50 protein-coding genes (2 of these 50 cut by a window edge) are annotated in these 56343 nt (G+C 71.9%); 20 read left to right on the top strand and 30 right to left on the bottom strand.

From position 1 onward, the window contains the following. Positions 1–122, top strand: partial view of a rodlin gene (locus tag AB0N90_RS11565; protein ID WP_136101196.1) — the 3' portion only. Its footprint begins 286 nt before the window's first position; the window shows 122 of its 408 coding nt (coding positions 287–408); its start codon lies beyond the left edge, outside the window; it ends in the stop codon at positions 120–122. A gap of 91 nt (positions 123–213) precedes the next feature. On the opposite strand, the gene AB0N90_RS11560 is transcribed toward AB0N90_RS11565, so the two are convergent. The 9 genes from AB0N90_RS11560 to iolC form a co-directional block, all read right to left on the bottom strand. Further along, positions 214–1065: an ABC transporter permease gene (locus tag AB0N90_RS11560; RefSeq protein WP_365195172.1), complete on the bottom strand. Its 852-nt coding sequence runs from the start codon at positions 1063–1065 to the stop codon at positions 214–216. Beyond that, a complete protein-coding gene (locus AB0N90_RS11555) occupies positions 1062–3713 on the bottom strand; it encodes an alpha/beta fold hydrolase (protein WP_365195170.1) in 2652 nt (883 codons plus the stop codon). The genes AB0N90_RS11560 and AB0N90_RS11555 overlap by 4 nt, the downstream gene beginning before the upstream one ends. 170 nt (positions 3714–3883) lie before the next feature. After that, positions 3884–5284 carry an APC family permease gene (locus tag AB0N90_RS11550; RefSeq protein ID WP_365195168.1) on the bottom strand — a complete coding sequence of 467 codons (1401 nt, stop codon included), beginning with the start codon at positions 5282–5284 and terminating at the stop codon, positions 3884–3886. 397 nt (positions 5285–5681) lie between these two features. Further along, the gene (gene mmsA / locus AB0N90_RS11545; protein ID WP_365195166.1) at positions 5682–7184 is read right to left on the bottom strand and encodes a CoA-acylating methylmalonate-semialdehyde dehydrogenase; all 1503 of its coding nucleotides are present in this window, start codon (positions 7182–7184) and stop codon (positions 5682–5684) included. A gap of 17 nt (positions 7185–7201) precedes the next feature. Then, complete coding sequence (iolD, locus tag AB0N90_RS11540; protein WP_365195164.1) at positions 7202–9082, bottom strand: 3D-(3,5/4)-trihydroxycyclohexane-1,2-dione acylhydrolase (decyclizing); 1881 nt, start codon at positions 9080–9082, stop codon at positions 7202–7204. Continuing rightward, complete coding sequence (gene iolB / locus AB0N90_RS11535) at positions 9079–9903, bottom strand: 5-deoxy-glucuronate isomerase (RefSeq protein WP_365195161.1); 825 nt, start codon at positions 9901–9903, stop codon at positions 9079–9081. Before iolB ends, iolD begins: the two co-directional genes overlap by 4 nt. Then, positions 9900–10790, bottom strand: a complete 891-nt coding sequence (locus AB0N90_RS11530; RefSeq protein WP_365195789.1) for a deoxyribose-phosphate aldolase — start codon at positions 10788–10790, stop codon at positions 9900–9902. Before AB0N90_RS11530 ends, iolB begins: the two co-directional genes overlap by 4 nt. Further along, on the bottom strand, positions 10706–10966 hold the full coding sequence (locus AB0N90_RS11525; protein WP_365195831.1) for a hypothetical protein: 261 nt from the start codon (positions 10964–10966) through the stop codon (positions 10706–10708). Before AB0N90_RS11525 ends, AB0N90_RS11530 begins: the two co-directional genes overlap by 85 nt. A gap of 567 nt (positions 10967–11533) precedes the next feature. Continuing rightward, positions 11534–12484, bottom strand: coding sequence for a 5-dehydro-2-deoxygluconokinase (gene iolC / locus AB0N90_RS11520; RefSeq protein ID WP_365195160.1), 951 nt, complete (start codon positions 12482–12484; stop codon positions 11534–11536). Between the two features lie 370 nt (positions 12485–12854). On the opposite strand from iolC, the gene AB0N90_RS11515 reads away from it, so the two are divergent. Beyond that, a complete protein-coding gene (locus tag AB0N90_RS11515) occupies positions 12855–13055 on the top strand; it encodes a MerR family transcriptional regulator (protein ID WP_085564809.1) in 201 nt (66 codons plus the stop codon). A gap of 35 nt (positions 13056–13090) precedes the next feature. On the opposite strand, the gene AB0N90_RS11510 is transcribed toward AB0N90_RS11515, so the two are convergent. Beyond that, positions 13091–14134, bottom strand: a complete 1044-nt coding sequence (locus AB0N90_RS11510) for a zinc-dependent alcohol dehydrogenase family protein (RefSeq protein WP_365195156.1) — start codon at positions 14132–14134, stop codon at positions 13091–13093. 161 nt (positions 14135–14295) lie between these two features. On the opposite strand from AB0N90_RS11510, the gene AB0N90_RS11505 reads away from it, so the two are divergent. The 3 genes from AB0N90_RS11505 to AB0N90_RS11495 all read left to right on the top strand — a co-directional run bounded on the left by AB0N90_RS11505 (position 14296) and on the right by AB0N90_RS11495 (position 17966). Beyond that, entirely contained in the window at positions 14296–15249 is a 954-nt protein-coding gene (locus AB0N90_RS11505; RefSeq protein ID WP_365195153.1) for a PrsW family glutamic-type intramembrane protease, read from the top strand. 87 nt (positions 15250–15336) lie between these two features. After that, on the top strand, positions 15337–15576 hold the full coding sequence (locus tag AB0N90_RS11500) for a heavy-metal-associated domain-containing protein (RefSeq protein ID WP_365195150.1): 240 nt from the start codon (positions 15337–15339) through the stop codon (positions 15574–15576). An 86-nt stretch (positions 15577–15662) separates the two neighbouring features. After that, positions 15663–17966, top strand: a complete 2304-nt coding sequence (locus tag AB0N90_RS11495) for a heavy metal translocating P-type ATPase (RefSeq protein WP_365195147.1) — start codon at positions 15663–15665, stop codon at positions 17964–17966. A gap of 532 nt (positions 17967–18498) precedes the next feature. Here AB0N90_RS11495 and AB0N90_RS11490 read toward each other — a convergent pair. Both AB0N90_RS11490 and AB0N90_RS11485 read right to left on the bottom strand, forming a co-directional pair. Then, on the bottom strand, positions 18499–19788 hold the full coding sequence (locus AB0N90_RS11490; RefSeq protein ID WP_037651658.1) for a citrate synthase: 1290 nt from the start codon (positions 19786–19788) through the stop codon (positions 18499–18501). Positions 19789–19966: 178 nt separating this feature from the next. Next, positions 19967–22240, bottom strand: a complete 2274-nt coding sequence (locus tag AB0N90_RS11485) for an ATP-dependent RecD-like DNA helicase (protein WP_365195144.1) — start codon at positions 22238–22240, stop codon at positions 19967–19969. A 126-nt stretch (positions 22241–22366) separates the two neighbouring features. Here AB0N90_RS11485 and AB0N90_RS11480 point away from each other — a divergent pair, with 126 nt between their 5' ends. After that, on the top strand, positions 22367–23284 hold the full coding sequence (locus AB0N90_RS11480) for a hypothetical protein (RefSeq protein WP_365195141.1): 918 nt from the start codon (positions 22367–22369) through the stop codon (positions 23282–23284). A 4-nt stretch (positions 23285–23288) separates the two neighbouring features. Next, positions 23289–23531 carry a hypothetical protein gene (locus AB0N90_RS11475; RefSeq protein ID WP_365195139.1) on the top strand — a complete coding sequence of 81 codons (243 nt, stop codon included), beginning with the start codon at positions 23289–23291 and terminating at the stop codon, positions 23529–23531. 30 nt (positions 23532–23561) lie between these two features. Here the strand turns inward: AB0N90_RS11475 and AB0N90_RS11470 are convergent, their stop codons facing one another. Next, positions 23562–24095 (bottom strand): MarR family transcriptional regulator, encoded by a 534-nt coding sequence (locus AB0N90_RS11470; protein WP_365195136.1) that lies wholly within the window; start codon positions 24093–24095, stop codon positions 23562–23564. A gap of 183 nt (positions 24096–24278) precedes the next feature. Between AB0N90_RS11470 and AB0N90_RS11465 the strand changes: the two genes are divergently transcribed. The 8 genes from AB0N90_RS11465 to AB0N90_RS11430 all read left to right on the top strand — a co-directional run bounded on the left by AB0N90_RS11465 (position 24279) and on the right by AB0N90_RS11430 (position 33447). Further along, a complete protein-coding gene (locus tag AB0N90_RS11465) occupies positions 24279–25352 on the top strand; it encodes an alkene reductase (RefSeq protein WP_365195135.1) in 1074 nt (357 codons plus the stop codon). A 119-nt stretch (positions 25353–25471) separates the two neighbouring features. Continuing rightward, on the top strand, positions 25472–26380 hold the full coding sequence (locus AB0N90_RS11460) for an NADP-dependent oxidoreductase (RefSeq protein ID WP_365195133.1): 909 nt from the start codon (positions 25472–25474) through the stop codon (positions 26378–26380). Between the two features lie 206 nt (positions 26381–26586). Continuing rightward, positions 26587–27639: a LacI family DNA-binding transcriptional regulator gene (locus AB0N90_RS11455; protein WP_365195131.1), complete on the top strand. Its 1053-nt coding sequence runs from the start codon at positions 26587–26589 to the stop codon at positions 27637–27639. After that, on the top strand, positions 27636–29177 hold the full coding sequence (locus AB0N90_RS11450) for a sugar ABC transporter ATP-binding protein (protein WP_365195128.1): 1542 nt from the start codon (positions 27636–27638) through the stop codon (positions 29175–29177). The genes AB0N90_RS11455 and AB0N90_RS11450 overlap by 4 nt, the downstream gene beginning before the upstream one ends. Then, positions 29167–31116, top strand: a complete 1950-nt coding sequence (locus tag AB0N90_RS11445) for a substrate-binding domain-containing protein (protein WP_365195126.1) — start codon at positions 29167–29169, stop codon at positions 31114–31116. Before AB0N90_RS11450 ends, AB0N90_RS11445 begins: the two co-directional genes overlap by 11 nt. A 159-nt stretch (positions 31117–31275) precedes the next feature. After that, positions 31276–32175, top strand: coding sequence for a ribokinase (locus AB0N90_RS11440; protein WP_365195123.1), 900 nt, complete (start codon positions 31276–31278; stop codon positions 32173–32175). After that, complete coding sequence (rbsD, locus tag AB0N90_RS11435; protein WP_365195120.1) at positions 32172–32552, top strand: D-ribose pyranase; 381 nt, start codon at positions 32172–32174, stop codon at positions 32550–32552. Before AB0N90_RS11440 ends, rbsD begins: the two co-directional genes overlap by 4 nt. 82 nt (positions 32553–32634) lie before the next feature. Then, positions 32635–33447, top strand: a complete 813-nt coding sequence (locus AB0N90_RS11430) for a hypothetical protein (protein ID WP_365195118.1) — start codon at positions 32635–32637, stop codon at positions 33445–33447. Here the strand turns inward: AB0N90_RS11430 and AB0N90_RS11425 are convergent. From AB0N90_RS11425 to AB0N90_RS11405, 5 genes are read right to left on the bottom strand one after another with little or no spacing between them, the layout of a single operon-like run. Beyond that, positions 33398–34660 carry a DUF6596 domain-containing protein gene (locus tag AB0N90_RS11425; protein ID WP_365195116.1) on the bottom strand — a complete coding sequence of 421 codons (1263 nt, stop codon included), beginning with the start codon at positions 34658–34660 and terminating at the stop codon, positions 33398–33400. The two genes, AB0N90_RS11430 and AB0N90_RS11425, sit on opposite strands and share 50 nt — an antisense overlap. Further along, positions 34657–35049 carry a YciI family protein gene (locus AB0N90_RS11420; protein ID WP_365195113.1) on the bottom strand — a complete coding sequence of 131 codons (393 nt, stop codon included), beginning with the start codon at positions 35047–35049 and terminating at the stop codon, positions 34657–34659. Before AB0N90_RS11420 ends, AB0N90_RS11425 begins: the two co-directional genes overlap by 4 nt. A 19-nt stretch (positions 35050–35068) precedes the next feature. Further along, the gene (locus tag AB0N90_RS11415) at positions 35069–35551 is read right to left on the bottom strand and encodes a hypothetical protein (RefSeq protein WP_365195111.1); all 483 of its coding nucleotides are present in this window, start codon (positions 35549–35551) and stop codon (positions 35069–35071) included. Between the two features lie 4 nt (positions 35552–35555). Then, a complete protein-coding gene (locus AB0N90_RS11410; protein ID WP_085564825.1) occupies positions 35556–35852 on the bottom strand; it encodes a hypothetical protein in 297 nt (98 codons plus the stop codon). Next, positions 35849–36040 (bottom strand): hypothetical protein, encoded by a 192-nt coding sequence (locus AB0N90_RS11405; RefSeq protein WP_256638385.1) that lies wholly within the window; start codon positions 36038–36040, stop codon positions 35849–35851. The genes AB0N90_RS11410 and AB0N90_RS11405 overlap by 4 nt, the downstream gene beginning before the upstream one ends. A 120-nt stretch (positions 36041–36160) precedes the next feature. Between AB0N90_RS11405 and AB0N90_RS11400 the strand changes: the two genes are divergently transcribed. Further along, complete coding sequence (locus AB0N90_RS11400) at positions 36161–36985, top strand: helix-turn-helix transcriptional regulator (protein WP_365195108.1); 825 nt, start codon at positions 36161–36163, stop codon at positions 36983–36985. Continuing rightward, entirely contained in the window at positions 36972–37181 is a 210-nt protein-coding gene (locus tag AB0N90_RS11395; protein WP_365195105.1) for a DUF397 domain-containing protein, read from the top strand. Before AB0N90_RS11400 ends, AB0N90_RS11395 begins: the two co-directional genes overlap by 14 nt. Positions 37182–37230: 49 nt before the next feature. Here the strand turns inward: AB0N90_RS11395 and AB0N90_RS11390 are convergent, their stop codons facing one another. Beyond that, complete coding sequence (locus AB0N90_RS11390; protein ID WP_365195103.1) at positions 37231–37920, bottom strand: SDR family NAD(P)-dependent oxidoreductase; 690 nt, start codon at positions 37918–37920, stop codon at positions 37231–37233. Then, positions 37917–38867: a DMT family transporter gene (locus tag AB0N90_RS11385; protein ID WP_365195101.1), complete on the bottom strand. Its 951-nt coding sequence runs from the start codon at positions 38865–38867 to the stop codon at positions 37917–37919. Before AB0N90_RS11385 ends, AB0N90_RS11390 begins: the two co-directional genes overlap by 4 nt. 38 nt (positions 38868–38905) lie before the next feature. Here AB0N90_RS11385 and AB0N90_RS11380 point away from each other — a divergent pair, with 38 nt between their 5' ends. Then, positions 38906–39409 carry a MarR family transcriptional regulator gene (locus tag AB0N90_RS11380; RefSeq protein ID WP_346078974.1) on the top strand — a complete coding sequence of 168 codons (504 nt, stop codon included), beginning with the start codon at positions 38906–38908 and terminating at the stop codon, positions 39407–39409. Between the two features lie 33 nt (positions 39410–39442). On the opposite strand, the gene AB0N90_RS11375 is transcribed toward AB0N90_RS11380, so the two are convergent. From AB0N90_RS11375 to AB0N90_RS11365, 3 genes are read right to left on the bottom strand one after another with little or no spacing between them, the layout of a single operon-like run. Further along, on the bottom strand, positions 39443–40240 hold the full coding sequence (locus AB0N90_RS11375) for a sugar phosphate isomerase/epimerase family protein (protein WP_365195786.1): 798 nt from the start codon (positions 40238–40240) through the stop codon (positions 39443–39445). A gap of 35 nt (positions 40241–40275) precedes the next feature. Next, the gene (locus AB0N90_RS11370) at positions 40276–41427 is read right to left on the bottom strand and encodes a dihydrodipicolinate synthase family protein (RefSeq protein ID WP_365195098.1); all 1152 of its coding nucleotides are present in this window, start codon (positions 41425–41427) and stop codon (positions 40276–40278) included. Then, on the bottom strand, positions 41424–42578 hold the full coding sequence (locus AB0N90_RS11365) for a Gfo/Idh/MocA family oxidoreductase (RefSeq protein ID WP_365195095.1): 1155 nt from the start codon (positions 42576–42578) through the stop codon (positions 41424–41426). Before AB0N90_RS11365 ends, AB0N90_RS11370 begins: the two co-directional genes overlap by 4 nt. A 259-nt stretch (positions 42579–42837) precedes the next feature. Here AB0N90_RS11365 and AB0N90_RS11360 point away from each other — a divergent pair, with 259 nt between their 5' ends. Then, the gene (locus AB0N90_RS11360; protein WP_365195092.1) at positions 42838–43884 is read left to right on the top strand and encodes a LacI family DNA-binding transcriptional regulator; all 1047 of its coding nucleotides are present in this window, start codon (positions 42838–42840) and stop codon (positions 43882–43884) included. Between the two features lie 523 nt (positions 43885–44407). On the opposite strand, the gene AB0N90_RS11355 is transcribed toward AB0N90_RS11360, so the two are convergent. Both AB0N90_RS11355 and AB0N90_RS11350 read right to left on the bottom strand, forming a co-directional pair. After that, entirely contained in the window at positions 44408–45547 is a 1140-nt protein-coding gene (locus tag AB0N90_RS11355; RefSeq protein ID WP_365195090.1) for a hypothetical protein, read from the bottom strand. Between the two features lie 160 nt (positions 45548–45707). Further along, entirely contained in the window at positions 45708–47135 is a 1428-nt protein-coding gene (locus AB0N90_RS11350) for an alkaline phosphatase family protein (protein WP_365195087.1), read from the bottom strand. Positions 47136–47321: 186 nt separating this feature from the next. On the opposite strand from AB0N90_RS11350, the gene AB0N90_RS11345 reads away from it, so the two are divergent. Continuing rightward, positions 47322–48131 carry a sugar phosphate isomerase/epimerase family protein gene (locus tag AB0N90_RS11345; RefSeq protein ID WP_365195085.1) on the top strand — a complete coding sequence of 270 codons (810 nt, stop codon included), beginning with the start codon at positions 47322–47324 and terminating at the stop codon, positions 48129–48131. Between the two features lie 14 nt (positions 48132–48145). On the opposite strand, the gene AB0N90_RS11340 is transcribed toward AB0N90_RS11345, so the two are convergent. The 5 genes from AB0N90_RS11340 to AB0N90_RS11320 all read right to left on the bottom strand — a co-directional run. After that, complete coding sequence (locus AB0N90_RS11340; protein WP_365195783.1) at positions 48146–49936, bottom strand: glycoside hydrolase family 3 protein; 1791 nt, start codon at positions 49934–49936, stop codon at positions 48146–48148. 194 nt (positions 49937–50130) lie between these two features. Further along, the gene (locus AB0N90_RS11335; protein WP_365195083.1) at positions 50131–50520 is read right to left on the bottom strand and encodes a hypothetical protein; all 390 of its coding nucleotides are present in this window, start codon (positions 50518–50520) and stop codon (positions 50131–50133) included. A 148-nt stretch (positions 50521–50668) separates the two neighbouring features. Then, the gene (locus AB0N90_RS11330) at positions 50669–54391 is read right to left on the bottom strand and encodes an ABC transporter ATP-binding protein (protein WP_365195082.1); all 3723 of its coding nucleotides are present in this window, start codon (positions 54389–54391) and stop codon (positions 50669–50671) included. Positions 54392–54537: 146 nt separating this feature from the next. Beyond that, the gene (locus AB0N90_RS11325; RefSeq protein WP_365195080.1) at positions 54538–55590 is read right to left on the bottom strand and encodes an esterase-like activity of phytase family protein; all 1053 of its coding nucleotides are present in this window, start codon (positions 55588–55590) and stop codon (positions 54538–54540) included. 72 nt (positions 55591–55662) lie between these two features. Then, positions 55663–56343: the 3' portion of a serine hydrolase gene (locus AB0N90_RS11320; RefSeq protein ID WP_365195078.1), read on the bottom strand. It continues 240 nt past the right edge of the window; only the last 681 of its 921 coding nucleotides appear in the window; the start codon falls outside the window, past its right edge; the stop codon is at positions 55663–55665.

Raw genomic sequence — 56343 nt, 5'->3', positions numbered from 1 at the left:
TGTCCTCGCCGCAGACCCAGCAGTGCACGGAGAACTCCACGCAGGCGAAGGGCGACGAGCCGCTCTCGCACATCCTGGACGACATCTCCGCCCTGTCGGGCAACGGCGCCGTCGGCAGCTGAGCGGACGATCCCCGCGACGGCGGGTCACCGGTTCCCCCGGTGGCCCGCCGTTTCGCTGTGTGCGGGACCCGGCCAGGGCTTGGCAGACAGGCTAGGAGACGATGTCCTTGCGGGCGAACCCCCGGAAGGCCAGCGCGAACAGCACGAGGGCGCAGGTCACCGAGAGCGCGCAGCCCTGGATCATCCCGGACCACTCGGCCTGCGGCTGGACGGCGTCGGCCCAGGCGAACTGCCAGTGCGCGGGCAGGAAGTCACGCCAGTGGCCCAGCGCGGTGACGGCGTCCAGGACATTGCCGACGATGGTCAGCCCGACCGCGCCGCCGACCGCGCCGAGCGGGGCGTCCGTCCTGGTCGACAGCCAGAACGCGAGCCCCGCGGTGACCAGTTGGGACACGAAGATGTACGCCACCGCCACCGCGAGCCGCCCCACGGCCGTGCCGGGATCCAGTTCGCCGCCGGTGGGTATCTGGAGCGGCCCCCAGCCGTAGGCGGCGGTGCCGACGGCGAGGGCGACGACCGGCAGCAGCACCATCGCGGCGAGGCTCAGCCCGAGCGCCACGACCAGCTTGGACCACAGCAGCCGGGCCCTGGGCACGGGCGCGGCCAGCAGATAGCGCAGCGAGGACCAGTTGGCCTCCGAGGCCACGGTGTCCCCGCAGAACAGGGCGACCGGCACGACCAGCAGGAAGCCGGCCGAGACGAACAGGTTCAACGCGGCGAAGTTGGCCCCGGACGCGGTGGCCGTGTCCATCAGGGTGACCTGGCCGTCGCGGCCCGAGGGGTGGCCGACGGCGAAGGCGATCACCAGTACGAACGGCAGCACGGCGAGGAGCGCGCCCATCACCAGGGTGCGGCGCCGCTTGAGCTGGCGGACCAGCTCCACGCGCAGGGGCAGGGTGCCCCGGGTGCGATAGCCGGAGGCCACCTCGGTGAGCGTGCTCATGCGGAACCTCCGATCAGGGTGAGGAACGCGTCCTCCAGGCGTCGGTGCGGGCCGACCGAGGCGACCGGCACCGAGAGCCGCACCAGCTCCACCACCAGCCGCTCGGCGGTGCCGCCCGCCGCCAGCCGGATCAGCAGCCCGTCCTCGGTGCGCACGGCGGAGGCGACGCCGGGCAGCGCGGCCACCTTCTCCATCACCGGCTCCTCCACGGGGCCCGCGGTGCCGACGAGCAGGGTGTCGCCGGAGCCCACGATGTCCCGTACGGGTCCGGCCTGGACGAGCCGGCCGCGGTCCATCACCACGAGGTGGGTGCAGGACTGCTCGACCTCGGAGAGGAGGTGGCTGGAGACGATCACGGTGCGTCCGGCGGCCGCGTAGCGGATCATCACCTCGCGCATCTCGCGTATCTGGGGCGGGTCGAGGCCGTTGGTGGGCTCGTCCAGGATGAGCAGATCGGGCAGGCCGAGCATGGCCTGGGCGATGGCCAGCCGCTGGCGCATGCCCTGGGAGTAGGTGCGCACCGCGCGGGCCAGCGCTTCGCCGAGCCCGGCGATCTCCAGGGCCTCCTCCAGATGGGCGTCCGCGGCGGGGCGGCCGGTGGCCCGCCAGTACAGCTCCAGGTTCTCCCGCCCGGACAGGTGCGGCAGGAAGCCCGCGCCCTCCACGAAGGCGCCGACCCGGGAGAGCACCGGGGCGCCGGGGCGGACGGCGTGCCCGAAGACGCGGATCTCGCCGTCGTCCGGGGTGATCAGTCCCATCAGCATGCGCAGGGTGGTGGTCTTGCCCGCGCCGTTGGGTCCGAGCAGCCCGAGCACCTGGCCGCGCTCGACACGGAAGGACAGCTCGCGCACCGCGTACCGGTCGGCGGCTCCGGCGTACCGCTTGCCGAGGCCCTCGATGACGAGGGGGACCTCGGCCAGCGCGGGGTCGGGCGCCGGGGCGGCCGTACGGCGCCGGGCGGTCAGCAGCAGGGCGGCGGCGATGCCCGCGCCGGCGAGCGGCAGCCACCACACCCAGGAGGGCAGCGGGGCCGCGGCGGTGCGCACGGCGGGTGCGGTCGGGACGCTCAGCGCGCTCTTGAGGGTGACGGTGTACGTGGCCGGGGCGGCCGGTGAGGCGTAGCCCAGGTCGGTGGCGGCGAGGACCAGGCGGAGCCGGTGGCCCTTCTGCACCTCGTGGTCGATCGCCGGGAGGGTGACCGTGACGTCCTTGCCGCTCCGGGCGCCGGTCACCCGGAAGGGGGTGACGAGCTGGGAGGGCAGCACCTGGCGTCTGCCGTCGGGGCCGACGTCGTAGACCTTGCCGAACAGCACGGCGTCGCCGCTGGTGGAGGCGATGTGGACGCGGGCGGTCGGGGTGCCGGTGATCTGGAGGGTGCGGGTGAGCGGCGCGGAGTCGAAGCGGGCGTTCTGGCCGGGGAAGTCGAGGGCGGTGCCGAGGCCGAGCGCGGACAGCCGGCCGAGGCCGCCGGAGCCGCCGAGGCCGGGCAGCGCGGAGACGGCGGGCGGGCTCGCACCGGCCGGGTTGACGATGTGCTGCGTGCGGCCGGACAGGGCGATGGCGTGCCGGTCGGCGCGCAGGCCCGGGTAGCTGTCCGCGCTCGCCCCGCGCAGCTGGGCGGTGCCGTCCGTGGAGTCGACGCCGCCGGTGCGGGTGATCCGGAAGGCGGGGCCGGTGTCGGTGCCCTTGTCGCCCTTGAGGTACCGGTCGAACCAGGCGCGCACCCGGTTCTGGACGCGGCCGGTCTCCAGGTCGCCGCCGTCATGGCCGCCCGCGACCCAGTCGACGTCGACGGGTGCGCCGTTGGCCTTGATGGCCTGCTCGGCGGCGTCGGCCTGGCCGAGCGGGAAGAGCGAGTCGGTCTGGCCCTGCACCAGCAGGGTGGGCACCTTGATGCGGGAGCCGACGGCGGACGGCGAGCGCTCCTGGAGCAGGGCGCGGGCGGCGGCGTCCGGGGTGCCGGAGGTGGCGACCCGTTCGTACATCCGGCACAGGGCGGGCTCGAAGCGGGCGCAGCCGCCGCCCTCGCCGAAGAAGACCCCGGCCCACAGCTTCTTGTAGACGCCGTTCGGGAACAGGGCGTCGGCGAGGTTCCAGTAGGTCAGGGCCGGGGCGATGGCGTCCACCCGCCGGTCGTGGCCCGCGGCGAGCAGGGAGACGGCGCCGCCGTACGAACCGCCGGCCACGCCGACGCGGGGGTCGCCGGGCTTGTCGAGCCGCACCTGGGGCTGTTTCGCGAGCCAGTCGATGAGCCGGGAGACGTCGGCGACCTCGGTCTTCGGGTCGTTCAGTCCGATCTTGCCGGTGGAGCTGCCGAAGCCGCGGGCCGACCAGGTCAGGACCGCGTATCCGGCGCGGGCGAGGTCCTCGGCCTGCTGCCGCATGTCGTCCTTGCTGCCGCCGAAGCCGTGCGCGAGCAGCACGGCGGGGCGGCGTCCTGCGGGGCCCGCGGTGAAGTACGAGGTGTCCAGGCGGACGCCGCCCGGCATGGTCATCATCCGGTCGGCGCGGTGCACGGGCTCGGGTCCGCCGGAGGCGGCCGCCGTCCAGGTGCCCGCGCCCGCGAGCACCGCGACGGCGGCCGCGGCGGCCAGCAGCCGCCGCGGTCCCTTGAGCAGCCCTCGCAGCCGGGCCACACGAAGATCCATGCCTCAACGGTACGGGCCGCCACTGACATCCGCCGGACCCCCCGGGCTGAACCGGGGCCCCTCCGGCGGGAGTAGGGGCGGTGGCCCCGTACTTCATCCGCAGTAGTACGGCGCGGCCCCCGGTACCGAAGGTGAGGGGGGTACCGGGGGCCGCGCGCGCCGGGGAGGGCTCAGGCCTCCTGGGTGTCCTCGGGGATGGACACCAGCCAGCGGGTCTCCTGGCGCGGGCGGAGGTAGAGGGCCCAGTAGAGGGTGGCGACGAGGGTGATGCCACCGGTCCAGATCAGGTACGAGACCTCCTGCTCGACCAGGATGTAGACCAGGACGGCGATCAGCAGGACCGGCATGGCGGGCCACAGCGGCATCCGCCAGGCCTTGCGGGTGCCGTGGTGGCCGCGGCGGGCGAGCAGGGCGGCGACGGCGACCAGCAGGTAGAGGGCGGTGACGGCGACGCCGGTCACGCCGTAGAGGGTGTCCAGGTTGACGAAGCAGAGGAACGCGCCGGGGACGCCCACGACCAGGGTGGCGACCCAGGGGGAGCCGAAGCGGCCGAGCTTGGACAGGGCGTTGTTGACCGGCGAGGGCCAGGCCTTGTCGCGGGCGGAGGCGAACAGGACGCGGGAGTTCTGGATGACCATCACGATGCCCGCGTTGATGATCGCGAGGGCGACGCAGAGGCTGACGAAGGTGCCGACGGCCGAGTTGCTCCAGGCGATGACCATGCTGGAGATGTTGCCGCCGGTCAGGGAGGTCAGGTCACCGGCGCCCAGGGTGATCGCGGTGACCGGCACCAGGATGACCACGCTGGAGATGGCCAGCGTCGCGAGGACGGTGCGGGCGACGTTGCGGCGCGGGTTCTCCAGCTCCTCGGAGAGGTAGACGGCGGTGGAGAAGCCCTGGGTGGCGAAGAGCGCGATGGCGAGCCCCGAGAGGACCATCATGGCGGTCACCGGGTTGACGTGGGCGTGCTCGCCGGCGATCTGGAAGGAGGTGAGGGCGCCCAGGCCGCGGTGGGAGTGGGCGAAGCCGAGGACGGCGACGACACCGGCCGCGATGACCTCAAGGACCAGGAAGATGCCGGTGATCCAGGCGTTGGCGCGCAGGTCGAGCAGGCCCGCGAGGGTGGCCGCGATCATCACGCCCGCGCCGGTCCAGGACGGGTCGAGGTGGACGATCGGGGCGAGGTAGTCGGCGGTGCCCATCGCGATGACCGGGGGGACGATCATCACGACGAGGAGCGACATCACGAAGGCCAGCCAGCCGGACAGCCGGCCCGCCAGGGTGGAGACCATGGCGTACTCGCCGCCCGCGCTGGGGATCAGGGTGCCCAGCTCCGAGTAACAGAAGGCGACCGGGATGCAGAGCAGCGCGCCGATGGCGAGACAGAGCGCGGTCGCCGTGCCCAGGCTGGAGAACAGGTCCGGCACGATCACGAAGAGCGTGGAGGCCGGTGTGACGCACGAGAGGGTGAGCAGAGTGCCGCCGACCACGCCGATGGAGCGCTTGAGCTTCTGAGGGCTGTCCGTGGCCTCGGGGAGGCTCGTCTCGACAGGGCGGAGCGTGTCGGTCATGCGGCGGAATCCGATCGACTCGTGTCGTGCGTGAGGGTGGGGGGTCGGGAGCGCTATCGCCTCCGGCGGATCGTCGTCGTACGGTCGTCTTCGTCCGCTCCCGGCGCCCATAGGGAACCCCGACGAAAACCGCCACGTCAATGGGTGTTTACCTTCGGAATCCGCACCAAGGGCCCCCACGGCCGTGGATCAGATTCGCAGGCAACAAGGCCGCATTGGTGCATCCATCAAGCCTGTATGTGATCTGACCTTGCTTTCGAAGGTCATCTCCCGGCAACCCCTTCGTCACCCGTTTCATCCACATGAACGGGAACCGCAGCCGACGTTTCAAAAAAATGTCAGGCCGTCCGGTATCCGGACGGCCTGACGAGGGGGGAGCGGGGGTGCTACGTCACGCTCAGTGGTTGCGCGGGAACCCGAGGTCGACTCCGGCGGGGGCGTCGGCCGGGTCGGGCCAGCGGGTGGTGACGACCTTGCCGCGGGTGTAGAAGTGCGTGCCGTCGTTGCCGTAGATGTGGTGGTCGCCGAAGAGCGAGTCCTTCCAGCCACCGAAGGAGTGGTAGCCCACCGGCACCGGGATCGGCACGTTGACGCCGACCATGCCGGCCTCGATCTCCAGCTGGAAGCGGCGGGCGGCGCCGCCGTCCCGGGTGAAGATCGCGGTGCCGTTGCCGAACGGCGAGGCGTTCATGAGGGCCACGCCCTCGTCGTACGTGTCCACGCGCAGCACGCACAGCACCGGGCCGAAGATCTCGTCCTGGTACGCCTTGGCGGTCGTCGGCACCTTGTCCAGCAGCGAGATGCCGATCCAGTGGCCGTCCTCGTACCCCTCGACCGTGTGGCCGGTGCCGTCCAGGACCACCTCGGCGCCCTCGGCGGCCGCGCCGGTGACGTAGGAGGCCACCTTGTCGCGGTGGGCGGCGGTGATCAGCGGGCCCATCTCGGAGGTGGGGTCGTTGCCCGGACCGATCTTGATCTTCTCGGCGCGCTCGCGGATCTTCGCCACCAGCTCGTCGCCGATGGCGCCGACCGCGACGACCGCCGAGATCGCCATGCAGCGCTCGCCGGCCGAGCCGTAGGCCGCGGAGACGGCCGCGTCTGCCGCCGCGTCCAGGTCGGCGTCCGGCAGCACCAGCATGTGGTTCTTGGCGCCGCCCAGGGCCTGCACGCGCTTGCCGTTGGCGGAGGCGGTGGTGTGGATGTAGCGGGCGATCGGGGTGGAGCCGACGAAGGAGACGGCCTTGACGTCCGGGTGCTCCAGGAGCCGGTCCACGGCCACCTTGTCGCCCTGCACCACGTTGAACACACCGTCCGGGAGCCCGGCCTCGGCCAGCAGCTCGGCGATGCGCAGGGCGGCGGAGGGGTCCTTCTCGCTCGGCTTGAGCACGAAGGTGTTGCCGGTCGCGATGGCGATCGGGAACATCCACATCGGGACCATCGCCGGGAAGTTGAACGGCGTGATGCCCGCGACCACGCCGAGCGGCTGGCGGATCGAGGCCACGTCCACGCGGCTCGCGACCTGGGTGGACAGCTCGCCCTTGAGCTGCACGTTGATGCCGCAGGCCAGGTCCACGATCTCCAGGCCGCGGGCGACCTCGCCGAGCGCGTCGGAGTGCACCTTGCCGTGCTCGGCGGTGATCAGCTCCGCGATCTCGTCGCGGTGCGCGTCCAGCAGCGCCCGGAACCTGAAGAGGATCGTGGTGCGCTGCGCCAGCGAGGACTGGCCCCAGGTCGTGAAGGCGTCCTTGGCGGCGGCGACCGCGGCGTCGACCTCCTCGACGGAGGCGAACGCGACCTTGGTGGTGACCGCGCCGGTCGCCGGGTCGGTGACCGGCCCGTACGTGCCCGACGCGCCGTCGACGGTCTTCCCGCCGATCCAGTGGTTGACGATCTTCGTCATGCCCAGAGACTCCTTGTTCACAGATGGCGGCGTCGGGTCGAGACGTGCCGTTCGTACTGCTCACGTGCCGTGACCGCGGGGGTTCGGGTCGCGCTCGCGGCCACAGGAACATCCCACCAGGCCTGTGCCTCGGGCGCGCCCGACACAGTGTCGGACGTTTCGGTCTCGACGTAGACACATGTGGCAGTGTCGGCGGCCCGCGCCTCGGCGAGCGCCGCGCGCAGTTCCCGGACGCTGCTCGCCCGCAGTACCCGCATCCCCAGGCTGGCCGCGTTGGCCGCGAGATCGACGGGCAGCGGGGCGCCCGTGTAGGTGCCCTCCTCCGTCCGAAACCGGTACGCGGTGCCGAACCGCTCGCCGCCCACCGCCGCCGAGAGCCCCCCGATGGACGCGTACCCGTGGTTCTGCACCAGCAGCACCTTGATCGCGACGCCCTCCTGGACGGCGGTCACGATCTCGGTCGGCATCATCAGATACGTGCCGTCGCCGACCAGCGCCCAGACCTCGCGCTCGGGCGCCGCCAGCTTCACACCGAGCGCGGCCGGGATCTCGTAGCCCATGCAGGAGTAGCCGTACTCCAGGTGGTACTGGTCACGGGAGCGCGCCCGCCACAGCTTGTGCAGATCGCCGGGGAGCGAACCGGCCGCGTTGATCACGATGTCCGACTCGTCCACCAGGGCGTCCAGCGCGCCGAGGACCTGCGGCTGGGTGGGCCGCGCGTCGGGGTCGGGGCTCGCGAAGCAGGCGTCCACGCGCCGCTCCCAGCGCTCCTTGGCCGCCGTGTACTCGTCCGTGTAGGCGCCGTCCACCTTGTACGGCTTGTACGGCGCCAGTGCCCCGGTCAGCTCCTCCAGGCCGGTGCGGGCGTCCGCGACCAGGGGCAGCGCGGCCAGTTTGTGGGCGTCGTGGGGCGCGATGTTGAGGTGCAGGAAGCGGACGTCCGGGTGCTGGAAGAGGGTGCCGGAGGCGGTGGTGAAGTCGGTGAAGCGGGTGCCGACACCGATCACCAGGTCCGCGGTGCGCGCCAGTTCGTCGGCGGTCGCGGTGCCGGTGTGGCCGATCCCGCCGACGTCCTTGGGATGGTCGTACCGCAGCGCGCCCTTGCCCGCCTGGGTGGACGCGACAGGGATGCCGGTCGCCTCGGCGAACGCGGCGAGGGCCGCCTCGGCGCGGCTGTGGCGGACCCCGCCGCCCGCGACGAGCAGGGGGCGGCGGGCGGCCCGGACGGCGGCTGCCGCGCGGGCCAGTTCGGCGGGGTCCGGGCCCGGGCGTCGTACGGTCCACACCCGCTCGGCGAAGAACTCCTCGGGCCAGTCGTACGCCTCCGCCTGCACGTCCTGCGGGAGGGCGAGGGTGACCGCGCCGGTCTCCACGGGGTCGGTGAGCACCCGCACGGCCGCGAGCGCGCTCGGGATCAGCTGTTCGGGGCGGGTGATCCGGTCGAAGTAGCGGGAGACCGGGCGCAGCGTGTCGTTGACCGAGACATCGCCCGCGTACGGCACCTCCAACTGCTGGAGGACCGGGTCGGCGGGGCGGGTGGCGAAGACGTCGCCGGGGAGCAGCAGGACGGGGAGGTGGTTGACGGTGGCGAGGGCGGCGCCGGTGACGAGGTTGGTGGCGCCGGGCCCGATGGAGGTCGTCACCGCGTGGGTGGCGAGGCGGCCGCACTGGCGGGCGTAGCCGACGGCCGCGTGCACCATGGACTGCTCGTTGCGGCCCTGGTGGTACGGCATCACGCCCGCGTACTCGACCAGTGCCTGCCCGATGCCCGCGACGTTTCCGTGGCCGAAGATGCCCCAGGTGGCGCCGATCAGCCGGCGCCGCTCGCCGTCGCGTTCGGTGTGCTGGGCGGTGAGGAAGCGGACGAGCGCCTGGGCGACGGTGAGCCGGGTCGTCATCGGTAGCCCCCGGTGGTCTCGGTGTGGTCGGGGTGGAAGCGGATCCGCCACTCCCTGTGCTCGCCGGGCCCGGCCATCACGTTCAGGTAGTACATGGTGTGTCCCGGCTGGGCGATGGAGGGGCCGTGCCAGCCGTCGGGGACGAGGACGGCGTCTCCGGAGCGGATCTCGGCGAGCACGTCGGCGCCGCCCGGGCGGGAGGGGAACACCCGCTGGTAGCCGAGGCCGCCGGGGCCCTCGATCTCGAAGTAGTAGATCTCCTCCAGTTCGCATTCCTCGCCGGGCCGGTGCTCGTCGTGCTTGTGCGGCGGGTACGAGGACCAGTTGCCGCCGGGGGTGAGGACCTCGACGGCGATCAGCCGGTCGCAGTCGAAGACGTCGGCGGCGGCGAAGTTGCGCACCCGGCGGGCGCAGTCGCCGCTGCCGCGCTGCTCGACGGGGACCTCCGGCGCGGGGCCGTAGCGGGCGGGGAGTCGTCGCTCGCACTTCGCTCCTGCCAGGGCGAAGCGGCCTCCCGCGCCGGAGGCGATCTGGACCCGGGCGTCACGGGGCGCGTACGCGAAGTCCGAGGCCCCCGCGAACACGCTGTCCCTACCCAGGAGTTGGAACTCGCTTTCCTCGATTCGAACGGTACATCCGCCTTCCAGCGGAAGCACGATCCACTCGCTGTTCCCGGTGATGAACGTATGGCTACCACCCGGGGACAACTCGACGATACGCAGGGCGCTGTACGTCCAACCGACGCGCTCGGGGCGGATGTCGAGGGCGTACTCGGCGCTCGTCGCGGTGCCTCGGGGCAGATACAGATCGTCGCTGGTCATGCGGCCTCTCGCAGCAGTGCGGTGGCGGTGTCCACGGCGGCGGCCACATCGCCGTCCGCCGGGTACAGCAGCGAACGGCCGGCCACCAGGCCGCGCACGGTGGGCAAGTGGAGCGCGCCGCGCCACTTCTCGTGGGCGGCGGCGCGGTCGGCGGGTGCGTCGCCTATGTCGCCGCCGAGCAGTACGGCGGGGAGGGTGGAGGCGGCCAGGACGCGGGCCATGTCCCTCGGGTCCTCGGTCACCGGCACCTTCAGCCAGGTGTAGGCCGAACTGCCGCCGAGGCCCGAGGCGATGGCGATGGCGCGGGTGACGGCCTCGGCGGAGAGGTCGTTGACGAGTGCGCCCGCGGGGGTGCGGTGGCTGATGAAGGGCTCCACGAAGACCGGGAGCCGGCGTGCGGCCATCGCGTCGACGGCACGGGCGGCGGACTCCAGGGTGTTCAGGGAGCCGGGGTCGGTGTAGTCGAGGCGCAGCAGCAGCTTGCCCGCGTCGAAGCCGAGGCGGTCGATGTCCTCGGGGCGGTATCCGGTGAACCGGTCGTCCAGTTCGAAGCGCGCGCCCCGCAGCCCGCCGCGGTTCATCGAGCCCATGACCACCTTGTCCTCCAGGGCGCCGAGCAGCAGCAGGTCGTCCAGGATGTCGGCGGTGGCGAGGACTCCGTCGACGCCGGGCCTGGACAGCGCGAGGCAGAGGCGGCCGAGCAGGTCGGCGCGGTCGGCCATGGCGAGTTCACGGTCGCCGACGGCGAGGGCGCCGCGCGCGGGGTGGTCGGCGGCGACGATCAGCAGCCGACCGGTGTCGTTCAGCAGGGGCCGCCGCCGACGCCGGGCGGCGGCCTCGGCGACCGCCTCGGGGTTGCGGACACGGACACGGACCAGGTCGGCGATGTCGACGGGGGGTCGGGGGGTGTCCGGGCTCGGGCCTCCGCCCGGACGCGGATCTCCGGCCAGGCGCGGGCCTCCAGCCAGGCTCGGGCCTCCAGCCAGGCTCGGATCTCCAGCCAGGCGCGGGCCTCCAGCCAGGCGCGGGCCTCCGGCCAGGCGCGCACGGGAGGCGCGGGCATCGGCCGGGCGTGCGCCTTCGTCACAGCCCGCGCCCTCTGAAGGGCCCGCGCCACCGGTCCCGGCCGCGCCCTCACTCCGGGCCGTGCTCCCGCCATGGCCCGTGCCCCCGGCGCCAGCACCGCCACGGCCCACAGGCCCGGCGCGGCCCACAGCCCGGACCAAGCCATCGCCACGACCGTCCGCCCGGGCCACGCCCTCGGCCCGACCCGCGCCCTCGATACAGCCCGCGCCCTGCGAACGGCCCGCACCACCACTCCCGCCCGCGCCCTCACCCCGGGCCGTGCTCCCGCCATGGCCCGTGCCCCCGGCGCCATCACCGCCACGGCCCACAGGCACGGCGCGGCCCACAGCCCGGACCAAGCCATCGCCACGACCGTCCGCCCGGGCCACGCCCTCGGCCCGACCCGCGCCCTCGATACAGCCCGCGCCCTGCGAACGGCCCGCACCACCACTCCCGCCCGCGCCCTCACCCCGGGCCGCGCCCCCGCTCCCGTCCGGGGCGCCGGTCCCGTCCGAGGCGCCGGTCCCGTCCCAAGTGCCGCTCCGGGCCGGGGTGTCGTCCGTGTTCATCGCACGGCTCCGGCCGCGAGTACGGTGGCCACCTCGTCCGGGGTGGGCATCGCGGAGGAGCACTCCAGGCGGGAGGCGACGATGGCGCCGGCCGCGTTGGCGCTCCGCAGGGTGGTCTCCAGGTCCCAGCCGGCCAGCAGTCCGTGGCACAGGGAGCCGCCGAACGCGTCCCCGGCGCCGAGGCCGTTGAGGACGGTGGCGGGGAGTGGGGGCACCTCCACCACCGCGCCGTCCGCGCCGACGGCGAGAACCCCCTTGGGCCCCTGTTTCACCACCGCGAGCCGGACCCCCGCGTCCAGCAACGCCCGTGCGGCGGCGTGCGGTTCGCGGGTGCCGGTGGCGATCTCCACCTCGTCCAGATTGCCGACGGCGACGGTGGCGTGGCGCAGCGCCTCGGCGTAGAAGGGGCGTGCGGCCTCGGGGGCGCGCCAGAACATCGGCCGCCAGTCGAGGTCGAAGACGGTGATGCCGGCCCCCTTCCGGTGCGCGAGGGCGGTGAGGGTGGCCGTACGGCTGGGTTCCTCGCTGAGCCCCGTGCCGGTCACCCAGAAGACACGGGCGGCGGCGATGACGTCGAGGTTCAGCTCGCCCGCCTCGATCTCCAGATCAGGAGCCTTGGGCTGCCGGTAGAAGTACAGCGGGAAGTCGTCCGGCGGGAAGATCTCGCAGAAGGTGACGGGGGTGGGGAGTCCGGGCACGGAGGTGACCCAGCGGTCGTCGACGCCGAAGGCCCGCAGCGCGTCGTGCAGATAGGTGCCGAAGGGGTCGTCGCCGGTACGGGTGATCACGGCGGTGGTCCGCCCCAGCCGCGCCGCCGCCACCGCGACATTGGTCGCCGAGCCGCCGAGGAACTTGCCGAAGGACGTCACCTGCGCGAGCGGGACCCCGGCCTGGAGCGGATACAGGTCCACTCCGATCCGGCCCATGGTGATCAGGTCGTACGCCATCGGCTCCCCTTCGTCACGGCTCCCCCGGTTCGTCACGGCTCCCCCGGCTTTCTAGTCCTGCCCACGGAACACTGTCAATGCTTTGTCCGGACATTCGGACGATGAGGGGTCCGGTGCTCGTTCCCGGGTCCGGGGCCGGTCATGCGCGCGCCCGCGCTCCACTTTGCGTCAGCCGTGTCACAAATACCCCTCTTCTGTCACACATGTCGCGCCTACGCGGGCACCGCGTCACACCCGGTCGACAGGGGCTGACCGTTGGTGACGGTGCGTCGTTGTCCGGGCGCAGGCTTGATGATCGCCAGCGCAGCGCCCGGTTCCCCCGACGGCCGTCCCCGGCCGCCGCCGCGGTGCGCGCGGGGAGGTGCAGCTCATGACCGACCGCCGGCTCTGGTCCTACAAGGAGATCGCGGCGCACATCAAGGTGCAGCCGGACACCGTGCGGTCGTACCGCAAGCACGGGCTGCTGCCGCCGCCGGACCATGTGGAGGGCGGCAAGCCCTACTGGTACGCCGACACCGTCCGCGCCTGGGTCGCCGCCCGGCCGAGCAGCCGCGGCCGCCGCCCCGACTGAGGTCCCCGCCGCGCGTCCCGTCGCCTACCGCGCGGTCACGACCACGGCTCGATGACCGTCACCCCGGCCCCCGGCGCCTCCCCCATCCGGGCGAGGGCCGCCGGGGCCGCGTCGAGCGGGACGGCGGAGGTCACCAGGAGGTCCGGGCGCAGGACGCCGGAGCGGACCAGCTCCAGCATGCCGGGGTAGGCGTGGGCGGCCATGCCGTGGCTGCCCAGGAGCTCCAGTTCCAGCGCGATCGCGCGGGCCATCGGCACCGGGGTGGTGCCGTCGGCCGAGGGCAGCAGCCCGACCTGGACATGCCGGCCGCGACGGCGCAGGGAGTTGACGGAGGCGGCACAGGTGGCGGGCGAGCCGAGCGCGTCCAGGGAGAGATGGGCGCCGCCGCCGGTCAACTCCCGTACCGCGGCGGCCGTGTCGGGCACCGCGCTCGCGTCCAGGCAGTGCGCCGCGCCGAATCTCCGCGCCAGCTCCAGCGCCCCGGGCTCGATGTCGACGGCGACCACCCGTGCCCCGGCCGCCGCCGCGATCATCACCGCGGACAGGCCGACCCCGCCGCAGCCGTGCACCGCGACCCACTGACCGGCCGCGGCCCGCCCCTGCCGCACCACGGCACGGAAGGCGGTGGCGAAGCGGCAGCCGAGGCCCGCGGCGGTGCCGGGCGCCATGCCGTCCGGGATCGCCACCAGGTTGACGTCGGCGTGGTCGAGGGCGACGTACTCGGCGAAGGAGCCCCAGTGGCTGAAGCCGGGCTGGGTCTGCCGCTCGCACACCTGCTGGTCGCCCGCCGCGCAGGCCGGGCAGCTGCCGCAGGCGCAGACGAACGGCACGGTGACCCGGTCGCCGGGCCGCCAGCCGGTCACCCGGGTACCCACCGCCTCGACCACACCGGCGAGTTCATGTCCTGGCACATGCGGCAGCACGATGTCCGTGTCGTGGCCCATCCAGCCGTGCCAGTCGCTGCGGCACAGCCCGGTCGCCTCGACCCGCACCACGACCCCGTGCTCCGCGGGCGCCGGGTCGGGCACCTCCCGCACCTCGGCGGGCTTCCCGAACTCCTCGAACACCACCGCTCTCATGCGGCTCACCTTCGCACGTCACCGCGCGCCGCCGCCTTCCGGCCATCACGCGTACGGCGCAGGAGAACGGCGACGGACCGGCACATCTGCCTAAGGTGCGGAGGAATCACCCGAACCTCCAGCGCGCACCGCCCTTGCCCCAGCCCGACGGGACGACCCACGTGAGCCACCCCCCGCCGCCCGGCACGCCCAAGGCCCGCATCCCCCATCCGCAGCAACCCCCGCCCCCGTACCCGCGCATCGGCGCGGGGCTGTGGCGGCGCTGTCTGATCGGCGGGCTCGCGGTGTGGGTGCCGGCCGCGGGGCTGGCCCTCGCGACCCGGAGCACGGCGGCGCTCGCGGTGCCCGTCCTGCTGGGCGCCTTCCTGGCGCCGGTGGTCTTCGTGCTGTGGGCGTACGAACGGGGCGCCCGCGATCTCGGCGTCAGCGCGGTGCTCGGCTGCTTCCTGGCGGGCGGCGCGCTCGGCGTGCTCGGCGCCTCCCTCACGGCCGCGTCCGTGCCCCACCCCTCCCTGGGCCGGTATCTGACCGTCGCCCTGGCCGAGGAGGCGGCCAAGCTGGCGGCGCTGGCGTTCGCGCTGCGCCGGCAGCCGGCCGTCCACGGGATGCGCGCCGGGCTGATGCTGGGCGCGACCGTGGGCGTCGGCTTCGCGGCCCTGGAGAGCACCGGGCACGCCCTCGACGCGGCCCTGTGGGCGCCGGACCCCTGGGGGCAGCTGGAGACGGAGCTGGTGCGCGGGCTGCTCGCGCCCCTCGGGCAGGGCGCCTGGACCGCGGTCGCGGGCGGTGTGCTGCTGGCGCTGCGCCGCCCCGACGGCCGCTTCCGGTACGCCCCGCCGGTGATCGCCGCCGGGATGGGCGTCGCCCTGCTGCACGCGCTGGCGGACACGGCGCGCGGCCTTTCGCCCTGGCTGGTCGTACGGCTCACCGGCCGGGGCGTGGAGAGCGGGCTGCTCGCGCCGGGGTACCCGCCGCAGCCGAGCGCCGCCCAGCAGCATCTGCTGACCCTGGTCTCCGCCCTCGGCCCGGCCCTCGTCGCGCTGGCCGGGCTCTCCTGGGCACTGTCACTCGCCCGACGCAATCCTCCGTATCCTCCTTGGAAAAATACCCCCTAGGGGTATACCCTGGCGAGGGCGGGGAAACCATCGGGAACAGCACCGGCGAACACCACCGGCCCCACGTGCCACGACGAGGAGAACGACATGAGCGCCCAGACCGACACCCCGGCCGCCGTCACCACCGTCTACCGGGTGACCGGCATGAGCTGCGGGCACTGCGAGGGATCCGTCTCCGGCGAGATCTCCCAGCTCCCCGGCGTCACCTCGGTGAAGGCCGTCGCGTCGAGCGGCGAGGTGACCGTCGTCTCCGCGGCCCCACTGGACGACGAGGCCGTCCGCGCCGCCGTGGACGAGGCCGGCTTCGAGCTGGCCGACAAGGCCTGAGCACCGCCCTTCCACAGTCCCGACCGGCCGTGCCGACCAGCTGATACTGACTCCGTGCGGTCCGGTCCGATGTCTGGAGTCCGGACATGACCAGCACCATCGCAGAGCAGGCAGAGCAAGCGGACACCGCCATAACCCCCGGTACGGCGTCCTCCGGTACGGCAGCCTCCGGTACGGCGTCCGAGGTCGAACTGCTCATCGGCGGGATGACCTGCGCCTCCTGCGCGGCCCGCGTCGAGAAGAAGCTCAACCGGATGGACGGCGTCAGCGCCACCGTCAACTTCGCCACCGAGAAGGCGAAGGTCAGCTACGGCGCGGGCGTCGAGGTCGCCGATCTGATCGCGACCGTCGTCAAGACCGGGTACACCGCCGAGGAACCCGCCCCGCCGCGGCCCGAACCGGAGGCCGAGGCCCCGGATTCCGCCGGGCAGGACCCCGAACTCGGCGCGCTGCGCCACCGGCTGCTCGTCTCCGCGCTGCTCGCCCTGCCCGTCGTGCTGCTCGCGATGGTCCCGGCCCTCCAGTTCGACAACTGGCAGTGGCTCTCGCTCACCCTCGCCGCGCCCGTCGTCGTCTGGGGCGGCGCGCCCTTCCACCGCGCCGCCTGGACCAACGCCCGGCACGGCGCGGCCACCATGGACACCCTGGTCTCGGTCGGCACGCTGGCCGCGTTCGGCTGGTCGCTGTGGGCGCTGTTCTTCGGCCACGCCGGGATGACCGGCATGCACGACGAGTTCCGCTTCACCGTCTCCCGGATGGACGGCGCCTCCACCATCTATCTGGAGGTCGCCTCCGGTGTCATCGCGCTGATCCTGCTCGGCCGCTATCTGGAGGCCCGCTCCAAGCGGCGCGCCGGCGCGGCCCTGAAGGCGCTGCTGGAGCTGGGCGCCAAGGACGTGGCGGTGCTGCGGGACGGGCGTGAGGTGCGGGTGCCGGTCTCGGCGCTGGCGGTCGGCGACCGGTTCGTCGTACGGCCCGGCGAGAAGGTCGCCACCGACGGCACCGTGGTCGAGGGCGTCTCCGCGGTCGACGCCGCCATGCTGACCGGTGAGTCGGTGCCGGTGGACGTCGGCCCCGGCGACCAGGTCACCGGCGCCACGGTCAACGCGGGAGGGCGGCTCGTCGTCGAGGCCACCCGGGTCGGCGCCGACACCCAGCTGGCGCGGATGGCCAAGCTGGTGGAGGACGCGCAGAACGGCAAGGCCGAGGTGCAGCGGCTGGCCGACCGGGTCTCCGCGGTGTTCGTGCCGGTGGTCATCCTGATCGCGCTGGCCACCTTCGGGGTCTGGCTCGGTGTCACCGGGGACGCGGTCTCCGCGTTCACCGCCGCCGTCGCCGTGCTGATCATCGCCTGCCCCTGCGCGCTGGGACTCGCCACGCCGACCGCGCTGATGGTCGGCACCGGGCGCGGCGCCCAGCTCGGCATCCTGATCAAGGGCCCCGAGGTCCTGGAGTCCACGCGCCGCGTCGACACCGTCGTGCTGGACAAGACCGGCACCGTCACCACCGGCCGGATGACCCTCCAGACGGTGTACGCCGCCGACGGCGAGGACGAGAAGGAGCTGCTGCGCCTCGCGGGCGCCCTGGAGCACGCCTCCGAGCACCCGGTCGCCCGCGCCGTCGCGGCCGGCGCCGGGGAGCGTGTCGGCGCGCTCCCCGCGGTCGAGCGCTTCGAGAACGTCCCCGGGCGGGGCGTGCGCGGGCGCGTGGACGGCCGTGAGGTGGCCGTGGGGCGCCTGTACGACGACGTTCCCGAGGAGCTGGCCCGCGCGGCCGCCGAGGCCGAGCGGGAGGGCCGTACGGCCGTCCTGGCGGGCTGGGACGGGCGGGCCCGCGGGGTCCTCGCGGTCGCCGACGCGGTCAAGGAGACCAGCGCCGAGGCGATCCGCGAGCTGCGCGCCCTCGGGCTGACGCCGGTGCTGCTCACCGGGGACAACCGGACGGTCGCCGAGTCGGTCGCCAGGGCCGTCGGTATCGACGCGGCCCAGGTGTACGCGGAGGTGCTGCCCGAGGACAAGGTGGACGTCGTACGACGCCTGCGGGCCGAGGGCCGGACGGTGGCCATGGTCGGCGACGGGGTCAATGACGCGGCCGCCCTCGCCACCGCCGACCTGGGTCTCGCGATGGGCACCGGCACGGACGCGGCGATCGAGGCGGGCGATCTGACGCTGGTCCGCGGTGACCTGCGGACGGCCGCCGACGCGATCCGGCTGTCCCGGCGGACGCTGGCCACCATCAAGGGCAACCTCGTCTGGGCGTTCGGTTACAACGTGGCCGCGCTGCCGCTGGCCGCCGCCGGCCTGCTGAACCCGATGATCGCGGGCGCCGCGATGGCGTTCTCCTCGGTCTTCGTGGTGACCAACAGCCTGCGGCTGCGCCGGTTCCGGTGAGATTCCACTCGAAGCCGAAACCGGAGTCCCTCTAGAGACGGGCGCGAGCCTCACATAAGCTCTTCACAAGGCTCGCGCATCTTCCTTACGCGCAGGCCCCGATCGACAGATCGGGGCTCTTGCGCATCAAAGGGACATATGCAAGAGACGCAGATCACAGTGATGTGAACGTAACCATCGAAGGGGTTCGAAGGTCTAAGTTGGCGATGTCGGATCGGCGTCTTGGGGGGCGCTGTTCCGACGTCTGGGGATGTCTTGGGGGACGTCTCCGGAGATGCGTTGCCGGGGCACGTACACCGGGAAGTCTTTGAGCGGCCCTCCCGGCGTGCCTGTCCCGGCAGACCGCAATTCGACAGCGATTCAGGCGCTGTCCTCTCTGAGCGCCCGGCCCGGATCCCGTGGGGGGAATCCGCACCGGGACATGGGAAGGCGCCCTGGTCGTCGGCCCGTGGGGGGACCGGCGTCTCAGGGCGCCTTCTTCTTTGCCTGTGTCCCAGGCTGTTTCGCCTGTGTCCAGGCGGTGCCGTCAGGCTCAGCGGGCCTCGACCGGCACGAAGTCGCGCTCGACCACGCCCGTGTAGATCTGGCGCGGGCGGCCGATGCGGGAACCGGGCTCCTTGATCATCTCGGTCCACTGGGCGATCCAGCCCGGAAGGCGGCCGAGGGAGAACAGCACGGTGAACATCTCGGCCGGGAAGCCCATGGCCCGGTAGATCAGACCGGTGTAGAAGTCCACGTTCGGGTAGAGGCTGCGCGAGACGAAGTAGTCGTCGGAGAGCGCGTGCTCCTCCAGCTTGAGCGCGATGTCCAGCAGCTCGTCGGACTTGCCGAGGGCCGAGAGGACGTCGTGCGCGGCGGCCTTGATGATCTTGGCGCGCGGGTCGAAGTTCTTGTAGACCCGGTGGCCGAAGCCCATCAGACGGACGCCGTCCTCCTTGTTCTTCACCTTGCGGATGAAGGTGTCGACGTCGGAGCCCGAGTCGCGGATGCCTTCCAGCATCTCCAGGACGGACTGGTTGGCGCCGCCGTGCAGCGGGCCCCAGAGCGCGTTGATGCCGGCCGAGATCGACGCGAACATGTTGGCCTGCGAGGAGCCGACGAGGCGGACCGTGGAGGTCGAACAGTTCTGCTCGTGGTCGGCGTGCAGGATCAGCAGCTTGTCCAGCGCGGAGACGACGACCGGGTCCAGCTCGTACTCGTCGGCGGGGACCGAGAACGTCATGCGCAGGAAGTTCTCGACGTAGCCGAGGTCGTTGCGCGGGTAGACGAACGGGTGGCCGATCGACTTCTTGTACGCGTACGCCGCGATCGTCGGAAGCTTGGCGAGCAGCCGGATCGTGGAGAGGTTGCGCTGCTTCTCGTCGAACGGGTTGTGGCTGTCCTGGTAGAAGGTGGACAGCGCCGAGACGACCGAGGACAGCATGGCCATCGGGTGGGCGTCGCGCGGGAAGCCCTTGTAGAAGTTCTTGACGTCCTCGTGCAGCAGCGTGTGCCGCGTGATCTCGCCCTTGAACGTCGTCAGCTCGTCGACGGTGGGCAGCTCACCGTTGATCAGCAGGTAGGCCACCTCCAGGAAGGTGGAGCGCTCGGCCAGCTGCTCGATGGGGTAGCCGCGGTAGCGGAGGATGCCCGCCTCGCCGTCGAGGTAGGTGACCGCGGATTTATAGGCGGCCGTGTTGCCGTACCCGCTGTCGAGGGTCACCAGCCCGGTCTGGGCGCGCAGCTTCCCGATGTCGAAGCCCTTGTCGCCGACGGTGCTGTCGACCACCGGGTAGGTGTACTCGCCGTCGCCGTACCGCAGTACTACAGAGTTGTCGCTCACGTCTTCCCTCACCGACGTAGTGCCTCATCTTCGAGGTGCCCTGACTGTCTCTACCATCCCCCATTTGGCTCAGGAGAGTGCACTCGGGGTCGACCATTGGGCCTATTGACGGCACTCAGTGCCGCCAACCTGCTCATCCTGCCCCCTCGGAGAGGCATCTGGAAGTGCTCTGTGACCTTCACGACTCATTTGATCGATCATTTTTCCCGGCGAGTCTGAAGTCCAGGGCTGTACACCGCCGTCCGGCTGACACCGTGCGTACGGCCTGGCCGATCGCCCGGCGCGAACCCACCAGTACAACCAGCTTCTTGGCCCGGGTGACGGCCGTGTAGAGCAGGTTCCGCTGCAGCATCATCCATGCTCCCGTGGTGACGGGAATCACCACGGCGGGATATTCACTTCCCTGTGAACGGTGGATGGTCACCGCGTACGCATGGGCGAGTTCGTCCAGTTCGTCGTATTCATACGGAACCTCCTCGTCCTCGTCCGTCAGCACCGTGAGCCGCTGGTCGACGGGATCGAGGGCGGTGACGACGCCCACGGTGCCGTTGAAGACCCCGTTCTTCCCCTTCTCGTAATTGTTGCGAATCTGGGTCACCTTGTCGCCGACCCGGAAGACCCGGCCGCCGAACCGCTTCTCCGGCACATCGGGCCGGGCGGGCGTGATGGCCTGCTGGAGCAGTCCGTTGAGCGCCCCCGCGCCGGCCGGGCCCCGGTGCATGGGCGCGAGCACCTGGACATCGCGCCGCGGGTCGAGCCCGAACCTGGCGGGCAGGCGCCGCGCCGCCACATCCACGGTGAGCCGCCCGGCCTCCTCGGTGTCGTCCTCCACGAAGAGGAAGAAGTCCTTGAGCCCGTCGGTGAGGGGGTGCTTCCCCTCGTTGATCCGGTGCGCGTTGGTGACGACGCCGGACTGCTGGGCCTGCCGGAACACCCGGGTGAGCCGGACGGCGGGGACCGGGCTGCCGGGCGCGAGGAGGTCGCGCAGCACCTCTCCGGCGCCGACGCTGGGCAGCTGGTCGACATCCCCGACGAAGAGCAGATGCGCTCCGGGCGGTACGGCCTTCACCAGCTTGTTGGCGAGGAGGAGGTCCAGCATGGACGCCTCGTCCACGACCACCAGGTCGGCGTCGAGGGGCCGTTCCCGGTCGTACGCCGCGTCGCCGCCGGGCTTCAGCTCCAGCAGCCGGTGCACGGTGGAGGCCTCGGCGCCGGTCAGCTCGGCCAGCCGTTTGGCGGCGCGGCCGGTCGGGGCGGCGAGCACCACCTTGGCCCGCCGGGCGCGGGCCAGCTCCACGACGGAGCGGACGGTGAAGGACTTGCCGCAGCCGGGGCCGCCGGTGAGCACGGCGACCTTCCGGGTGAGCGCGAGCCGGACGGCGGCCTCCTGCTCGGGCGCGAGGTCGGCGCCGGTGCGCCGGTGGAGCCAGCCGAGGGCCTTGCCCCAGTCGACGTCCTGGAAGCCGGGCATCCGGTCCTCGTCGGTGCGCAGCAGGCGCAGCGTCTGGGCGGCGAGGGACAGCTCGGCGCGGTGGAAGGGCACGAGGTACACGGCGGTGACGGGCTCGCCCCCGTCCGGCCCTGGCACCTTCTCCCTTACGACACCGGGGTCGGTGCCGTCCTCCGGTTCTCGCGCCAGCTCCCCGAGGCACTCGATGACGAGGCCGGTGTCGACCTGGAGGAGTTTGACGGCGTCCGCGATGAGGCGTTCTTCGGGCAGATAGCAGTTGCCCTGGTCGGCGGACTGGGAGAGGGCGTACTGGAGGCCGGCCTTGACGCGTTCGGGGCTGTCGTGGGGGATGCCGACGGACTGGGCGATCTTGTCGGCGGTGAGGAACCCGATGCCCCAGACATCGGCGGCGAGCCGATAGGGGTTCTTCTTCACCACGTCGATCGACTGATCCCCGTACTTCTTGTAGATCCGCACGGCGATGGAGGTGGACACCTCGACGGTCTGGAGGAAGAGCATGACCTCCTTGATCGCCTTCTGCTCCTCCCATGCCTCGGCGATCTTCTTGGTCCGCTTGGGCCCGAGCCCCGGCACCTCGATCAGCCGCTTGGGCTCCTCCTCGATGACGCGGAGGGTGTCGACGCCGAAATGCCGGGTGATCCGGTCGGCGAAGACGGGCCCGATCCCTTTGACCAGCCCGGAGCCGAGGTAGCGCCGCATGCCCTGCACGGTGGCGGGGAGCACGGTGCTGTAGTTCTCGACCTGGAACTGTTTCCCGTGCTGGGGATGGCTCCCCCACCGCCCCTCCATCCGCAGGGACTCCCCGACCTGGGCCCCGAGCAGCGCCCCGACGACGGTGAGCAGATCGCCCCCGCCCCGGCCCGTATCGACCCGGGCGACGGTGTACCCGTTCTCCTCATTGGCGTACGTGATCCTCTCCAACACCCCTTCGAGCACAGCCATCCGCCGCTCACCGGTGTGCGTCCCCGCCTCTTGCGCCATGGGTCGACGGTAGCGGTGGAGTGTGACAGGGGATGGCGGCGGCGGTCCGTCTTCATATCCCTGAGGCATATGCAACCTCTTGCCGTCCGGCTCGTTGGTCACGTCGTACGACAGGAGGGAGTGTCGATGGTCGGCTCGTCGCACGAGGCGTTGCACCGGATCTTCCAGAAGGATCCCGCGGTGCTGACGAAGGCGTTACAGCGGGTGCTGCACGTGCCGTTTCCGGAGCCGCGGGAGATCGTGGCCATGAACGTGGACCTCACCGAGATCGAACCGGTCGAGCGGCGAGTGGACACGCTGATGCGGGCAGAGACGGACGAGGGCACGTATCTGCTGGTGGTGGAGTCGCAGGGGAAGGTGGACGACCGGAAGCGGGGCAGTTGGCCCTACTACCTCGCCTACTTGTACGAGAAGTACCGCTGCGAGCCGGTGCTGATCGTGGTCACGCAGAGCAGTACGACCGCCAAGTGGGCCTCACGGCCGATCCGGTTCGGCTTCCGGGGCTGGCACTCGATGACGGTGCGTCCGCTGGTGCTGGGGCCGGACAACGTGCCGGTGATCACCGACGAGCACTGGGGCGAGCAGGACCCGTCCCTCGCGGTGTTCTCGGCGATGACACACGGACGCGGGCCTCAGACTCCGGCCATACTGGAATCCCTGGCAGCCATTCTGAAGACCGTCGATCCGGATACCGCGTCGGTCTACGCGCAGTTTGTCGACTCCTGTTTGACCGACTCTCAAGCGAAGCAGATGTGGAGGGACTTGATGAAGACCGTCCAGTACTTCTGGCGCCACCCGCTGGCGGAACAGGTGCGTGAAGAGGGCCGCGAGGAAGGACGGGAAGAGGGGCGGGAAGCTTGTCGGCGGATGGTCTTCCTCCTCCTCCAATCGCGCCGCATCCCCGTTTCCGGCACCGCCCGCGCGCGCATTGAGGACTGCGCCGACCTCGGCCAGCTGCAGGCGTGGGCCGAACGAGCCGTACACGCGGCAAACGCTGACGAACTGTTCACCGACGAGCGAACCAGCACCAAAACGAGGGCCTGACACGATGGGACAGATCCAGTACTTCTGGCGTCACCCTCTCGCCCTGCAGGTGCGCGAGGAGGGGCGGGAGGAGGTCCGTGAAGCTTGCCGGCGGATGCTTCTCCGCTTCCTCGAATGGAGCCGCGGTCCCCTCCCCGACACCGCCCGCGCACGCATCCAGACATGCACCGACCTCGACCAGCTGGAGACCTGGTTCGAGGGAGCCCTGCACGCGATGAAGGTGGAGGAGTTGTTCGCCGAGGAGTGAACCCGCGGCCGGGGGCATGGACGGTCGGGCTCACGCTCCCAGTTGTGCGGCGGCCCGGGTGAGGCGGGATTCCAGGCCCTCCAGGACGTGGAGGACGTCGGCCTGTTCGGCTGGGGAGAGGTTGGCGAGGGTGGCGTCCTCCAGTTGGCGCCACAGGGATTCGACCTGCTCGCGCAGCGCGTGGCTCGCGGTGGTGGCCTCGATCAGGTAGGCGCGTTTGTCGTCGGCGCACGGACAGCGGCGCACGAAGCCGGCCTGTTCCAGGCGGCGGACCGTGCGGGCCATGGTCGCCGCGTCGGAGTCGAGCAGGCGGACCAGGTCGGCCTGCCGCTGCGGCCCGAGTTCCCACAGCTGCATCATGACCAGCTCCTGCCCGGGATGCAGACCCACGCGGCGCAGCAGCTGCCCGGCGATCATGCGGTGCGTGCGGGCCACACGGAAGATCGCATGGCTGACCGGGCCGCCCGTCGCGGCCGACGGCACGGCCACCGCCACGTCCGCCACCGCGTCCGCCGGAGGCGTGCCGCCTTCCTCGCCCGCGCCTTCGGCTGCGGATGCCTTCATCGTCTGCGCCTCCTTCGAGCCATAGATCCTGCTCGGACAGGATAACCCGCCCGGACCGACCACCTCCCGCCTCCGGCGGGTACAGAAACCCCTCCGTGGCAGTCGTCACGCCCGGTTGCGCAATACCTGCGGGCAGTTTTACTGTTCGAACAGGTAAATCGCCATCGCATGGAGGGCTTGACCATGACCACCACCGCTTTCGACCCGATCGACCTGGGCGGCACACACCTCGCCAACCGCATCGCCATGGCGCCGATGACCCGCAGCCGCGCCTACGGGCCCGGCGCGAGCGCGACCGAGGCGATGGCGACGTACTACGCGCAGCGCGCCGGCGCCGGGCTGATCATCACCGAGGGCGTGCAGCCGTCGGTGGTCGGCCAGGGATACCCGGACACCCCCGGCCTGCACTCCGAGGAGCAGGTCGCCGCCTGGCGGCAGGTCACCGACGCCGTGCACCGCGCGGGCGGCGTGATCTTCGCGCAGCTCATGCACACCGGCCGGATCGGGCACCCCGCGCTGCTGCCCGACGGGCTCGTCCCCGTCGGCCCCTCGCCCGTCGCCGCGGCCGGGCAGGTGTTCACCCACGAGGGCATGAAGGACTTCGTCGTCCCGGCCGAGCTGACCGAGGCCGAGATCGAGGGGACCGTCGAGGACTTCGCCCGCGCGGCCCGCAACGCCGTCGAGGCCGGGTTCGACGGCGTCGAACTGCACGGCGCCAACGGCTACTTGCCGCACCAGTTCCTGTCCACCAACGCCAACCTGCGCACCGACGGCTGGGGCGGCTCGGTCGCGGGCCGGATCCGCTTCACCGTCGAGGTCGCCCGCGCCGTGACCGACGCCATCGGCGCGCACCGTGTGGGGCTGCGGATCTCCCCGGCCGTCCCGTTCAACGACATCGTCGAGGACGGCCACCGCGACACCTACCGCGCCCTCGTCTCCGCGATCGAACCGCTCGGCCTCGCCTACCTGCACGTGCTGGAGGGCCCGGACCGTGAACTGACCCTGGAGCTGCGCAAGCTGTTCGGCGGCGTCCTCGTCCTCAACCCCCAGACCGGGCAGGCCCCGACCGGCCCCGGCGAGCTGGCGCTGATCGAGGACGGCACCGCCGATCTCCTCAGCTTCGGCGCCCTGTTCCTCGCCAACCCCGACCTGCCCGCCCGGCTGGCTTCCGGCGGCCCGTTCAACGAGCCCGACCGCGCCACGTTCTACGGCGGCGACGAGCGCGGGTACACGGACTACCCGACCCTCGCCGGCTGACCCACACCGACCGCACGGTCCGGTTCCGGGTACGACCATCCTCGTACCCCCATCTCCTCCCCACCCCTCCCCTCCCCTCCCCTCCCCGCTCCTCCCCCCACCCCTCCCTGGAGTTCCCGATGTCCCGCACCATCAGCTACACCCGCTTCGGCGGCCCCGACGTGCTGACCCTCTCCGAGACCGACGCGCCCGAGCCGGGGCCGGGCCAGGTCCGGATCAGGGTCCGGGCGGCCGCGGTCAATCCGATCGACCTGAAGATCCGTTCCGGCGCGATGGCCAAGGCCTTCCCCGCCCAGTTCCCGGTACGGCCGGGCCTCGATGTGGCCGGTGTCGTCGACAAGGCGGGCGAGGGCGCCGACGCGCGGATCGGCGACGAGGTCCTCGGCGCCACCCCGAACGGCGGCTACAGCGAGTACGCCCTGCTGGAGCGGCCGGTCCCCAAGCCCGCGGAGATCTCCTTCGAGACCGCCGCCGCGCTGGTGACGGTGGGCGAGACCGCCTACCGCGCGCTGCACCAGCTGGACCCCCGGGCGGGCGAGACCCTGCTGATCCACGGCGCGGGCGGCAGCGTCGGCATCCTCGCCGTCCAGCTCGCCGCGGCCCGGGGCATCACCGTGGTCGCCACCGCCGGGGAGCACGACATCGAAGGGCTCACCGAACTCGGCGCCACCGCCGTGCCGTACGGGGAGGGCTGGGCGGAGCGGGTGCGGGCCGCCGCGCCGCAGGGCGTGGACCGGGTCCTCGACTGCTCGGGCGCGGGCGTACTGGCCGACTCGGTCGCGCTGACCGGGGACGCCGCGCGGGTGCTCACCATCGCCGACATGTCCGCCGCACAACACGGCGTGCGCTTCAGCGCCGGTGGCCCGGCCGACCGGCTCCCGGAGGCCCTGCCGGAACTGGTCGCGGCGGCGGCCGCGGGCAGGCTCGTCCTCCCCCTCGGCGCCACCTACCCGCTGGCGGACGCCGCCCGCGCCCACGCCGACATCGAGTCCCGCCGCGTCCGGGGCAAGGTCGTCCTCCTGCCCTGACCCGAGGCTGACCCGAGGCCGGCTCCTCCCCTGACCCGGGGACGCGCCGGCCTCGCCCGCTCCACCCACCACTTTCACGCCAGGTCACGATTCCGTTTCGGCCATCCCCACCCCCTTGTCACCGCCCATGTAATCGATTCCAATCATTTCGCGTCTCGATGTAATCGATTCCAAGCGTCACGAGTTCACAAGGAGGTGGGCCGGAGGTGGCGAGCATCAAGGATGTTGCCGCGGTGGCGGGCGTGTCCGTCGCGACGGTTTCGCGGGTGCTGAACGCGCATCCGTCCGTGAGTGCGGACGCCCGTGCCCGGGTGCTGGCCGCCGTGGAGTCGCTGGGGTACCGCCCGAACGCCGTGGCGCGTTCGCTGCGCACCGACCAGACCCACACCCTCGGCCTCGTGATCAGCGATGTGCTGAACCCCTACTTCACCGAGCTGGCCCGCTCGGTGGAGGAGGAGGCGCGGGCGCTCGGGTACAGCGTCATCATCGGGAACGCCGACGAGCGGCCCGATCTCCAGGACCACCACGTACGGAACCTGCTCGATCGGCGGATCGACGGCCTTCTCGTCTCCCCCACCGACGGCGGCTCCCCGCTGATGCTGGACGCCGCCCGCGCCGGTACCCCCATGGTGTTCGTGGACCGCTGGATCCCCGGCGTCGACGTCCCGGTCGTACGCGCCGACGGACGGGCCGCCGTACAGGACCTGGTCGCGCATCTGCACGCCCTCGGACACCGGCGGGTCGCGATCATCGCGGGGCCCGCCGCGACCACCACCGGCAGCGAGCGCGTCGAGGCGTTCCGCGCCGCGCTGGCCGAGTACGGGCTTCCGCTGCCCGATGTCTACATCGGCCAGGGCGACTTCCAGGCCGCCAGCGGGCGCCGGGTCACCGAGGGGTTCCTCGATCTTCCCGAGCCGCCGGACGCCGTCTTCGCGGCGGACAACCTGATGGCGCTCGGCGCCCTGGACGCCGTCCGGGCGCGCGGGCTGCGGGTGCCGGACGACATCGCGCTCGCCGCGTTCGACGACATCCCGTGGTTCGTGCACACCGATCCCCCGGTCACCGCGATCGCCCAGCCCACCGGCGAGTTGGGCCGGGCCGCCGTACGCGCCCTGGTCGACCGGATCGAGGGGCGGCCGGCCGCGTCCGTCACCCTCGCCGCCCGGCTGGTCGTACGCCGCTCCTGCGGTGAGGCGCCGGAGACGGCCCGCGTCATCCCCACCCCGTCCCTCCCCCCAGTGCAAAGGAGCACGACGTGAGCAACCCGGACGAGTTGCTGCGCATCGAGGGCATACGCAAGACCTTTCCCGGCGTGGTCGCGCTCGACGGTGTCGACTTCGACCTGCGCCGGGGCGAGGTGCATGTGCTGCTCGGTGAGAACGGCGCCGGCAAGAGCACGCTCATCAAGATGCTCTCCGGTGCCTATACGCCCGACGGCGGGCGGATCCTCGTCGGCGGTCAGGAGACCCGCATCCATGGTGCGCAGGACTCCGAGCGGCTCGGGATCGCCACCATCTACCAGGAGTTCAACCTGGTTCCGGACCTGACCGTCGCCGAGAACATCTTCCTGGGCCGGCAGCCGCGCCGCCTCGGGATGATCGACCGGAAGCGGATGGAGGCCGAGGCCGCGAAGCTCCTGGAGCGGGTCGGCGTGCAGGTCTCGCCCCGGGCCCGGGTGCGGGAACTGGGCATCGCCCGGCTCCAGATGGTGGAGATCGCCAAGGCGCTCAGCCTGGACGCGCGGGTGCTCATCATGGACGAGCCGACCGCCGTGCTGACCTCGGAGGAGGTCGACAAGCTCTTCGCCATCGTGCGGCAGCTGCGGGCGGACGGCGTGGGGATCGTCTTCATCACGCACCACCTCGACGAGATCGCCGCCCTGGGCGACCGGGTCACCGTCATCCGGGACGGGAAGAGTGTGGGCCAGGTGCCCGCCGCCACCCCCGAGGACGAGCTGGTACGGCTCATGGTCGGGCGCTCCATCGAGCAGCAGTATCCGCGTCAACGCCCCGACAAGGGCGCCGCGTTGCTCAGCGTCGAGGGGCTGACCCGCAACGGCGTCTTCCACGATGTGAGCTTCGAGGTGCACGCCGGTGAGGTCGTCGGCATCGCCGGGCTGGTGGGCGCCGGGCGGACCGAGGTCGTACGGGCCGTGTTCGGCGCGGACCCGTACGACGACGGGGCCGTGAAGGTCGGCGGCAGCGCGCTGCGGCGCTCCGATGTGAACGCCGCGATGGCGGCCGGGATCGGGCTCGTGCCCGAGGACCGCAAGGGGCAGGGCCTGGTGCTGGACGCCTCGGTCGAGGAGAACCTGGGCCTGGTGACCATGCGGGCGGCGACCCGTGCCGGACTGGTCGACCGCAAGGCGCAGCACGTGTCGGCGGAGCGGATCGCCGGTCAGCTGGGGGTGCGGATGGCCGGGCTCGGTCAGCATGTGCGCACGCTGTCCGGCGGCAACCAGCAGAAGGTCGTCATCGGCAAGTGGCTGCTGGCCGACACCAAGGTGCTGATCCTCGACGAGCCGACGCGCGGTATCGACGTCGGCGCCAAGGTCGAGATCTACCAGCTGATCAACGAGCTGACGGCCGCCGGTGCCGCCGTACTGATGATCTCCAGCGATCTGCCCGAGGTGCTCGGCATGAGCGACCGGGTGCTGGTGATGGCCCAGGGCCGGATCGCCGGAGAACTCGCGGCCGACGAGGCCACCCAGGACGCCGTGATGGCGCTCGCCGTATCCACCCCCACCACCGGCAACACGAACGACACCACCGCGAAGGAGGCCACCCGTGGCCACTGACACGCTCAAGAGCACGACGGGAGCGAGTGGCGCCCCGGGCGGCCTGCGCCGGCTGCTGCTCGACAACGGCGCGCTGACCGCGCTGATCGTCCTGGTCATCGCCCTGTCGGCGCTGTCCGGTGACTTCCTGACGACGGACAACCTGCTGAACATCGGTGTCCAGGCGGCCGTGACGGCGATCCTGGCCTTCGGTGTCACCTTCGTGATCGTGGCCGCGGGCATCGACCTGTCGGTCGGCTCGGTGGCCGCGCTGTCGGCGACGGTGCTGGCGTGGAGCGCCACCCAGCACGGGGTGCCGGTCGCGCTGGCCGTCGTCCTGGCGGTGGCCACGGGTGTCGCGGCCGGTCTGGTGAACGGTTTCCTCATCGCCTACGGCAAGCTGCCGCCGTTCATCGCGACGCTCGCGATGCTGTCGGTGGGGCGCGGTCTTTCGCTGGTGATCTCCGGTGGTGTGCCGATCCCGTTCCCGGACTCGGTCTCGCACCTCGGTGACACGCTCGGCGACTGGCTGCCGGTGCCGGTCCTGGTGATGATCGTGATGGGGCTGCTGGCCGCGTTCGTGCTCGGCCGCACCTACATCGGCCGCTCCATGTACGCGATCGGCGGCAACGAGGAGGCCGCGCGCCTGTCCGGCCTGCGGGTCAAGAAGCAGAAGCTCGCGATCTACGCCCTGTCCGGTGTGTTCGCGGCGGTGGCGGGCATCGTGCTGGCCTCCCGGCTGTCCTCCGCGCAGCCGCAGGCCGCCGACGGCTATGAGCTGGACGCGATCGCGGCGGTCGTCATCGGCGGTGCCTCGCTCGCGGGCGGCACCGGCAAGGCGTCCGGCACCCTGGTCGGCGCGCTGATCCTCGCGGTGCTGCGCAACGGCCTGAACCTGCTGAACGTCTCCGCGTTCTGGCAGCAGGTCGTGATCGGTGTCGTCATCGCGCTGGCGGTGCTGCTCGACACGGTGCGCCGCAAGGCGGGTGCCACCCCGGTGACCTCTGGTGGCGGCGGCAACAAGGGCAGGCAGGCGGCGACGTACGGGCTCGCGGCCGTGGTGACGGTGGCGATCGTCGGCGCGACCTCCTTCCTGCACAACGGCTCCTCGGCCGCGGCGAACCCGAAGGTGGGGCTGTCGCTGTCGACCCTCAACAACCCGTTCTTCGTGGGCGTCCGCTCCGGCGCGCAGGCCGAGGCGAAGAAGCTGGGCGTGGACCTGACGGTCACCGACGCGCAGAACGACGCCTCCCAGCAGGCCAACCAGCTCCAGAACTTCACCAGTTCGAGTCTTGACGCGATCATCGTCAACCCCGTGGACTCGGACGCGGCGAGCAACTCGGTCAAGGCCGCCGACAAGGCGAAGATCCCGGTGATCGCGGTCGACCGCGGGGTCAACAAGGCCGCCGTGGACACCCTGGTGGCCTCGGACAACATCGCCGGTGGCGAGCAGGCGGCCAAGACGATCGCCGAGAAGCTGGGCGGCAAGGGCAAGATCGTGATCCTCCAGGGTCAGGCGGGCACCTCGGCGGCACGGGAGCGTGCGCAGGGCTTCGCCAACGGGCTGAAGGCGTACCCGGGCATCAAGGTGGTCGCCCAGCAGCCCGCCGACTTCGACCGCACCAAGGGCCTCGATGTGATGTCGAACCTGCTCCAGGCCCACCCGGACGTGCAGGGCGTCATCGCCGCCAACGACGAGATGGCGCTCGGCGCGATCAAGGCGCTGGGTTCCAAGGCCGGTACATCGGTGCCGGTGGTCGGCTTCGACGGCACCCCGGACGGCCTGAACGCGGTCAAGGCGGGCACGCTGTACGCCTCCGTCGCGCAGCAGCCGACCCAGCTCGGCCGGATCGCCGTGGACAACGCGCTCAAGGCGTCCCAGGGCAAGAAGGTGGAGCAGACGGTGAAGGTGCCGGTCAAGGTGGTCACGAAGGACAACGTGGCCGGGTTCACCGGCTGACGGAGCGGGCGGGGAAGGCTCGGGCGGGCGGTCGTACACCATGGGGGCACCCTCGGGGCACCCTGGGGGCGACCGTCCGCCCCGGCTCGTTCCCCGGGTTCGCGGACGCATCGGATTCAGCGGACGCATCGGATTCAAAGGGTTCATGGGAGTCAACTGATGTACGACTACGACCTGTTGGTCGTGGGTTCGGCCAACGCCGACCTGGTGATCGGGGTCGAGCGGCGGCCGGCCGCCGGTGAGACGGTGCTCGGCGGGGACCTGTCCACGCACCCGGGCGGCAAGGGCGCCAATCAGGCGGTCGCCGCGGCCCGGCTGGGCGCCCGTACGGCGCTGCTGGCGCGCGTCGGCGAGGACGGCCACGGCCGGCTGCTGCTCGACTCCCTGCGCTCGGCCGGGGTCGACCCGTCGGGCGTGCTCGAAGGCGGGGCGCCGACCGGGGTCGCGCTGATCACCGTCGACCCGTCCGGGGACAACAGCATCGTGGTGTCGCCCGGCGCCAACGCCCGGCTCACCCCTGCGGACGTCCGGGCGGCCGAGGGCCTGCTGCGCGCCTCCCGGGTGGTCTCGGCCCAGCTGGAGATCCCGCTGGAGACGGTCGTGAAGGTCGTACGGAACCTGCCGTCCGGCACCCGGTTCGTGCTCAACCCCTCCCCGCCGCGCCCGCTGCCCGCCGAGGTGCTGGCGGCCTGCGACCCGTTGATCGTCAACGAGCACGAGGCGCGGGTGATCCTCGGCGAGGACGCCGGGGCGGAGCCCGAGGACTGGGCGCGCGGGCTGCTGGCGATGGGCCCGCGCTCGGTCGTGGTCACGCTCGGCGCCGAGGGCGCGCTGGTGTACGACGGCTCGGGCGCGGCCCGGGTGGCGTCGGTGAAGGTCGACGCGGTGGACACCACGGGCGCGGGCGACGCCTTCACGGCCGCCCTGGCCTGGAGGCTGGGCGCGGGCGCGGCCCTCGCCGAGGCGGCGGGCTACGCGGCCCGGGTCGGCGCGGCGGCCGTGACGAGGGCGGGGGCGCAGGAGTCGTACCCGACGGCCGAGGAGGTCGAGCAACTGTGAAGAAGTCGGGCATCCTGAACCGCCATCTGGCGGGCGCGCTGGCCGAGTTGGGGCACGGGGACGAGGTGCTGGTGTGCGACGCGGGCATGCCGATCCCCAGCGGTCCGCGCGTGGTGGACCTGGCCTTCCGGGCCGGTGTGCCGTCCTTCGCCGAGGTCTTCGCCGGTCTGGTGGACGAGCTGGTCCTGGAGGGCGCCACGGTCGCGGAGGAGCTGCGCGGCGCCCATCTCGACCTGGTGGAGCGGCAGTTCGCCCACCTGGACTTCGTCCCGCACGAGCGGCTCAAGGAGTTGTCGGCGGGGGCGCGGCTGATCGTGCGCACCGGCGAGGCGAGCCCGTACGCCAATGTGCTGCTGCGGTGCGGGGTGTTCTTCTAGGGGACGCGCCGAGGGGGGGCGGTCAATTCCACTGACGGAAACGGGTGTTGAGCATCCGTACCGGCGGTGTTTGACTTGGCCGGTGACTGCTATCGAGGGGGCGAGCGCTCTCGACCGGCTCGGTCCGGTGCTCAGCCGGCATCCGGTCGACCACCGCAAGCGGTGGGTGAACGCCGCCTGGGCCCTGGTCGTTGCCGTCCCGGCGGGCTGGCTCGGGGTGTGGAGCGCCTTCACCACCAGCGGGGGGTCCGCCGGCGGCAACCGCGCGATCGGGCTGCTGATCGGTCTCGCGCTGGGCGCCGTATGGATCGCGGCGGTCCAGATCTGGCGGGCGCTGCGCGGCGCGCCCGGGGAGTACTTCGAGGTGCGGGAGCTGGGCCTGGTCCACGGCTCGCGGCGGGGCGCCGACGGCTGGACGTGGGACCGCGTCACCGCCCTTCACATCGAGGGCAATGCCGTGAACCGCCTCGCGACCCGGCTGGGCAACGGCTACCGCGTGGAGATCGCCTTCGACGACGGCCGTCGGCTGCGCACGGACGGGCTCGCCGCGTACGCCGGGGACCTGGGGCGGGTGCTGCTGGCCCGCTGCCCGCAGCAGGTCGCCCTGCGCCCGCGGATCCCCTGGTGGGGCAGGGTGGGCGGCTGGTTGCTCGCCTGGGCGGCGCTGTGCGTGCTCGCGATCGCGGGGCAGCTCCTCTACATCGCGGACCATCCCGACCACGAGCGCAGGGAGCGGACCGCCGCGGGCATGGCCACGGTGACCGACACGCCGGGCATCAGCGAGGCGGGGTTCGCCCTGCTGGCCTTCGGCCTGATGATCTGCTTCATCGCCGCGATCACCTTCGTCATCCTCTTCTTCCGGGGCCGTCCGTACCGCCGGATGCCCCGCCGCTGAGCCGGGCCGCCCGTGCCTGGAGGTACCGCTGTTCGGCGAGGCCGGCCGTGGCCTTGGCGGCGCGCCGGTAGTGGTCGTACGCCCCCTGGATGTCACCGGCGCGTTCCAGCAGGTGCGCCCGGACGGACAGCAGCCGGTGGTGGCGGGCCATGCGGTCGTCGCCGTCCAGGGTGGCGAGGAGGGTGAGCCCGGCCTCGGGGCCCTCGGTCTCGGCGAGGGCGATGGCGCGGTTGAGAGTGACCATCGGGTTGGGCGCGATCCGTTCCAGGATGAGGTAAAGGGCGTGCACCTGCGCCCAGTTGGTTTCCTCGGCCTTGGCCGCGTCGGCGTGGGTTGCGGCGATGGCGGCCTGGAGCAGATAGGGGCCGAGGGCCGGTCCGGCGAGGGCCGTTCTGACCAGCGCGGTGCCCTCCTCGATCAGGGTGCGGTCCCAGGTCGTACGGTCCTGTTCCGCCAGCGGCACCAGGTCGCCGGAGGGGGTGGTACGGGCCGGGCGCCGGGCCTCGGTCAGCAGCATCAGGGCGAGCAGCCCGGTGACCTCGCCGTCCTCGGGGAGCTGGGTGTGCACGGCCCGGGTGAGCCGGACGGCCTCGTGGGCGAGGTCGGGGCGGTCCAGACGGTCGCCGGAGGAAGCGGTGTACCCCTCGTTGAAGATCAGGTACAGGACGTGCAGGACGACCGGCAGCCGCTCCTTGAGTTCCGGTCCTTCCGGGGCCCCGAAGGTGCTGCCCGCCGCCCTGACCCGCTGCTTGGCCCGGCTGATCCGGGCCGCCATCGTGGCCTCCGGCACCAGGAAGGCACCGGCGATCTCGGCCGTGGTCAGACCGCCGACGGCGCGCAGGGTCAGGGCGGTCTGGGAGGCCGGGGTCAGCGTCGGATGGCAGCACAGGAACAGCAGGAGCAGCGTGTCGTCGGTGTCCGGCACCTCGCCGGGGCCGACCTCCGCGGCGGTCGCGGCCTCCCGCTCCCGCCGGGCGAGATCACTGCGCGCCTGATCGGCGAGGCGGCGGGCGGCGACGGTGGTCAGCCAGCCGCGCGGATTGCCGGGCACGCCCTCGGCCGGCCACTGGGTGGTGGCGGCGAGGACGGCTTCCTGTACGGCGTCCTCGCAGTCCTCGAACCGGCCGTTCCTGCGGACCAGCGTGCCGAGGACGCGCGGCGCGAGGTCGCGCAGCAGGCCCTCGGCGTCCGGTGCCGGGCTGGGTGTGCTCATGCCTCCAATTGTCCGCAGGCGAACATCACCTGGCGCACCTCGACGCCCAGGCCCTCGATCCCGGCGTCCGGGATCAGCGCGGCCAGCTCGATCGCCCGCTCCCGGTCCTCGCAGTCGACCAGGTAGAAGCCGCCCAGGTGCTCCTTGGCCTCCAGGAAGGGGCCGTCGGTGACGACCGTCCTCCCGCCGCGCACGGTGACGACGGCGGACTGCGACGGGTCGGCGAGCGCCTGCGTGGTGAGCAGTTCGCCGGACTCCTTCAGCGTCTCGATGAACTTCCCGTGCCCCTCCTGGACCGCCGTCTTCTCGTCGTCGGTCAGCGCGTCCAGGACGGCGGGGTTGATGTGCAGGCAGATCAGGAACTGCATGTCGTACTCCTCGTGGTTCACGGACCCCTGCGGGGGTCCTTCACCGTGTAGTCGGAGCGGCGCCGGATTTCTTGACATCCTTCGGCTCGGGATTCACAAGCACGATTCCCCAGGTGTCGTGCGGACCGGGTCGCACCGTGATCATCTCGGTGCGACCCGGGCCGGTGAAGTGGAGGACGACCAGTTGCTGTGCGGCGAAGTCCTCCTCGAAGTCGGCCGACACCTCGCCGCGGGCCGCCTTGCCGTACTCCTTGATCCAGGCACGGGCCGCGGGCCGCGAATCACCGCCTTCGGCGTTCAGGGCGGCGAGACCGTCGACGTCCCCGTCGGCCAGCCGCCAGACGACCTGCTGGACGGCTTCCAGGCTGTCGGTGCTCGGGTAGCCGGTGACCCGCAGGGGGCGGTGGTTCGAGTAGTCCGTCAGGTAGTCCAGGTGCTTGTCGGCACAGCCGGTCAGGACGGCGCCGAGCATCAGCGGGACGGTGAGCGCGGCGGTACGACGGCGGGTCGATATCGTGATCATCCGGTCAAGTCTCCACGATCGGCCGCTCGGCCGCTCCGGCCAGCCGTGCTCCCCTGCTCTCCGCGATCCGCTTGATCTCCCTCAGGGACTCGATGAGGCGCCGGACCAGGTAGTGCAGTTCTTCCTTGGTCAGCCCCTCACCCGAGAGGAGTTCGGCGGTGTGGTCCAGCAGGCTGCCCGCCATGCCGAGTTGTACGCCCTCGACCTGGTCGGCGATCCGGGAGACGTACCCGTCGCCGTCCCCGATGAGGTAGCAGGGCTTCTCCTCGGAACCGGTCCAGGGAAGCAGACGTTCGTTCATGCGTAGACCTCCACGAGGTCGAGGTAGGGGCGGACGAGTCGGCTGTCCTCGCCACGGAGGGGGGCTTGGCCGCGGTGGTAGGTCGTGGCCGCGCCGACGTAGGGGCAGGAGTACGGCGGGTACACCGGCCTGCGGCGGCGCCGTCCGTGAAGCAACAGCTCGACCAACCAGGCGAGGAGTTTCGTCATGCCAACCTGCCCATTCGTGTGCGGTGTGTGGCGAATTGGTCACAGCGTGGGGTGGCAGTGGCTACGCTTTCTAGAGGTGGGGGGTTGACATTTGCGCTTGTCAGCAAGGGAGTTAGCCGGATGAGCGTTGACCGCAGACCACGGACACCGCGCGAGAAGTACGGGGAGGAGTTGAGGCTGCGGCGATTGTCAGCCGGACTCACCCAGGAAGAACTGAGCGAGCAGATCGTGTGCTCGCCGACGTTGATCAGCCATTACGAGTCGGGCAGACGGCTGCCTAAACCCGACGACGCACGGCGGATCGATCGGGCGCTGGGTACGGACGGGTTCTTCGAGCGGTGGCTGGAAGACCTGGAGTCGAAGTACATCGACTACTTCGCGCCCGTGGCCGAGCTCGAAGAACAGGCCGAACTGATTCAGCAGTTCGCGCTCTCACTGGTTCCGGGCGTGCTCCAGACCGACGAATACGCCCGCGCTCTCTTCCGCGCCTACAGTCCGAACCACACCGCCGAGAAACTTGACGAGGCGGTTGTCACTCGAACGAAACGCCGCCGGATCCTCGATGCGTCGGCACGCCCTGTCGTCTGGACGTTGCTCGACGAGGCGGTCCTGCGGCGGCGCGTGGGCGGGCCGCAGGTCATGGCCGAGCAACTGCACAAGGTCGCGGACATGGCCGAGACGGGACGGCTGCGCCTGCATGTACTGCCGCACGACGCGGGAGCGCACGCGCTCATGGAGAGTTACCTCACGCTCATGAGCTTTGCCGACTCCGCCCCGGTGGCCTACGTCGAGGGCTTCCTCACTGGTCACTTGATGGATGATCCGGCGCTGGTGGCGGCCAGTCAGACCGCCTACGCTCTCGCCCTGAGCGACGCGTTGTCGCAACAGGAGTCACTTGCCCTCGTCAGAGCGGCAGCGGAGGAACACGTACATGGTCAGCAGTGAGCACACCGTCTCCGACTCGTCCGCCCTCACCGGGTGGTTCAAGTCCAGCTACAGCGGCGGCAGCCAGGGCGACTGCCTAGAGGTAGCTCGCGGTCACGCCACCGTCCCTGTCCGCGACAGCAAGAACACCTCCGGCCCGGCACTGCTCTTCTCCGCAGACAGCTGGACGGCGTTCGTCGGTGCTCTCAAGGGCTGAAAAACGCACGTGCCGGGCGGATCCAGATGACCCGCCCGGCACGAGCGGACTACCAGCGCAAGGGGCCCGACGCGTCGAAGTAGCCGCCGGTCGGGCCGTCCGGGCTCACCTGGGCCATCCGGACGATGATCTCGGCGCCCTGTTCGACGGTCTGCATGCCCGCGTGCTGGTTCAGGTCCGTCGCGGTGTAGCCGGGCTCCACGGAGTTGATCCGCAGCCGCGGGAACGCCTTGGCGTACTGCACGGTGAGCATGTTGACCGTGGTCTTGGAGGCCGGGTAGGCGACCCCCGGGTAGCCCTTTCCGCCCTCGGCCAGCGAGGCCAGGCTGCTGCTGACGTTGACCACGACCGGCGCGGCGGAGCGCTCCAGCAGCGGCAGGAAGGCGTGGGTCACCCGGACCACGCCGAAGACGTTGGTCTCGAACACCTCCCGCATCACATCGGCGGTCAGGTCCGCCGCGCCGATGATCTCGCCCTCCGGGGAGCGCACCTCGATCCCGGCGTTGTTGACCAGGACGTCCAGGCCGCCCTCGGCCTCGATGGTGGCCGCCGCCGCGGCGACCGACGCGTCGTCGGTGACGTCGAGCTGCACGAACCGCGCGCCGAGCCCGGCCGCGGCCGCCCTGCCCCGCTCGATGTCGCGCGCTCCCACATAGACGGTGTGGCCCGCGGCGATCAGCCGGCGGGCGGTCTCATGGCCGAGACCCTTGTTGGCTCCGGTGATCAGAGTTGTCGTCATGGATCACAGCTTCCCTTCGGGATGACACGATCGACCACTGGTTTACGGCACCGGTGTGAGTCCGCACCGGTCGACCGGGACCGGATGCGGGCGGCGGCCGTGGCGGCGAGGGGCTGCCCGAGCACGATCCCGAGCAGGACGAGGACCAGCCCGCATATCTGCCGCCAGGTGAGGGGCTCATGGGCGATGACCGTGCCGAGCAGCACCCCGGTGACCGGGTTCAGCAGTCCGACCAGGCCGACCGCGGCCGCCGGAAGACGGCGCAGCCCGGTGAACCAGGCGGCGAAGGCGACCGCGGTCGCGACGACGGTGACATAGGCGAAGGCGAGGATCGCGCGCCCGTCGAGGTGCGGCGGTGCCCCTTCGTACAGGAGGGCCGGCGGAAGCACGACCAGGCCTCCGGCGATGAGCTGCCAGGACGTCGAGGCGAGGACATCGGCCTGGGCGCTCCACCGCTTGGCGAGGACATAGCCGAAGGAGGACGTCACCATCGCCGTGACCGACGCCAGAAGCCCGAGCGCGTCCAGGGTGACCGTGCCGGTGAGCAGCATCAGGCACACGCCCGCGACACCGATGCCGCCGCCCAGCAGCGGGAGGCCCCGGGGGCGCTCCGCGATCACGGCCCAGGCGAGCAGCATCAGGGCCACCGGTGAGCCCGCCATGACGGTCGCGGCGATGCTCGTCGGCAGCAGCTGGGCCGCGAGATAGACCAGGGCGAAGAAGGACCCCATGTTGAGGGTGCCGAGCACCAGGGACTTCCACCACCACGACCCGCGGGGCAACTGCCGGCGCAGCGCCAGCAGCAGCACTCCCGCGGGCAGGGCCCTGATCGCCGCGCCGTAGAACGGGTGGCCGGTGGGGAGGTATTCGTGGGTGACGAAGTAGTTCGTCCCCCAAGCGACCGGAGCGACCGCCGTCAGCAGGGTCCATCGCAGGGTAGCTTCCATGGAAGGAATATAGCTTCCAGGGAAGCTACGATGGAACCGTGCACGACTACGAGGATCACGTCGCCCGTATCCAGGCCGAGTGGGCGCGCGAGCGTCCGGACGTGGATGTGAGTCCCCAGGGTGTGATCGGCAGGCTTCATCGCCTCGCCGGATTCCTGACCGAGCAGCTGTGTCTGGTCTACCGGCGCTACGGATTGAGCGAGGGAGAGTTCGACGTCCTGGCGGCGCTCCGCAGGGCCGGGGACCCCTTCGAGCGCGCCCCGGGCGAGCTGGCCGCGTTCACCATGGTGACCACGGGGGCGATGACCAAACGCATCGACCGGCTGGAGCGGGACGGGCTGGTCACGCGTCGCCGGTCCGCCGCGGACGGCCGGGGACGCGTGGTCGCGCTCACCCCGGCGGGCCGGGAGCTGATCGACCGGGCCTTCGCCGACCACATGAGCAATGAACGCCGGATCCTCGACGATCTCAGCGCCGACGAGGCCGCACGCCTGGAAACCCTGCTCACCGCGTGGCTGGCCCGCGTCGAGCCACCGGCGTGAGGACCCGAGGGGGCGCGGCGCGTGCGGGCCCCCTCAGACGGCGTGCTCCAGAAAGCGCGCCGCCGTCTCCTTCAGCACCTCCCGGCCGTCCCGTGCCCACAACGCGTCGTTGAACAGCTCGACCTCGATCGGGCCGGTGTAGCCCGCCGTCTCGACGTGGCCCCGCCACTCCCGCATGTCGATCGCGCCGTCGCCGATCTGGCCCCGGCCGTTGAGGACGCCTGCGGGCAACGGGGTTGTCCAGTCGGCGAGTTGGAAGGCGTGGATACGGCCCCCCGCGCCCGCGCGGGCGACCTGCGCCGGAGCCTGGTCGTCCCACCAGATGTGGTACGTGTCCACGGTCACCCCCACCTGGTGCGCGGGGAAGCGTTCCGCGAGGTCGAGGGCCTGGGCCAGCGTCGAGACCACGCAGCGGTCGGCGGCGAACATCGGGTGCAGGGGCTCGATGGCGAGGCGGACGCCATGGGACCCGGCGTAGGGGGCCAGTTCGGCGAGGGCGTCGGCGATGCGTCCGCGGGCCGCGCCCAGATCCTTGCTGCCCGCGGGGAGGCCGCCGGAGACCAGGACCAGGGTGTCGGTGCCGAGCGCCGCCGCCTCCTCCACCGCGCGCCGGTTGTCGGCCAGGGCGGCGGCCCGCTCACCGGGGTCGATCGCGGTGAGGAACCCGCCCCGGCACAGCGTGGTCACCTCAAGACCCGCCGACCGGACCAGCGCGGCCGTCTCCGGGACGCCGTACGCCTGGACCGGCTCGCGCCACAGGCCCACCTTTCCGATGCCGAACTCACCGCAAGCGGCGACCAGTTCGGGCAGGGACAGCTGCTTCACCGTCATCTGGTTGAGGGAGAAGCGGTCGAGCGCGCCACCGGTCACTGCTGGACTCCGTACAGGGTGAGAAGGGTCTTCATGCGGCTCTCGGCGAGCCCCGGGTCCGGGAACAGGCCCAATCCGTCGGCGAGTTCGTAGGCGCGGGCCAGGTGCGGGAGGGAGCGGGCCGACTGGAGGCCGCCCAGCATGGAGAAGTGCGACTGATGGCCGGCCAGCCAGGCGAGGAGGACGACGCCGGTCTTGTAGAAGCGGGTGGGGGTCTGGAAGAGGTGGCGGGACAACTCCACGGTGGGATCGAGGAGTTGGCGGAAGCCGGACACGTCCCCCGTGTCGAGGTGTCGTACCGCCTCCGCCGCCAGCGGGGCGAGCGGGTCGAAGATGCCGAGCAGGGCATGGCTGAAGCCCCGCTCGTCGCCCGCGATCAGCTCGGGGTAGTGGAAGTCGTCGCCGGTGTAGCAGCGCACGCCCGCCGGGAGACGGCGGCGCAGGGCGATCTCCCGCCCCGCGTCCAGGAGGGAGATCTTGATGCCGTCGACCTTGTCCGGGTGGGCCGCGATCACGGCGAGGAACACCTCGGTGGCGGTGTCCAGGTCGGCCGAACCCCAGTAGCCCTCCAACGCCGGGTCGAACATCGGGCCCAGCCAGTGCAGCACGACCGGCTCGGCGGACTGGCGGAGCAGATGGCCGTAGATCTCCTGGTAGTCCTCGGGCCCGGTGGCGCTCGCGGCCAGGGCGCGCGAGGCCATCAGGATCGGCTGGGCGCCCGACTCCGCCACGACCGCGAGCTGTTCCTCGTAGGCCGCGCGGATGTCCATGAGACTCCCGCCGGTGAGCTGGTCGGTGCCGACCCCGCAGGCGATGCGCCCGCCGACCGCCTTCGCCTCGGCCGCGCTGCGCCGGATCAGCTCGGCGGCCCCCGCCCAGTCCAGGCCCATCCCGCGCTGCGCGGTGTCCATCGCCTCGGCGACCCCGAGGCCCTGCGCCCACAGATGGCGGCGGAAGGCGAGGGTCGCGTCCCAGTCGAAGGCGGCGGGCGAGTCGGGCGAGACGTCCGCGTACGGGTCGGCGACGACATGGGCCGCGGAGAAGACCGTACGGGAGGTGAAGGCCGTGCCGGAGGACGGCCGGAAGGGCTCGGGGCGCGGGTCGTACGTGCGCAAGGTGCCGTCGGAGGAGGGGAGTCGAATGGTCACAGCGTGATCTCCGGTACCGCGATGCGGCGGCCCTCCGCCGCCGACTTCAGTCCCAGTTCGGCGAGTTGGACGCCACGGGCGCCGGCCAGCAGGTCCCAGCGGTACGGCGCGTCGGCGTACACATGCCGCAGGAACAGCTCCCACTGCGCCTTGAAGCCGTTGTCGAACTCCCCGTTGTCCGGGACCTCCTGCCACTGCGCGCGGAACGGCTCGGTGGCCGGGATGTCCGGGTTCCAGACGGGCTTGGGGGTCGTACCGCGGTGCTGGATCCGGCAGTTGCGCAGGCCCGCCACCGCTGAGCCCTCCGTGCCGTCGACCTGGAACTCGACCAGTTCGTCGCGGTGGACGCGCACCGCCCAGGAGGAGTTGATCTGCGCGATCGCGCCGCCGTCGAGCTCGAAGACGCCGTACGCGGCGTCGTCGGCCGTCGCGTCGTACGGCTTTCCGTGCTCGTCCCAGCGCCGTGGGATGTGGGTGGCGGTGAGGGCCTGGACGGAGGTGACGCGGCCGAACAGTTCGTGCAGCACGTACTCCCAGTGCGGGAACATGTCGACGACGATGCCGCCGCCGTCCTGCGCACGGTAGTTCCAGGAGGGGCGCTGGGCGTCCTGCCAGTCGCCCTCGAAGACCCAGTAGCCGAATTCGCCGCGCACCGACAGGATCCGGCCGAAGAAGCCGGCGTCGACGAGCCGCTTCAGCTTCAGCAGGCCCGGCAGGAACAGCTTGTCCTGGACGACGCCGTGGCGGACGCCCTTCTCCCGTGCCAGGCGGGCGAGTTCGAGGGCGCCGTCCAGGCCGGTGGCGGTCGGCTTCTCGGTGTAGATGTGCTTGCCCGCGGCGATCGCCTTCCTGATCGCCCCCTCGCGGGCGGCGGTGACCTGCGCGTCGAAGTAGATGTCGACGGACGGGTCGGCGAGCACGGCGTCCAGGTCGGTGCAGACGTGCTCCAGGCCGTGCCGGTCGGCGATCTCCCGCAGCGCGTGCTCGCGGCGGCCGAGCAGGATCGGCTCCGGGCGCAGCACGGTGCCGTCGCCGAGGTCGAGGCCGCCCTGCTCGCGCAGGGCGAGGATCGAGCGCAGCAGATGCTGGCGGTGGCCCATGCGCCCGGTCACGCCGTTCATGGCGATGCGCACCGTCGTCTCGCGTGTCACGTCGGTCCCCTCCACGGGCCCTCTTCGGGTCCTCTTCTGTGGCGCTGTGCGCCGTGTGTCCGCTGCGACAATCGTCATAGAAAGCGCTTTCTACAGGGGAGGAAGCTAGCCTCAGGACGGCGGTCGGCACAAGACCTGTCCGGGTTCCGGGCCCGGTCCGAGCGGGCGGGGCGCCGGTGGGGCGCGGGAACCGAAGCCCTGTTCAGGCCGTCTACCTGGCCTGACGAGACCACGAGATGCGCGACCGGAGGACGACGAGATGACCGTGACCCTGGCGGACGTGGCCGCGCGCGCCCAGGTCTCCCCCGCGACGGTGTCGCGGGTGCTGAACGGCAACTATCCGGTGGCGGCGCCGACCCGGGAGCGGGTGCTGCGGGCGGTGGACGAGCTGGACTACGTCCTCAACGGCCCCGCGAGCGCGCTGGCCGCCGCCACGTCCGACCTGGTCGGCATCCTCGTCAACGACATCGCCGACCCCTTCTTCGGGATCATGGCGAGCGCGATCCAGGCGGAGATCGGGGGCACCGGGGGGCGGGCGGGCGGTGAGCGGCTCGCGGTGGTCTGCAACACCGGGGGCTCGCCGGAGCAGGAGCTGAAGTATCTGACGCTGCTGCAACGGCAGCGGGCGGCGGCGGTCGTGCTGACCGGCGGTGCGGTGGTGGACGCGCCGCACGCGGCGGCGGTCGCGGCGAAGCTGCGCAAGCTCGGGGAGGGCGGGACGCGGGTGGTGCTGTGCGGCCGGCCCCCGGTGCCGGACGCACGGGCGGTCGCGCTCACCTTCGGCAACCTCGGCGGGGCGCGGGCGGTGACGGAGCATCTGGTGGGGCTCGGGCATCGGCGGCTCGGGTACCTCGCCGGGCCCGAGGACCGGTCGACGACCCGGCACCGCCTGGAAGGGCATCGCGCCGCGCTGGCCGCGGCGGGCATCGAGGAGGATCCGCGCCGGATCGTCCACGGGCCGTTCGACCGGCGCTCCGGCTACGAGGGCGCGCGTGAACTCCTGCGCCGCGACGCGTCGTTGACGGCTCTGGTCGCCGCGAACGACTCCGTCGCGGCGGGGGCCTGCGCCGCCCTGCGGGACTCTGGCCTGCGCATCCCCGAGGACGTGTCCGTCACCGGCTTCGACGACCTCCCGGTGGCCCTGGACGTCGCCCCCGGCCTGACGACCCTCCGCCTCCCCCTGACCGAGGCGGGCGCCCGCGCCGGCCGCATCGCCATGGGCCGCGAGGAGGCCCCGGCCGGGGGGATCGGCGAGGTACGGGGGGAGCTGGTGGTGCGGGGGTCGACGGGGGTGGCACGGGACTGAGGGGGCGGGCGACCGGGGCGGGCGCCGACGGGGCGGAACGGCGGCCCGGAGGGCGGGCGTGGCGCCGCCGAGGTGAGCGGCGGTCCAGGGACGACCGGCGCACCACCACGAGCACCGGCCGACCGGCGGCCGGACAGGGACACGGGCGAGACGGAACGACGATCAGGCGGGCAGGCGGGCCCCGCCGCCGGAGTGGGCGGGCCGGGGTGCCCATCCGGAGCGGCGCGGACCGGCAGGCCGCGAACCGGGGCGACGCGAACCGGCAGAGGGCGGCGCGGACCGGCAGGGGGCGGCGCGGACCGGCAGAGGGCGGACCGGCATCGCGCGGCGCAGCCCTCGGCAGGCCGTAGGGCGTCGATGGGGGCGGGCTGGTCGGCGGCCGTCGGCGTGGTGCCGGGGTTCGTGGGTGGCTTCTCGCAGGCACGCCGGGTCTTCACGCGTGCGGGCCGGGGCGAAAGTCCCGGTCGCGGCCGGACCGGCCGCCACCAGGGATCGGTGGCGGCCGGCTGTGTGTCGGGGGTGATCAGAAGGTGATCGAGTCCTCGGCGCTGACGTTCGTCGGCTGGAGGGGCTGGTAGCCGCGGGCCAGGAGTTGGGCGGTGACGGTCACGGTGTTGTGGTTGCCGCCGCCCCCGTAGCCGTAGCCGTAGCCGCCACCGGTTCCGCCGGGGAGGGTGATGGTGAAGGGGACGGTGAGGGTGCCGCCGGGGAGCAGGCGGTCGGCGAGGGGCTGGGGGAGCTGGGCCACCAGGTGGCCGCCCTCGCTGGTGACGGTCGCCGGGATGCCGTCGATCGTCACCTGGACGTCTCCTGGCGCGGGGTTGGTGCTCGCGCTGATCAGCAGGCGGGCGCCCGGGTCGGCGAACTCCGGCCCGTCGGCGGGGCTGTGGAAGACGGCCGTACCGGCGACCCCGGTGGCCGTGGTGTGGAGGTCGACCTGCGCGGTGGCCGTGCCGTCGACGGCGAAGTCGTAGGTGGTGCCGTTCACCGTCAGGTTGTCCACGTAGGTGTCCAGCGACGCGGTCGTGTCGCCGAGGCTGCCGACGTTGCCGATCAGCCCGATCACCCCGCTGGTGTCACCGGTGCACGCGGCGGCGAAGTCGCTCAGCGGCGCGTCGCCACCGGCGGGGAAGCTCGCGACCGCACGCGAGGTGCGCCAGATGCCCGAGGGGCCCGAGTCCCAGTGCTGCCAGATGTCCGGGACGACCCCGTGCCGCCCTTCGGCGTCCGTGGCCAGCTGGGGCTGGAAGCTGAGCGTGGTGAAGGCGCCGTTGCAGAACATCGGCAGCTGGAGATTGGGCCCGGTGCCGGTCGTCGTCGTGTGCGCGCTGTCCACGTAGGAGTCGTAGGAGATCTCCGAGGCGAGGACGGTGCTCAGCTGGACCCCCGCCGTGTAGTAGTGCGCGGCCTGCGACTGCTGGCCGGGGCCGATGGCCAGGTGCAGGCTGCCGTTCCAGTGGACGGGATCGGCGAAGGGCGACACCTCCTGGACACCGGGCGGGTTGGTCGAGGGGCCCTGGTCCTGGAGGCGGAGCCAGGGGCCGGCGGGGCCCAGGTCGGCGGCGGTGACGCGCTGGGTGGCAGCCTGGGCGGACGGCGCCAGGCAGAGCACGGACGCGCCCGCGGTCAGGACCGCCGTCACATACGCAGTCAGTCTGTTCAAGCGCAACGAAGGACTCCCATCGGGTGCCGAGCAGGCACTGAGTGCGGCCGGCTGCGATCAGTTGGTCACACTTTGTCCCGATGGGAGTCCCCGGACGATCCACGACACCGACAGCCCGTGCCGCCTCACCCGATGGGCCTACCCGCCGCCTGCCTGCCCCTTACACCTGCGGCCGGTGCCCTCGTTCCTGGTGCGGGAACGTCTGGTTCCCGTCGGGCAGCCGCGGCGCGGGCAGCGTCGCCACCTCCTCCTGCGCCTTCTTGAGCTGCTCCGCCGTGTCATCGGGCAGCCGGGGCGCGCGCGTGCTGCTCCGGGAGAAGCGGAAGGCGCTGGTGAGGTCGCCGAAGGTGGCGCGCCGCCAGTCGGTCACATTGGGCTCCTCGACCCCGGTGAAGCGCTCCAGGAACTGCAGGGCCGAGGTGTGGTCGAAGGCCTCGGTGGCGACCCAGCCGCCCACGGTCCAGGGGGAGATGATGATGGCCGGGACCCGGAAGCCGCCGCCGATCGGGAGGCCGCCGATGAACTCGTCCTTGGTCCCGGCGGGCGGGGTGGGCGGGACGACGTGGTCGAAGAGGCCGTCGTTCTCGTCGTAGTTGAGGATGAAGGCCGTCTTGCGCCACACCTTCGGGTTGGCGGCGATGGCCTCGATCTTCGACGCGACGAAGTCCGCGCCCGCGGCGGGCAGATAGTCCGGGTGCTCCGACTGGTAGCTGGTCGGCATGATCCAGCTCACCGCCGGCAGCCGGTCGTTGCGGGCGTCGTCCTCGAAGGTGCCCGCCGGCTGCGGCCGTACCCCGCGCTCATAGAGGTCGGAGCCGGGCTGGGCGTTCTTGAAGGCGGCGAACTGCTCCAGCAGGTTGCAGCCGTAGTCGTCGTCCTGCTGGTAGACCTTCCAGCTGACCCCGGCCGCCTGGAGCCGCTCGGCGTACGACGTCCAGCGGTACGGCGTCGGGGCCGTGTTGCTGATGATCGGGCCGCCCTGGGTGCCGCCGGGGTCGATCGAACCGGACATCCACATCAGGCGGTTGGGCCAGGTGGGGCCGAGGACCGAGCAGAAGTAGTTGTCGCAGACGGTGAAGGTCTCCGCGAGCGCGAACTGGAACGGGATGTCCTCGCGCGTGTAGTACCCCATGACATAGGGGCCGTTGACACCGTCGGCCTTGCGGTGGGCGGGCAGCCACTGGTCCATCTTGCCGCCGTTCCACGCCTGGTGCTGCACGGACCAGGCGTGGCTGGTGGACGGGATGGCCTGGGCGCTGGACTTGTGGGTGTCGAGGTGGAAGGGCAGCAGATAGCCCTTCGGGTTCTCGGCGTCCGGCTGGTAGAAGACGTTGCGCCCGGTGTCGAGCCGCCGCGCGTGCGGGTCGGCGAAGCCGCGCACACCGGAGAGCGTGCCGAAGTAGTGGTCGAAGGACCGGTTCTCCTGCATCAGCAGGACGACGTGCTCGATCTCGTGCAGGGAGCCGTGCCGGGGCGGTTCGGCGGCCACCGCCTTCTGCACGCTGGGCGGCAGGAGGGAGAGGGCGGCGGCACCGCCCACCACACCGGCAGCCGAACCCAGGAGTCTGCGTCGAGTCAACTCTGCCATGAATTGCCCTTCTTGAGGGTTCTCGTGGACCAGACCAGCAGACACTCTCTACCCACGCCGATCGGCGTGGCAGAGCTCGGTGGTGAAAACCCGGCCAACACCTGGGGTCCCTTTAGGGAAGTCATGACATTGCGGCTTATGCCGAGACGAGCTGGGCACCCGGCGCGTCGAGTAAGGTCCCGGGGCATGAAGCTGGCGTTCTCCACTCTCGGTGTCCCCGGCCTGCCCGTCCCGGACGTCCTGGCGCTCGCGTCCGAGCACGGCTACCACGGAGTCGAACTGCGCGCCCATCCCGAGGAACCGGTCCACCCCGGCCTCTCCCCCGCCGAACGCGCCGATGTCGCCGCGCTGTTCCACGGCTCCGGCATCGAACCGCTGTGCGTGGCCGGGTACGCGCGGGTCGCCGCGCCCGGTGACGACGCGGCGGTGCTCGACGAGCTGCGCGGGCTGCTGCGGCTCGCCCATGATCTCGGCGCGCCCTTCGTCCGGGTCTTTCCCGGGGCAGACACCGGTGGCGGGGAGACCGCCCGTGCGCAGGCCGACGCGATCGCGGCCCGGCGGCTCGGGACCGCCGCCGAGGACGCGTCCGCGCTCGGGGTGCGGATTCTGCTGGAGACCCATGACTCGCACCGCACCGGCGCCGACGCCATCCGGGTGCTGGGCCCGGTGGGGCATCGGCAGGTGGGGGCGCTGTGGGATGTGATGCACACCTGGCTGGGCGGCGAGCAGCCCGCGCAGACGTATGCGGCGCTCGCCCCGCAGCTGGGATATGTGCAGGTCAAGGACATCGCTTCGGCCGAGGACACCACCCCGCTGCCGCTCGGCGCGGGCGTGCTGCCGCTCACCGAGTGCGTGGAGGTGCTGAGCCGGGGCGGCTGGGACGGCTGGCTGTGCTGGGAGTACGAGAAACGGTGGTACGAGCAGGCCGCCCCGCTGCCCGGCCTGCTCGCCGCGGGCCGCGATCACCTCGTACGACTGCTCGGCGAGGCGGCGTAGCCCGTACGGTCCCCTCAGTAGGTCAGGCCGTGGCCGATCGGGTAAAGGATCTTCGTCGGGTCGTCGGCCCGCTGCACCGGTACCGGGAGCTTGCCGCGCGGCTTGACGCGGCCCGCGATCACCTTCGCGGCGGCCCGGAGTTCGACGTCGGTCCAGCAGTACGACGCCAGGCAGGCCCGGACACCGGGGAGTTGGGCGATGTCGTACGGGTTGCGCACGGCGAGCGCCACCACGGGCTTGCCGGTCGCCAGCAGGCGGTCCACCAGGGTGCGTTGGGAGCTGTTCGCCGTCACGTTGTAGGTGCCGACCACCACCGCGTCCGCGTCCTGGGCGGCGGCCACCGCCTGGTCGATGGCCGCCGCGGACGGGCTGGTGCCGGTCGGCAGCGCGGTGGCGGTGAAGCCCGCCTCGGTGAGGGCGGCGGCCAGGACGCCGGTCGGCGGGCCCGTCGTACCGGACGGGGAGTCCGGGTCGGCGCCGACCACCAGGAGGCGGGGCTGGGTATGGCGGTTCAGGGGCAGGGTGCCGCCCTCGTTGACCAGCAGGGTCGTCGTGCGCTCGGCGATGCGGTCGGCGGTGGCCAGATGGGACTTGGTGCCCACCGCGTGGTCCACGCCCTTGCGGTCGACGTGGACGCCGTCGAAGAGGCCGAGCCGGGACTTCAGCCGCAGGATGCGCAGGATCGATTCGTCGAGGCGGGCCTCGGTCAGCTCGCCGTCCTGGACGGCCGTCAGGACCGCGTTCCAGGCCGTGTCGATGGACGGCGGGTTGAGCAGCTGGTCCACGCCGGCCTTCAGCGCGAGCACCGGCACCCGGTCGTCGCCGTACTTGGTGCGCACGCCCTCCATGCCGAGGGAGTCGGTGATCACCACGCCGTCATAACCCAGTTCGCCGCGCAGGATGCCGGTGAGGATGGGCTCGGAGAGGGTGGCCGGGTCGCCGGAGTCGTCCAGGGCCGGGAACTCGATGTGCGCGGTCATGATCGAGTCGATGCCCGCCGCGATCGCCGACCGGAACGGCACCGCGTCCAGCTTCTCCCACAGCTCCCGGCTGTGGGTGATGACCGGGAAGCCGTAGTGGCTGTCGACCGCGGTGTCCCCGTGCCCCGGGAAGTGCTTGGCGGTGGCGGCGACGTGAGCCGACTGATAGCCCTTCACCTCGGCCGCGACCAGCTCCGCGACCGCCGCCGGGTCGGCGCCGAAGGAGCGCACCCCGATCACCGGGTTGGCCGGGTTGACGTTCACATCGGCGTCGGGCGAGTAGTCCTGGTTGATGCCGAGGGCGCGCAGTTCGGTGCCCGAGATCCGGCCGACGGTGCGCGCGTCGGCCGCGGACCCGCCCGCCCCGATCGCCATCGCGCCGGGGAAGAGCGTGGCGGGCTCGCCCACCCGGCAGACCGCGCCGTGCTCCTGGTCGGTGGCGATCAGCATCGGCAGGCCGCGCGGCTGGCCCAGGGACGCCTTCTGGATGCCGTTGGACAACTCCGCGATCTGGTACGGGTTCTGGGTGTTGTGGGCCCAGGTGAAGTAGATGATCCCGCCGACCCGGTACTTCTGGATCAGCTCGGCCGCGGTGCGCACGCCCAGCTCGCTCAGATTGGTGTCGATGTCGGTCTGGTCGGGGGCGGTGGCGGAGGCGCCGTAGACCCGCATCACGAAGAGCTGGCCGACCTTCTCCTGGAGCGACATCCGGGAGATCAGGGCCTTGAGACGGCGCTCGTCGGGGGTGGCGGCGCGGGCCGTGGTGGGCACGGTCAGCGCGGCGGTGATCCCGGCCCCCGCGGCGAGGACGGTACGCCGGGACAGCCGGGCGCCGCCCCCGCCCCCGGTGTTTCCTGTGCCTCTCTTGCTGGTGTCGCTTCCCGTGCTGGTGTCGGGCACGTGCGCTCCTTCCCAGAGGAGAACTGCTGAAGGAAACTTCCAAGGAGTCACCAATATCCGGGAAGTTTCTTTCCGTCAAGGGAGCGCACAGCGGCCAGCGTGTCGACGCGGGCGGCGGTTCAGCAGAGGATCCAGCCCGAGCTGACGCCGTTCTGGCCGACCGCGCCGCTGATCCGGACACAGCGGTGCCCGGCGTGCACGGTCACCGGCCCGGCATGGTGCAGATACCGGCCGGTGTCCTTGGCCGGGCGGCTGCCGCGGGCCTGGACGCTGACCGACATCGCGCGGACGGTGCCGGGGCTGCGGGCGAGGGTCATGGCGCAGACGTAGTCGCCCTGCTGGTAGACGCGGGTGACGCCGGAGGCGAAGGAGAGGGTTCTGACCTGTTCCCCCGAGCAGCTGCTGGGCGCCGCCTGTGCGGTGCCGGAGGCCGCGAAGGCCAGCAGTCCGGCCGCGGCCAGCAGGACCGGACCGAGCGTGAGACGCCGGCGTATCGCACCACTTTCCACGTGTTCGTCCTCCCTGAAACGCGTCCAGGCCGTCCCCCGGCGGCCGTACGCATGTACGACGCAGGGGGTATGCCGGATGGTTGCACGATCGTCATCCGCGCGGATCAGCGGAGCGCGGCGGGCCCCGCGGCTCAGCGGGCCCCGGTGCTTAGAGAACCGCGCCCACCGGCTCCTCCGGCTCGGAGCGCCCGGCGAAGGTCCGCCACAGCTCGGCGTACCGGCCGCCGAGGGCGAGCAGCTCCTCGTGCGTGCCGTCCTCGGCGATACGACCGTGGTCCATGACCACCACCCGGTCGGCGCGGGCCGCGGTGGTGAGGCGATGGGCCACCACCAGTGTCGTACGACGGCCCGCCAGCCGCTCGGTGGCCTGGTTGACCTGGGCTTCCGTGGCGAGGTCGAGCGCGGCCGTGGCCTCGTCCAGGAGCAGGATGTCCGGGTCGACCAGTTCGGCGCGGGCCAGCGCGATCAGCTGGCGCTGGCCGGCCGAGAGATTGCGGCCGCGCTCGGCGACCTCGTGCAGATAGCCGCCGTCGAGGGTGGCGATCATCTCGTGCGCGCCGACCGCCCGCGCGGCCGCCTCCACCTCGGCGTCGGTGGCGTCGGGGCGGCCGTAGGCGATGGCGTCGCGGACGGTGCCCGGGAACAGGTACGCCTCCTGGGGCACCACGCCGAGCCGGTGCCGGTAGGCGGTCAGGTCCAGGTCGCGCAGATCGGCGCCGTCGACGGTGACCCGTCCGGCCGTCGGGTCGTAGAACCGGGCCACCAGCTTGACCAGCGTGGACTTTCCGGCGCCGGTCTCGCCGACGAAGGCGACCGTCTGGCCCGCGGGGATCGTCAGCTCGACGTCGGCGAGGGCGGCTTCGTCGTCGCCGTACGCGAAGCACACGCCCTCGAAGGCGATGTCGCCGCGCAACGACGTGACATCACGCGGCTGCTTCGCCTCCTTCGTGGACGTCGGCTCGCGCAGCAGTTCCTGGATGCGGCCGAGGGAGACGGTGGCCTGCTGGTAGCCGTCGAAGACCTGGGACAGCTGCTGGACGGGGGCGAAGAAGAGGTCGATGTAGAGGAGGTAGGCGACCAGGGCGCCGGTGGTGAGGGTGGCGGCCTCCACCCGGCCCGCGCCCGCGATCAGTACGGCGGCCGCGGCGAGCGAGGACAGCAGCTGGACGAACGGGAAGTAGATCGATATCAGCCACTGGCCGCGCAGCCGGGCCGCGCGATAGCCGTCGCTGCGCCCGGCGAACCGCCGCCCGCCGTCCTGCTCGCGGCGGAACGCCTGCACGATCCGCAGCCCGGACACCGACTCCTGGAGGTCGGCGTTGACCGAGGAGACGCGCTCGCGGGCGAGCTCGTACGCCTTCACGCTGGCCCGGCGGAAGAAGAAGGTGGCGATGATCAGCGGGGGCAGCGTGACGAAGACGACCAGGGCGAGCTGTACGTCGATCACCAGCAGGACGACCATGATGCCGAAGAAGGTGACGACCGAGACGAACGCGGTGACCAGGCCGGTCTGGAGGAAGGTGCTCAGCGCGTCGACATCGGTGGTCATCCGGGTCATCACCCGGCCGGTCAGCTCGCGCTCGTAGTAGTCGAGGCCGAGCCGCTGGAGGTGGGCGAAGATCTTGAGCCGGAGCGTGTAGAGGACGCGTTCGCCGGTACGGCCGGTCATCCGGGTCTCGCCGATCTGCGCGGCCCACTGCACCAGCACCACCAGCAGGGCGAGCAGCGAGGCCGACCAGACGGCGCCGATGGCCAGCTTGGTGACACCGGCGTCGATGCCGTGCCGGATCAGCACCGGCAGCACCAGGCTCGCGCCCGCGTCGACGGCGACCAGGGCCAGGCTGACCAGCAGCGGCAGCCCGAAGCCGTGCAGCAGCCGGCGCAGGCCGTAGGAGTCCTCGGGCCGCACCGCCTTGTCCTCATCGACGTCGGGGGTGTCGGTGGCCGGGGGCAGGGCGTCCACCTGGGCGAGGAGTGCGGGGGTGGCGGGGGTGCCGGCCAGCGCCATGTCCTTGGGCGCGCGGTCGCCGGTCCACAGATGGGGGGTGACGCCGCGCTCGGCGTCGTACTCCGCGTCCAGCTCGGCGCGCAGGCTGTCGTCCTCGATCGGCTCGCCGTCCGGCGGTGTGTGGCCGGGCGAGACGCCGCCCAGCTCGTCCGGGTCGGTCAGCAGCCTGCGGTAGAGGGCGGAGCGGCGCTGTAGCTCCTCGTGGGTGCCGAGGTCGGCGAGCCGGCCGCGGTCGAGTACGGCGATGCGGTCGGCGAGGTTCAGGGTGGAGCGGCGATGCGCGATCAGCAGGGTCGTACGGCCGCGCATGACCTCCTTGAGCGCCTCGTGGATCTCGTGTTCCACGCGGGCGTCAACGGCGGAGGTGGCGTCGTCCAGGACCAGCAGGCGGGGGTCGGTGAGCAGGGCGCGGGCGAGCGCGACGCGCTGGCGCTGGCCGCCGGAGAGGGTGAGGCCGTGCTCGCCGACCGTGGTGTCGTAGCCCTCGGGCAGTTCCCGGATGAAGCGGTCGGCCTGGGCGGCGCGGGCGGCGGCCTCGATCTCCTCCTGGGTGGCGTCCGGGCGGCCGTACGCGATGTTGGAGCGGACCGTGTCGGAGAAGAGGAACGAGTCCTCCGGGACCAGGCCGATCGCGGCGCGCAGCGAGGAGTGGGTCAGCTCGCGGACGTCGTGGCCGCCGATCAGGACGGCGCCGTGGGTGACGTCGTAGAAGCGCGGCAGGAGCAGGGAGAGGGTGGACTTGCCGGAGCCGGAGGAGCCGACCACGGCCAGCGTCTCACCCTGGCGTATCTCGAAGCTGAGCCCGTCCAGGACCTTGGTGTCGTCGGCGTACCCGAAGGACACGTCGTCGAACTCGACGGTCGCGGGCGCGTCGGCGGGCAGCTCCCGGGTGCCCTCCCGCATGGTCGGCTCGGTGTCGATCAGCTCCAGGACGCGTTCGGTGCCGGCGCGGGCCTGCTGGCCGACGGTGAGGACCATCGCGAGCATGCGGACCGGGCCGACCAGCTGGGCGAGGTAGGTGGAGAAGGCGACGAAGGTGCCCAGCGTGATGTGCCCGCGCACCGCGAGCCAGCCGCCGAGGGCGAGCATGGCGACCTGGCCGAGCGCCGGGACGGACTGGAGGGCGGGGGTGTACCTGCTGTTCAGGCGGATGGTGCGCAGCCGGCCCGCGAACAGCTTGCGGCCGACCGCGCGCAGCTTGCCGGTCTCCTGCGCCTCCTGTCCAAAGCCCTTGACCACGCGTACGCCGCTCACCGCGCCGTCGACCACGCCCGCGACGGCGGCGGCCTGGGCCTGGGCGTACCAGGTGGCGGGGTGCAGCTTGCTGCGGCTGCGCCGGGCGATCCAGCCGAGCGCGGGGGCGACGGCGAGGGCGACGAGGGTCAGCGGCAGCGACAGCCACGCCATGATCACCAGGGAGACCAGGAAGAGCAGCACGTTCCCGATGGTCATCGGGAGCATGAAGAGCAGGCCCTGGATCAGCTGGAGGTCGCTGGTGGCGCGGCCCACGACCTGCCCGGTCGACAGCTCGTCCTGGCGGCGGCCGTCGAGGCGGGTGATCGTGTCGTACATCTCCGTCCGCAGGTCGTGCTGGACGTCGAGGGCGAGCCGGCCGCCGTAGAAGCGGCGGACGTAGGTGGCGGCGTAGACGAGCACGGCGGCGACGACGAGGGCGCCGGCCCAGGGGGTCATGGAGCGGGTGTGGGCGCCGATCACATCGTCGATGATCACCTTGGTGATCAGGGGGACGACGGCGGTGACGGCCATACCGGCGAGCGAGGAGCCGAGGGCGAGGAGGACGTCCTTGGGGTAGCGCCAGGCGTAGCCCGCGAGTCGTCGTGCCCATGCCCGATGTGGTTCCACGCGGTGCCTCCCGGTTGTCGTACTTTTCCGGAAGGCACCAACGCGGGCGCGGGGCGATTTCATCCCGCCGTAACAATCGGCCGTCGGACGCGCACCCGCAGGCGTGCCGGTATGCAGGCATGCAGTTATGCGGGCATGCAGATATGTCAGGCGCGCACCCGCAGGTAGTAGAAGCGCGTGATCTGGGCCGGGTTCTGGTTGTCGTCGCTGACCAGGAGGACCTTCAGGCGGCCGGTGCGGTCGCGGCCCGTGACGGTCATGCCCTCGATGTTGTCCAGGAGCGGGTTGGGCTGGGGCTCCTTGGCGGTGGCGCCGAGGGAGGGGCAGTCGGCGATGTCGGCGAGCAGCGTCTTCTTCATCACCCGGACGCCGCTCTGGCCGGTGAGGTTCTCGATGCCGCTGGTGTCCGTGGCGTGCCGCGGGTCGGCCAGGTAGAGGCGGACGGTGTTGCCGACGCCCGCGGTGAAGCCGCGCTCCAGGACGAGGAGCCGGCCGTCGGGCGTGGCCTGCACCTCGGGGACGCCGAGCCCGGCGTCGATGCGGTACGCGTACTGCGCGGCCAGCCGGAAGTGGTCGCCCTTGGTCCGGGTCCAGGTCTGGAAGCGGACGAGGTCGGCGCTGTCGCCCGCGATCGGGTCCTCCATGGACGCGAGGAGGGTGTGGCCGCCGGGCAGCAGGGTCAGGCCCTCGAAGGTCTGGTTGGAGGTGGCGCGGCCCGCGGGGGCGACGAGCAGGGAGGACGGTACGGGGAGCCGGTCGAGGATCTTGCCGTCGCGGGAGTAGCGGCGGATGGAGGGCTCCACCTCGGAGGTGATGAGCCGGGTGCCGTCGCGGTCGATGACGAAGCCCTCGGAGTCGAGGTCGGCGCCGTTCTCGTCCGCGAGGTGGACGGCGGACTTCGGCTGGAGCGTGCGGGCGTCCAGGTCGAACAGCTGGGACCGGTCCTCCAGGGCGGCGAGCGATCCGTCGCGGTCCACGGCGAGGGCGGAGAAGTTGCCGACGAAGGTGCCGTTGTACGTCGTCTTGTCGAGCGCGTCGGAGAAGCGGTCGATGGAGACGGTGGACGAACAGGCGTGGCCCGCGTGTGCGGTGGAGCCGAGGTGGGTGGCGGGCCGGGCCGCGGCGGGCCCGGCGGCGGTCAGCGTGGTGGCGGCCGCCAGGCCGGCGGTGACGGTGGCGATGACATGTCTCAGGCGCATAGTCGATCACCGTAGCGGTGAGTCAACTACGCGCGGGAGACTTTGTGTTGACTTCGTGCTGAAAGCTTGAGGCTACTGTGCGGGCGTGGCGACGAACGCCTCGCTCGGCCTGCTCGTGGGGACGTAGAGCGTCGTCTTCGCGGTGGTCGGCACGAGGTCCTTGTGGACGGCCTTGGCGACGTTCTGGATGGTGGTGACGCCGTAGTCCATGGTGCTGTTGTCCTGGGTCAGCACGGACATCATGTAGTCGTGGCCCGCGCCGTTGAAGGTGCCGAGGCTGTGCACGCGCCAGCCGTGCGTGGAGCGCTGGAGCCAGCCGTTCTTGACGTGCACGGAGACGGTGGACGGCGCACCGGCGGGGGTGCCCCAGCGCTGGTCGGAGACGACCTGCCCCATCAACTTCTGTATGTACGCGCGCGAGTTGTCACTGAGCACGCTGTTCTTGGCGGTGACCAGCTGGAGCAGCTTCTGCTCGTCGGCGGCGTTCTCCTGGGTCAGGCCCCAGTAACCGCCGCTGCCCGGCACGGTCTTGGTCATCTTGGCGGCGGCCAGGAAGCCCTTGATCTTCGTCAGGCCCAGCTGCTTCCACAGCTTGCTGGTGGCGTCGTTGTCCGACTTGGTGATCATGGCGGTGGCGAGCGAGGTCTCGGTGCTCGTCAGGTACCGGTTGTACTTCTTGGCGTCCCAGAGCAGGGTGGCGAGCACGGTGACCTTGACGGTGCTGGCCGAGTCGTACGCGGTGGTGCCGCGCAG

This window comes from Streptomyces sp. NPDC093018 (genome assembly GCF_040684035.1).
In the GTDB taxonomy this organism is placed as follows: Bacteria; Actinomycetota; Actinomycetes; order Streptomycetales; family Streptomycetaceae; genus Streptomyces; species Streptomyces murinus.
The sequence above is the reverse complement of the archived record's forward strand: the minus strand, read 5'-3'. Positions and strand labels throughout refer to the sequence as shown.

Bases quoted from the DNA above. Each gene is read 5' to 3' on its own strand.
- AB0N90_RS11560 (WP_365195172.1), bottom strand. From the start codon at position 1,065: ATGAGCACGCTCACCGAGGTGGCCTCCGGCTATCGCACCCGGGGCACC.
- AB0N90_RS11555 (WP_365195170.1), bottom strand. From the start codon at position 3,713: ATGGATCTTCGTGTGGCCCGGCTGCGAGGGCTGCTCAAGGGACCGCGG.
- AB0N90_RS11550 (WP_365195168.1), bottom strand. From the start codon at position 5,284: ATGACCGACACGCTCCGCCCTGTCGAGACGAGCCTCCCCGAGGCCACG.
- mmsA (WP_365195166.1), bottom strand. From the start codon at position 7,184: ATGACGAAGATCGTCAACCACTGGATCGGCGGGAAGACCGTCGACGGC.
- iolD (WP_365195164.1), bottom strand. From the start codon at position 9,082: ATGACGACCCGGCTCACCGTCGCCCAGGCGCTCGTCCGCTTCCTCACC.
- iolB (WP_365195161.1), bottom strand. From the start codon at position 9,903: ATGACCAGCGACGATCTGTATCTGCCCCGAGGCACCGCGACGAGCGCC.
- AB0N90_RS11525 (WP_365195831.1), bottom strand. From the start codon at position 10,966: ATGCCCGCGCCTCCCGTGCGCGCCTGGCCGGAGGCCCGCGCCTGGCTG.
- iolC (WP_365195160.1), bottom strand. From the start codon at position 12,484: ATGGCGTACGACCTGATCACCATGGGCCGGATCGGAGTGGACCTGTAT.
- AB0N90_RS11515 (WP_085564809.1), top strand. From the start codon at position 12,855: ATGACCGACCGCCGGCTCTGGTCCTACAAGGAGATCGCGGCGCACATC.
- AB0N90_RS11510 (WP_365195156.1), bottom strand. From the start codon at position 14,134: ATGAGAGCGGTGGTGTTCGAGGAGTTCGGGAAGCCCGCCGAGGTGCGG.
- AB0N90_RS11500 (WP_365195150.1), top strand. From the start codon at position 15,337: ATGAGCGCCCAGACCGACACCCCGGCCGCCGTCACCACCGTCTACCGG.
- AB0N90_RS11495 (WP_365195147.1), top strand. From the start codon at position 15,663: ATGACCAGCACCATCGCAGAGCAGGCAGAGCAAGCGGACACCGCCATA.
- AB0N90_RS11485 (WP_365195144.1), bottom strand. From the start codon at position 22,240: ATGGCGCAAGAGGCGGGGACGCACACCGGTGAGCGGCGGATGGCTGTG.
- AB0N90_RS11480 (WP_365195141.1), top strand. From the start codon at position 22,367: ATGGTCGGCTCGTCGCACGAGGCGTTGCACCGGATCTTCCAGAAGGAT.
- AB0N90_RS11475 (WP_365195139.1), top strand. From the start codon at position 23,289: ATGGGACAGATCCAGTACTTCTGGCGTCACCCTCTCGCCCTGCAGGTG.
- AB0N90_RS11470 (WP_365195136.1), bottom strand. From the start codon at position 24,095: ATGAAGGCATCCGCAGCCGAAGGCGCGGGCGAGGAAGGCGGCACGCCT.
- AB0N90_RS11465 (WP_365195135.1), top strand. From the start codon at position 24,279: ATGACCACCACCGCTTTCGACCCGATCGACCTGGGCGGCACACACCTC.
- AB0N90_RS11460 (WP_365195133.1), top strand. From the start codon at position 25,472: ATGTCCCGCACCATCAGCTACACCCGCTTCGGCGGCCCCGACGTGCTG.
- AB0N90_RS11440 (WP_365195123.1), top strand. From the start codon at position 31,276: ATGTACGACTACGACCTGTTGGTCGTGGGTTCGGCCAACGCCGACCTG.
- AB0N90_RS11425 (WP_365195116.1), bottom strand. From the start codon at position 34,660: ATGAGCACACCCAGCCCGGCACCGGACGCCGAGGGCCTGCTGCGCGAC.
- AB0N90_RS11415 (WP_365195111.1), bottom strand. From the start codon at position 35,551: ATGATCACGATATCGACCCGCCGTCGTACCGCCGCGCTCACCGTCCCG.
- AB0N90_RS11410 (WP_085564825.1), bottom strand. From the start codon at position 35,852: ATGAACGAACGTCTGCTTCCCTGGACCGGTTCCGAGGAGAAGCCCTGC.
- AB0N90_RS11405 (WP_256638385.1), bottom strand. From the start codon at position 36,040: ATGACGAAACTCCTCGCCTGGTTGGTCGAGCTGTTGCTTCACGGACGG.
- AB0N90_RS11400 (WP_365195108.1), top strand. From the start codon at position 36,161: ATGAGCGTTGACCGCAGACCACGGACACCGCGCGAGAAGTACGGGGAG.
- AB0N90_RS11395 (WP_365195105.1), top strand. From the start codon at position 36,972: ATGGTCAGCAGTGAGCACACCGTCTCCGACTCGTCCGCCCTCACCGGG.
- AB0N90_RS11390 (WP_365195103.1), bottom strand. From the start codon at position 37,920: ATGACGACAACTCTGATCACCGGAGCCAACAAGGGTCTCGGCCATGAG.
- AB0N90_RS11385 (WP_365195101.1), bottom strand. From the start codon at position 38,867: ATGGAAGCTACCCTGCGATGGACCCTGCTGACGGCGGTCGCTCCGGTC.
- AB0N90_RS11375 (WP_365195786.1), bottom strand. From the start codon at position 40,240: ATGACGGTGAAGCAGCTGTCCCTGCCCGAACTGGTCGCCGCTTGCGGT.
- AB0N90_RS11360 (WP_365195092.1), top strand. From the start codon at position 42,838: ATGACCGTGACCCTGGCGGACGTGGCCGCGCGCGCCCAGGTCTCCCCC.
- AB0N90_RS11350 (WP_365195087.1), bottom strand. From the start codon at position 47,135: ATGGCAGAGTTGACTCGACGCAGACTCCTGGGTTCGGCTGCCGGTGTG.
- AB0N90_RS11345 (WP_365195085.1), top strand. From the start codon at position 47,322: ATGAAGCTGGCGTTCTCCACTCTCGGTGTCCCCGGCCTGCCCGTCCCG.
- AB0N90_RS11325 (WP_365195080.1), bottom strand. From the start codon at position 55,590: ATGCGCCTGAGACATGTCATCGCCACCGTCACCGCCGGCCTGGCGGCC.